The organism is Streptomyces sp. NPDC057438 (assembly GCF_042802995.1).
Lineage (GTDB): Bacteria > Actinomycetota > Actinomycetes > Streptomycetales > Streptomycetaceae > Streptomyces.
In genome coordinates this window covers 1-43,537 of sequence record NZ_JBHVDD010000085.1, presented here as the reverse complement: position 1 = coordinate 43,537, position 43,537 = coordinate 1, and the positions used below count along the sequence as shown (strand labels likewise).

Genomic DNA, 43,537 nt, shown 5'->3' with positions numbered 1-43,537 from the left:
CGCTTCGCCCAGGCGAAGCGGGGCTCTCGTCATGCGGTGAGGGTGCCGTCACGGGGTGGCGCTGTCCGACCTGTGCAGCAGCCGGGTCAGCAGCAGGGCACCCCCCGCCGCCACGCCCACGGCCCCCACAACTCCCGCAGCCATGAAGCCTCCGTCGGAACGCCACGACAGCACCGACCACCGTGACTGCGCGGAGAACAGAGACCCCGTGCTCAGCCATGACCCGGTCGAGATCAGCGACAGGGAGGAGCCGATCGAGCCGACCGACAAGGCGCTCCCGATCGAGCCGATGGACAGCGCCGAGCCGACGGAGCCCACGGAGAGCACCGATCCGACCGACCCGATCGAGAGCACGGAGTTCCGGGACCACAGCGACAGCACCGATGGGGCGGAGCAGGCGGAGGTGGAGGAGGACGTGGAGGCGGAAGGAACCGAAGGTTCGGACAGCTTCGTCATGGGGCCATGCTGCCCCCTCACCCCCCGGAACAGAGCCCTCCCGCCCCGGCCGCGGCCGGAAGTCGTGCCGACGGCGTCCCCGCCGAACGTTCTCGGAGCGTCCCGCGTCTCAGTGGTGCCCGTCCCTCCAGGAGGCCACCACCATGCCGAAGCCCGCCATCCTACGAGCGCGCCACCGCGCCCTGACCGCCGCCGCGATGACCGGCGCGCTGCTGTCGACGCTCTCCGCATGCAGGGAGGAGCCGACGGAGGTGGCGACACCGGCGCCCTCCTGGAAGGAGCCGTCCGCCTACCGGTACACCCTCACGTCGAGCGAGGGTGAACGGTCGCTGATCGGCACGTTCGAGGTGACGGTCCGGGACGGAAAGGTCGTGAAGGCCACCGGACTCGACGACAGCGCCCGCCGGGCCGTGGACCGGAGCCTGTCCGAAGTACCCACCATCGCCGAGCTGTTGCAGCAGGCGGAGGCGGCACGGCGCGACGGCGCCGACGTGGTGGACGTCGACTACGCGAAGGACGGCCGTCCGACCGTCATCTCCATCGACCGGGACGAGGACGCGATCGACGACGAGGAGGCGTACACCCTCGGCGGCTACGAGGCGCTCGGCTGACTCAGGTCCCGGATCGTGCCGCCCACCTTGACCTTGAGCTTCTTGAGCACGGGCGGCTTGGCGGAGATGGCCCACTGCGGACCGACCAGGTACTTCCCGCCGTAGACGGAGGCCGACTCCAGCCACACCTCCTTCAGCTTCTCCTTGGGGAAGGTGGTGATGAGGTAGTCCCCCGCCGCGGTCTGGCAGACGCCCTCGCGCAGCTCCTCCGCCTCGGTCCGGATCTTCACCTCGCACCCCGTCAGCTCGGCGATCACCTCGACCTTGGCCGGCGCGACCGCCGCGGCGACCGGGCTGGCCTTCCCCTTCGCCTCGTCCCCATCACCACTGCACGCCGCCACCAGGGGCAGGACAACCAGGCCCGCGGCCAACGCGGCCCCACCACGCGACAGCTTCCTCACCATGCCCTGATCTCCGTCCGCGTTCCGTTCCCGAGTGCACTCGGGAACGGATACGTGCGGCGACGGGGGGATTGCTCAATCCGTGCGGCATGCCCCGTACATCTCAACAGCGCCCGTACCGGGCCCCCGGAGCCGCTGCGGCATCGGTGCAGCAGAGGTCAGCGCAGGGACCGCCGCTCGTCGACCCGGCGGGCCGGCACACCCGGGAACACGTCCGGCGTCGCAGAGCCGTACAGGATGTTGAACGTCTCCAGCCGATAGGACCAGCCCCCGTCGCAACGTCCGACGAGCCGGTAGTTGATCTGCCATTGCAGCCATTGGCCGAAAAGCAGCCGGACGGCGGGCGGGCGTCGATGGCGTGTGGGCATGGCAAACATGCTCACCTCTGGCGGCATCCGGGACGGGCCTCCGCGAGGCTGATGGGCTGCTCGCTGAACAACGACATCCATGGCCCCATCATCGAGCGAGGCGCCACCCCGCGGCCACAGAGTTGCGTGTCATGCCGGAACCGCGTGGACATCTCCGGTCACCCCCTGCGACCGGCACGGCAGCACGGTGCATGCCGGGCGCCATGACGAGCCCCGATGGCCCGTACATGAAGGTGCACTTCCGGCTGAGATCGAGGACGACTGGCTGCGCCGGCTCGGCTGAAGTCGCCGGGGCGCGCTCCCGGGTGAGGACCGTGTACCCCGGCCGTGCGGATGCAGGGGGTTCAAGGGCGTGTCACGCTTTTGGTAGCGCCGCGCCCGGAGCTCCCCCCTCGCACCCGTCAGCCGCAGTAGAGCGACGAAGACGAAAGGGAGTACGGCATGGGCGAGATCATGGTCAGTACGACCACCAGCGGTGCCCAGTTCCAACCGTCCGTCGACTCCGTCCTCGGTGCACAGTACGTGGCCATGTGGGCGGACGAGAGCAACGCCGGGATCAAGGGGCAGAACCTGGGCGTGACGGGCGCCAAAATCGGCGCGGAGTTCCAGGTCAGCAGCCCGTCGGCGGCGCCCGGCGGCAACACGAGCCGGCAGTGGCCGACGATCGAGTCCGCGGGGTTCTCGTCGTTCGCGGTGTGGAGGGAGGAGGCGTTCAACCCGCCGCCCGGCCCGCAGCTGAAGCTGCGGCGGTTCGTCAACGGGCAGCCGACGGGGGCGGAGGTCCAGGTCAACGGCTCCGAGATCGACCCGGCCACCCGGCCGTCCGTCACGAACATGATCGACGGCGGCTGCCTCGTCACCTGGGCGGGTTCCCGCGCGGACCAGCGGATCCGGGCCCAGCGGTTCACCTCCGAAGGCATCAAGGCCGGCCCCGAGTTCACGGTCAACACCACCGAGGGATTCCATGTGAACCCGGCCGTGACGGTGCTGGCGGACGGGAACTACGCCATCGCCTGGACCACCGACCCCTCGTCGATCGGCGGAGGCCGGCTCACCTTCCGGGTCTTCGACTTCGAAGGAGTCCCGCAAGGCGGCGAGGTCCAGCCCAACGCCTCGGGATTCAAGGGCGACAACGCGATCACGCTGCTCGACAACGGACGGTTCGTCGTTGCCCACATCGACGGCATCGGGCCCAGCGACATCGGCGTCCCGCAGACCACCGTGGAGGCCAGCGTCTACGACCCGAGCGGAGGGGGCGTCGAGGTCACCAGCGTGACCGCGGGGCAGCCGCGGGACTTCAACCGCTCCAGCCCGGCCCTCACCGCATTGCCGGGCGGCCGTTTCCTCCTCGCCTGGGTGGAGAAGAGCGCGGCGACCTTCGACACCGTTCCCACCGTCATGGCGAAGATGTGTTCCGACACCGCGCTCTCGCTCAGCGACAAGGTCCAGGTCAGTACGGCGACGGCCGGTGACCGCTTCCAGCTCTGCGCCGCGGCCGCCTTCGGCGACGGAGCGGAATCCGTCTTCCTGGCGTGGGCGGACGACGGCGGCACGTCGGACTTCGCCGTGCGGGGACGGGCGTTCAGCGTCACGTCCACCGGGCAGTTGGTGGCGGCGTAGCCGCGGTCGGGGCCGGCAGGGTCGGCGGGAGCCGAGGCAGCAGGCGGGTCGCGTGGCGGGCAGCCTGCGGCCATGCTGCTTCCCGCACCGGCCGTCGCGGCCACCGCGCTGATCGAGGTCGTCAGGACCTCCGGGCTTCCCCGCACGCGGAACTCCCCGTACCCCGGTGAGGTGGTCGCCCACTGGGCCGGGGCCGCGAGGGCGGCACCTCCACGTACCGCACCGTGAAGACGGTCACCAGCGGCAGCGGTGGCGCGCTCACGGCCACGGTCAGGGCCGGCGCCGACGGCCACTGGCGCTGGTCCTTCGCCGGCAACGCGTCCACCTCGACGGCCAAGACCGCCGGAGTCCACGGCGACGTGCGCTGAGCCAGGGGTACGGAAGGACAGGGCGCCCGGCCCTCGGAAGAGGGACGGGCGCCACAGGTCATGCGTTCAGACGTTCACGCGTCGCGTCACATCGCGTCACGAAGCCGTGCGGTTCGTGCCCTTGCGTCGCGTCACCACGAAGATGGCGCCGCCCGCGGCGACGAGGCCCGCCGCGCCGATGGCGATCGGGATGGCGTTGCCGCCGCCCGTCTCGGCGAGGTCGCCGGGGCCACCGCCGTTGGGGGTGGGGGCCGCCGGGGCGGAGTCGGAGGGAGAGGGCTCGGTCTTCGGGGTGTCATCGGCCGGAGGCTTCTCGTCGGCCGGGGGCTTCTCGTCGGCGGGCGGCTTCTCGCCGGCCGGCGGCTGCTCCTCGGCGGGCGGCTGCTCCTCGGCCGGCGGCTTCTCGCCGGCCGGGGGCTGCTCCTCGGCCGGGGGGTTCTCCTCGCCCGGCGGCTGCTCCGTCGTGCAGTCCTTCGTGCCGCCGTTCCAGGCCGCGATCAGCTTGTCCTTGATGACCGGGCGGTCGGGACCCTTGGGCACGTCGCCGTGCTCGAAGCCGTCGTTCGCGTCGAACTTGCCGTCGAACTTCACCTTGCCCCGGTACAGGTCCACCTGCCCGAAGCAGCCCGCGTCGGGGACCGCGATGTCCAGGGAGTCCGTCCCGCCCTGCTTGACCGTCACCGTGTCGAAGTCGACGAGGACCTGCTCGCCGGAGGTGGCGAAGGTCGGGCCGTGGGCGAGGTAGGACGCGAGGGAGACCGTGCAGGTCGTGGCGTCGGAGGCGGCGCGGACCTTGATGTGGACCTTGCCGTCCTCGGTGGGCTTGAGGTTCTGCTCGTCGAGCTTGACCCAGTCGGCGAACTTCACGCCGTCCAGCGAGAACTCGCAGCGGTCGGTCTCGGTGGCGGTGCCCGCGCCCTGGCCGGGGGCGTAGCTGTTCTTGCCCCAGCCCTCGCCGCCGGGCGTGTCGGTGGCGAAGGCCGGACCCGACACGGCCGCGCTCAGCGCGAGAGCCGCGATACCCGTTCCCACCAGGCGGCGCATGATGACACGTCTCACTATGGACATGCAGATCCCATTCTCGAACTCGGAACGTACGAGACCCGACCCGGGGCGCGTACGACAGGACGGCAGCACGACGTCATGCCGGTCCGGACCGCGCCAGGGTGTGAGTGGTTGAAGAAATCACCGGGCCCAGGGGTCACTTGGGCCACAGAGTCTGCACATCGTTTACCAAGGGGTAGGGGCTGTCAACCTCGGGAAACGACGCTCCGGCACCCGGCTCGGCCCACCCCTCGTACAGGGCCGCCCCCTCCGCGCCGCACATTTGGGACACAAAGGGAATCAGCCCCTCCGAGTTCCCACGAGGGCTTCACGGGCACCCCAACAGCGGGTCGCGGAACCGTAAAGGGCTCGCCAACTCCTCGGCTCACGCGGGTGAGTTGATATGGGACGGATTTGACAATCCCGCCCCCCGCTCCGACTCTTCGTTCATGACATCCATTTTCATTATCGGCGTCAACGGTGCCGCCGAGGGCGAGCGGGGTGACGGTCCATGCGCGTGGCCTTCGTAGGCAAGGGCGGCAGCGGCAAGACGACGCTCTCTGCGCTCTTCGCCCGGCATCTCGCGCGCTCGGGCGCACCGCTCGTGGCGATCGACGGTGACATCAACCAGCATCTCGCGCACGCGCTCGGCCTCGACGAGGACGACGACTTCGGCGCGCCGGCGCTCAGTTCGCGCACCGGCGAGATCAAGGACCATCTGCGCGGCACGAACCCGCGGATCGTCTCGCGCGAGGCCATGGTGAAGACGACCCCGCCGGGCCGGGGTTCACGGCTGCTGCGGCTGCTCGGGGACGACGAGGTCCACGGCCGGCACGTCGCCCGCGTGGACGGTGTGCCGCTCATGGTCACCGGCGCCTTCGACGAGAGCGACCTCGGCGTGGCCTGCTACCACTCGAAGCTGGGCGCGGTGGAGCTGTATCTCAACCACCTCGTCGACGGCCCCGGCGAGTACGTCGTCGTCGACATGACCGCCGGCGCGGACGCCTTCGCCTCCGGCCTCTTCACCCGGTTCGACATGACCTTCCTGGTCGTCGAGCCGACCCGCAAGAGCGTGTCGGTGTACCGGCAGTACCGGGAGCACGCCGCCGAGTTCGGCATCCCGATCGCCGTCGTCGGCAACAAGGTCACCGGCGAGGACGACCTGCTCTTCCTCAAGGAGCACGTCGGTGACGACCTGTTGGCCTACTGCGTGCAGTCGTCGTACGTCCGCGCGCAGGAACAGGGGCGGCCCCAGGGCGAGCTGGAGGCGCACAACCTGCACACCCTGACGCAGCTGAAGGCCGCCGTCGACGCCCGCACGAAGGACTGGGCCACCTTCCAGCGCCACGCCGTCGAGTTCCACCTCCGCAACGCCGCCGCCTGGGCCAACGATGCCACCGGGCACGACCTGGCCGCCCAGGTGGACCCCGAATTCCGGCACGGTCCGCAGCCGCCGGCCGCCGCCGGATCCGACGCCCCCTCCTCCGTCTCCGTCTCCCTCTGACCAGAACAGGAACACCCATGTCGCTCGACGTCTCCCCGCAGTTGCTCGCCGATGCCGAGAAGGGCGAGGTGCGGGAGGAGGAGTTCGTGGAGACGGTCCGTACGTCGCTGCCGTACGCGTACGACCTGATCGCCTCCCTCGTCGGTGAACTGAGCGCCGGCCAGGCCGAGTTCGCCGACAACCAGACCCCGCCGCCCTCGGAGCGGGAGCGGGGGCAGCTGCTGCGGGCACTGTCCAGCGACGCGATCCGGGGGAGCCTGGAGCGGCACTTCGGGGTGGCGCTCGCCTTCCAGAACTGTCACCGGGTGGCGGTCTTCCCGGCCGGGGCGCGCGGCGGTGCGACCTATCTCCGCTTCACCTCGCCGCGGTCGCAGATCCTGAACCAGTCGCCGGAGTTCCGCGACTGCTGACGCCTTGGCCCAGCCCCGGGCCCGGCCGCAGGTCCGTGACCTCTCCACCGGCCTGGTCCGCCCTCCACCGCCCCCTCCGCACCCCTCCCGCGGAGGGGGCGGTCGTTTCGACACGCCGGAGCTTGGGGGGCGTACGGGGGCGCACTACCGGCGTACGGCTGCATGGGTGACGGGGGGTGGGGGCGTCCGCGTGTGCGGCTCGGGGGTGTGCGGGCGGGCGGCTTCGTCCCGATCACGCCCGATCCGGCACGATCCCGCCCGGGCCTGGGGGGCTCGTGCGCGGCGGTCGGGTGCCCGATGGGTGCTGTCGGCGCGCCCGGCCCGTGCGCCGCGGCGTGCGACCGCGCGATTTGCGCCGTCACGAGTTGGCCCACCTGCGATCACACAAGGTGAATAATGAGACCTGAGGGCGTCTCAGCGACAGAGAGGGTCGCCGTGGGGACCGACAGGGACAGTGCCGTTTCCCGTCAGCGCTTCGACGTGGCGGATGCCGCGCCGTTGTTGATCGACGCGGACGGGTTCGTGACGAGCTGGACCCGGGACGCGGAGCTGATCTTCGGCTATCCGGCGGCCGAGATCCTCGGCCGCAGCGTCCGTACGCTCCTGCTCGACGAGGACGGCGAACGCATCGGCCTCCTGGCCGAAACGCATCGCGCCCTCGGCGGCTGGTCCGGCATCCTCACCGCCCGCCACCGCGACGGTCACCACATCAGGGTGATGGTCCGTGTCGTCCCCACCCGCGAGGCGATGTCGACGGATCGGTCGGCGGGTCACACGGGTGGCTCAGCGCCGGTGGGTGACTCGGGGGCAATGAGTCGTCCGGGCTCGGTGCGTGACTCGGGAGCGCTGAGCGGTCCGGGCTCGGTGCGTTCCTCGCGCCCGGCGGGCGGCTCGGTCCCGGCGGGCTCCACCGATGCGCCGGGCTTCGGGCCTGGTGGGACGCCTGCTGCGGCCGGCTCGGGCGGTTCGGTCGCCCTGCCCGCCACGGCCCGTGTCGCCGGTCGAACCGGCACGACCGAGGCAGTCCGCCCGGCCGGCCCCACCGGACCTGCCGGCCCCACCGAGCCCGCCGGGTCCGTCGAGCCCGCCCGATCGAGCGGGGCTTCCACGGCGACCGGCGGTGCAGTCCTCCCGCCGGGCGCGGTGTCCGCGACCGGACCAGCCGGCCCCACCGGTCCGGCCTCCCCGCCCGGTACCACCGCCTCCCCCTCCGCCGACTCGCCACCGGCCCCCACCGGCTGGCCCGCACCGCGCCCCGGCTACCCCTACATGGACCGGTCCGCCGGAGCTTCTCCTTCCCAGGGCCCACCGCTGTCCCCCGCGGGGTCCGCCGCACCCACCCCGTCCCCGGCCGTACCGCCGTCCCCCTCCGGGTCCGCCACACCGACACCATCCGGGGCCGTACCGTCGTCTCCGCCCCGTCCGGCCGGACCCTCTCCTTCCCAGGCCGTAGCGCCGGCCCCGTCCCAGGCAGCACCACCGTCTCCCCCCGTCCGGGAGGCGGGGGGCGGAGCGCCGGCCCGGCAGGGCCCGACCTCGCCCAAGCCCGCCCCGCCCCGGGCCGTGTCGTCCCGGGCCGTGTCCCCCTGGGCCGAGTCGTCCCGGGCCGCCGGTTCGCCGGCGCCGCAGACGGCAGCTGGTTCGGCAGTGCCGCAGACGGCACCCGGGGCCGGACGCGCGCCCTCCAGGGGGCCCGGCACCTGGCCGGCCGCTCAGGGCCCCGGCAGGCCGGCGGTCCGGCAGAGCGTGTCAGCCCCCGGCTCCGCGCCCCCGTCCCCGTCCGCCCGTCTGCCCTTCCCCCCGTCCGCCGCCCCCTCCGCCCCCGACCCGCTGAAGGCGGCCCACTGGGTGGCCCTCGTCTCCGATGCCACGCAGGCCCCCGGCTGGGACATGAGCCGGACCGTGCTGGAGCGGATGACCGCGTGGTCGCCCGTCGGCATAGCGATCGTGGACACGGAGCTGCGGTTCGTGTGGTCGAACGCGGCCTTGGAGCGGTTCGGCGGTGGCCGGGCGCACGAACGGGTGGGGCTGCGGCTCGCCGAGGTGCAGCCGGGCCTCGACGCCGAGCGCATCGAGACGCAGATGCGGCTGGTGCTGGAGACGGGCGTCCCGGTGCTCGACTACGAGCACGTGGGGCGGTTGCGGTCGTCACCGCACCGCGAGACCGCGCACGCCATGTCGTTCACCCGGCTGGAGGACGACCACGGGCGGCCGATCGGCGTGTACTACACGGTGGTCGACGTGTCGGAGCAGCACCGCGCCCGCATCCGGCTGGCCCTGCTCGACCGGGCCGGTGACCAGATCGGCCGGACCCTCGACGTGGTCCGGACCGCGCAGGAACTGGCGGACGTGGTCGTGCCGACGCTCGCCGACTTCGTGACCGTGGACCTGCTCGACTCGGTGCTGCGGGGTGCCGAACCGGGCCCCCTCGACGACGACTCCGTCCCGCTGCGGCGGGTCGCCCAGCAGTCCGTGCACGACGGGGTGCCGGAGGCCGACCTGGAGGTCGGCGCGTTCGCCTCGTACGCGGCCGGCTCGCCGCCGGTGCGGGTGCTGGTCGAGGGCCGGTCGTGGTCGGAGCCGCGGCTCGACCCGCTGTCGGCGGAGTGGGCCAGGGCCGTACCGGGGGGCCGGGCGCTGCCCGTGGAGGCGCTCCGGCTGCACAGTGTGATGATCGTGCCGGTGCGGGCGCGCGGTATCACGCTCGGCATCACCACGTTCTTCCGGCGCGACCGGCTGGACCCCTTCGACGCGGTCGATCTGGGCCTCGCCGAGGAGCTGGTCGGCCGGGCCGCCGTCTGTGTCGACAACGCCCGCCGGTACACGCGCGAGCGCGACGCCGCCCTCGTCCTCCAGCGCAGCCTGCTGCCGCGCCGGCTGCCCGAGCAGGACGCGGCCGAGGTCGCCGCCCGCTACCGGCCCGCCGACGAACTCACCGGCCTCGGCGGCGACTGGTACGACGTCATCCCGCTCTCCGGCGCCCGTGTCGCCCTGGTCATCGGCGAGGTCGCGGGCCACGGCATCGACGGCGCCGCCGCCATGGGCCGCCTCCGGACGGCCGTACGCACCCTCGCCGACCTCGATCTGCCGCCGGACGAGGTGCTCGCCCACCTCGACGACATGGTGGCCAAGTCGGCACGGCAGGAGGGTGCCGAACCGGGCGGGGGCAGCGGCCAGACGGTCGGGGCCCGCTGTCTGTACGTCGTCCACGACCCGGTGTCGGGCGCCTGCGCCATGGCCGCCGCCGGACACTCGGCCCCGGCCCTGGTCGCTCCCGACGGCACGGTCACCTTCCCCGCACTGCCCCAGGGGCCGGCGCTCGGCGTCGACCAGCGGCCCTTCGAGGCGCTGGAGCTGGACCTCCCCGAAGGCACCGTCATCGCCCTGCACACCGACGGGCTGCTCGCCGGGTCCTCCCGCGAGGCGCTGTGCCGGGCGCTGGCCCGGCCCGAGCCCTCCCTCGAACGGCACGCCCAGCGCGTCCTCGACGCCCTCGCCCCGGCCCGCCCCACCGACGACGTCGCCCTCCTCCTGGCCCGCACCCGGCGGCTGCCCGCGCACCGGGTCGCCTCCTGGGAGCTCCCGGCCGACCCGGCGCTCGTCGCGGAGGCCCGCAAGAAGGCCGCGCGGCAGCTCGGGGTGTGGGGGCTGGACGAGCTGGCGTTCACCACCGAACTGGTCGTCAGCGAACTGGTCACCAACGCCATCCGGCACGCCGACGGGCCCATCCGGCTCCGGCTCGTCCTCGAACGCACCCTCATCTGCGAGGTGTTCGACGGCGGCGCCACCGCGCCCCATCTGCGCCACCCGCGCACCACCGACGAGGGCGGGCGCGGCCTGTTCCTCATCTCCCAGTTCACCCAGCGCTGGGGCACCCGCTTCCTGCCCGAGGGCAAGGTGATCTGGGCGGAACAGTCACTGACCGACCCGCTCACGGATCCTCCGGCCTGACCTGCTCCGCGCCTACCCCCATTCCCCGCGGTACGCCATGCGGGGACGCCGTCACTGGTCCGGCCGGGTGAAAACCGCCCGGCCGCCGTCCGCTCCCCCACACCTCCGCCTCCCCTGAATCTCCACATTCCCGGCATCACGCCGCCGTCCCCCTCTCCGCCCGTGCCCCGTTCGGCCTGATTAGTGGCGCTTGGCACTTCATATGAATGCAGGCGTCGGCTTCGGGCACCGGGTTCCGTCGCCTCGGCAGGACATCAGGAGAAGAGGGACGTGGCGTGAAGCGAAGAACTCCGGGGGGCGTGGGTCTGGTCCTGGCCGTCTCGGCGGCGCTGGTGCTCGGGCCGGCCGGCGAGGCGGTCCCGGCCGGTCCCGGCGCCAGGGGCGCGGTGGACGGCCGGACACCCGGCGACGGCAACGTGACCGTGCGCGTCGTCAACGAGGTGGACGCCGACGGGACGTACGACAACGGTCTGGAGAAGGGCCGCGAGGGGGTGCGGGTCACCCTGACCGACGACCGGGGGACGGCGGTGACCCGGACCACCAACTCCTACGGCATCGCCTGGTTCCAGCCGTCGGCCACCCCCCTGCTCGGCGGCAGGTACCGGGTGCAGGCCCACAACCCCGACCCCCGCACCCTGCAGCCGGCGATCGCGGGACTCGGTGACGGCCCGAACGTCATCCGCAGCGGCGTCGGCTTCGTGGACGTCTCCCGAAGCCGCAACGTGACGTACACGACCGGCTTCTGGGAGCCCGGGGTCTACTGCCAGGAGAACCCCGACCTGGTGACCTGCAACCTGACCAAGGGCGACGCCCCCGACACCCACCCGGGCCTGGTGCGGTTCACCGGGAACTTCTCCGCCACCCACCCGGGCGGCACGGTCGAGCGGCTGACCAGCACCACGCAGCAGGGTGCCGTGTTCGGCATCGGCAACGACCGGACCGGCAACACGTATCTGGGCACACTGGTCAAGCGGCACGCGGCGTACGGACCGGCGGGCGCGACCAACACGATCTACCGCCGCAACAGCGCCTCCGGGGTGAGCACCTTCGTCACCCTGCCGGGCCTGCTGACCGAGCACGACGAGTCCGACAACTGGCTCCGGGACAACCCGCTCTACAGCCGGGTCGGCCGGGAGGGCATCGGTGACGTGGACGTCTCCGGCGACGGCCGGACCCTCTACGCGGTCAGCCTCAACGACTCCCGGCTGTACGCCGTGCCGATTCGCGGCAGCGGCGACCAGGTCTATCCGGGCACCTACCGCTCGCACGTCATCCCCGAGCCGGAGGACTGCGCCGGCCGCTGGCACCCGTACGGCATCGGCGTACGCGGCGGCCGGGTGCTCGTCGGCGGGGTGTGCGGCGCGGAGAACACGGTCACGCGCGGCGCCCCGTGGGGTGACCCGTCCGAGGTCACCGCGCACGTCTACGAGTTCCGCCAGAACTCGTTCCGCCACCTGTTCCACACGGCGATGAACTACCCGCGCGGCTGCGCGTACCGGTTCACCGGACTGCCCGCGAGCATCGCCCGCTGCACCAAGCCCTCCGCCGTCGGCCGGCCGCTGAGCGCCATGTGGGAGGCGTGGAACCAGCGCGTCCCCGTGCCCGGACACCTCTCCTTCGTCTCCGCGCCGCAGCCGATCCTGTCCAACATCGAGATCGCCGACAACGGTGACCTGGTGCTGGGCTTCCGCGACCGCTTCGCCGACATGCAGGGGACGGCGACGTACCCCTTCAACGCCCAGAACAGGGGCCTGGTCAGGGCTGTCGCCGCCGGTGACGTGCTGCGCGTGTGCGCCTCCGGTACGACGTACACGCTGGAGAACAACGCCCGGTGCGACGCGCTCTACGGGGCGCGGCCCAACAACGACGAGGGGCCGGGCCACGGCGAGTTCTACGACGACTCGACCGGCCTCACGGACGCCCACGAGGACCAGGTCACCCAGGGCGGCACGGCGCTGCAGCCGTTCCGCAACAGGCTGTGGAGCACGGTCTACGACCCGTTCGACAACCACCCCTGGGAGCAGGGCGTCCGCCGCTGGAACACCGGCAAGGGCCGGACCGAGGGCAACCTCACGGTCCAGAACACCTGGAGCGCGGACGCCGGGCAGCGCGCCCTGTTCTTCGGCAAGGGCAACGGCCTCGCCGACCTGGAGATGGTCTGCGACCGGGCGCCCGTCCAGGTCGGCAACCGGGTCTGGTACGACGTCAACGGCAACGGGATCCAGGACCCCTCCGAACCGCCGGTCAGGAACGTGAAGGTGACGCTCGACCCGCAGTCGCCCGGCCCCGATCTCACGGCCCGCACGGACGCGAACGGCGAGTACTACATCGGCAGCGGCCAGGGCCTGCGGCCCAACACCACCTACCGGGTCTCCTTCGACCACCGCGGTGTCGACACCTCCGCCCTGCCGGGGCGGCCGCGCCTGTCCTCCCTCAAGTGGACGGTGAAGGGCGCCGGTTCGAACCGCGCGGTCGACTCCGACGCCGACGCGTACGGCCGGACCACGGTCCGTGTCGGCGACCCCGGCCATGTGAACCACACGGTGGACGCCGGTCTCACCAAGTCGGTGCGGCTGACGCTCATGAAGCTGGACAGGAAGACCGACAAGCCGTTGGCCGGCGCGGTGTTCGAGCTGTGGCAGGACACCAACGGCGTCCGCGGCCTGCAGCGCAGGGGTATGCGCAAGGACCGCTTCGTCAACGACTGCGCCAGCTCCCGCACCGGTCACTGCTCGTTCGGCTCGCTGCTGCCCGGCACGTACTACCTGGTCGAGACCGACGTCCCCGAGGGCTACCTCAAGCCGAAGCAGCCGGTCACCGGGCCGTACCTCCTGACCCCCGCGAACGCCTCGTCCGGCAGCGGACTGCTGGTGAAGCTGCGCAACCAGCGGGGAGAGGCGTGCAAGGGCAAGAAGTGCTGACGGGCCGACGGCCCCACGGACCGGGACGGCTGACGGCTGACGGCTGACGGCTGACCCGAGCGCTCGCGGCACGAGACGGGCCGCCCACCGGCAGAGACCCCCGGTGGGCGGCCCGAGGCCGGTTCCCGTTCGGCCCAGCAGGACGTCTCCGGAGCGCGCGGAATGCCGTATCTCTGGGAGGGGGTTCGGCGAGCGAGTGTGTGAGTACCGGAGGCCGCGTTGACGACCCGACGAAGGACACGCAAGACCCGGATACGTACGGTCGCGGCGGTGACCTCCGCCCTGCTGGGCTGGACGGCGGTCCCCACCGTCGCGGCGGCGCCCGCGCCGGAGTGCGCCACGCGCACCGGCCCCTACCAGTGGGACCTGGAACGCCATCTCGGGCTGCCCGCCGACGGCCGGCAGTCCCCCGCCGACTGTGTGGCGATCCGCGCGTTCCAGCAACGCACGGGGGTACGGCCGGCCGACGGCTACGCGGGCCTCGCCACCTACCGCACGATGCTGGTCGTCCAGGCCCGTCGAGACCCCAACGCGGCCGGCAAGTGCCCCGTGCGGACGTACCAGGTGACGTGTGTGGACCTCGACCGACAGCTGATGTGGGTGCAGGAGGACGAGCGGGTGATCTACGCGCCGGTGCCCGTGCGCACCGGCAGGGACGGCCAGGAGACCCGCACCGGCTGGCACACGGTCTACTGGAAGAACCGCGACCACCGCTCTGACCTGTACAACGACGCCCCCATGCCGTTCGCCCAGTTCTTCAACAACGGCCAGGCCTTCCACGGCGTCCTCGACGACCTCTTCCGGGGCGGTTCCCACGGCTGTGTGAACCTGCGCTACGCGGACGCCGAACGGCTCTGGAACATCATGCACGAGGACGACGCGGTGTACGTGTGGGGCGTGAAACCGGGCACGGGGCGGTCGTTGCGGCCGTCGGCCGACAGGGTCGAACAGGGCGTCGAGCAGGGCTGAACGGGGCTGACCAGCCGTCGCCCACGCCCACCCCGTACGATCCCGGCATGTCCCGCCGCACCCGGATCGCCGTGCTGACCGTCGGCACCCTCGCCCTCGTCCTCACCGTCGCGGTCACGGTGCACCTGCTGAGCGCCCCCACGTTCACCTTCGCCGCCGCCCCGCTGGCCGGTGATCCCGCCTGCGCCCGGGTCGGCGAGCGGTACCCCGACCGGCTGGCCGGACTGGAGCGGTCGGACACCACGACGCAGGGCGCGGCGGTCTGGGGGGACGGAGCCGTCGTCGCGCGCTGCGGCTTCCCCCGGCTCGAGGCCACCGACGACGCGTGCGCCCAGGTCGACGGTGTGGACTGGGCATGGCGTACGAGCCGGGACGACGACGGTCGGGAAGTGCTGGTGACCTACGGCCGTGAGCCGTCCGTCGAGGTGCAGCTCACCGTCGGCGAGGCGGCCCCCGACTCCGTCCTCGTGGGCCTCTCCCCCGTCGTGAGACATCTCAGGCAGGACAACGAGTGCCTCGCTCCCTCCGATGTCACGGCTCCCACGACACCGTCGCAACACACCCACTGAGGGAGCTGGAGTACCCGATGACGACGAGGAAGACGGTCCTGTCGGCGGTCCTGTGCACGATCGTGGTCGCGCTGTCCGGCTGCTCGACGAGCGAACCGCTGGTGCTCGACACGGACGCGGCGCAGTCGGGCCGGTCCCGGCCGTTCGAGCGCGTTCCGGTGGCCGAGCGCGCGGACGCTCCCGCGTTCTCCGGCCGTACGGTCGACGGGGACCCGGTCCGTCTCTCCGACTACCGGGGCAAGGTCGTCGTCGTGAACGCCTGGGCCACCTGGTGCGGTCCCTGCCGGGCCGAGTCGCCCGCGCTGGAGCGCACGTACCGGACGTTCAAGGATCGGGGCGTGCGGGTCCTGGGGGTCAGCACCGACGTCGAGCGGCAGAACGCGCGGGCCTTCCAGCGCGAGTTCGCCCTCTCCTACCCGAGTCTGCACGACCCGGGCGGCAAGCGGTTCCTGAAGCTGCCGCCCGGCTTGGTGAACCCGCAACTCCTGCCCTTCACCCTGTTCGTCGACCGGGAGGGCAGGATCGCGGGCGCCGTCCAGGCACCGCTGAACGAGAAGGAGTTGCGGGCGATTCTCACTCCGCTGCTGAAGGAGTCATGAGCTGACCTAGGAAGACTCCTCCTCGGACGGCGGTGCCTGTGTCCCGTCGTCCTGCGGGCTCTGCTCCGGGCTCGCCTTCGGGGTCTTCCCGGGGGTCTTCTTCGGGGTCTTCGCGCCGTTCCCCGGGTCCTGCCGTTCCTTCTCCAGGGCGGTCCGCAGCCGCTTCGCCCCCGCCAGGGCGGCGTCGCGGGTGGCGGTGTCGTCGATGCCGTAGAGGCCGCCGTGGGTGACGAGGGCGGCGGTGTCGCCGACGCGGACGGTCGCGAGGTCGAGGGTGAGGGCGCTGTCCTCGCCCTCGACGTCACCGCTGACGACCAGCCGCAGGCCCTGCCGGGCGTCGCCCAGGTCGCCGGGCAGATCGACGGGGGTGACCTCGGCGCCGTGCTCCCGGCCCTGGGCGCCGGTGATGGTGAACTCCCCGCAGTCGTCGACGAGCCGGCGGAGGTTGCCGAGCCGGGCGTCGACCTCGGCCCGGTCGTACGCGCCCACCTGGTAGCGCAGCTGGGCGCCGTACTCGTAGTCGTCGAAACCCGTGACGGCCGTCCCGCCCCGGGGTGTGCCGAGGACGTCCTCGGCGTACACCGCGTCGAGGAGTTCCTGGCACTCGGGGCGGTCGGTGCGGCCCTTGAGGAGGCCGTCCCGCCAGGTCGCCGCGCCCTGGGTACCGGCCCAGGCGTCACCGAGGTCGCCCTGGCGCAGCAGCGCGCTGCGGGCCCGGGCGTCGGTGAGGGCGGGGGCGGACGACGCGGAGGGCGAGGGGGAGGCCGTGTCGTCGACGGCCGCCTCGGGGAAGCCGCGCGGGTGCCCCGGATCGTCCACGAAGCAGCCCGCCGCGCCCGCGAGCATCCCGAGGACCACGACCCGGGCGAGAACACGGTACGGACGACGCATGGCGGAGCCTCCCGGGAGCACGATGTTTCCGCTCCCACGCCAACACCACCCGGGCCCGCCCACCAGCGCACGGGGGCGTACGGGTGAGCCCCTCCCCCGTACGGCTCCGCACCCGGACCCGTAGCGCCCGGGCCCTGAGGTCCTTCTGACGGTCCCTAGCCCCGTCCCTCGCCCGAGGAAGGGCTGGCGGACGGGGACGGGGTCGCCCGGGTGTCCCGGATGTCCCGGATGTCCACGACCGCGTCCTTGGGCAGGCGTTCGAACAGCCACCGGGCGTCGGCGGTGCGCAGGCCGATCCAGCCGTCGGTGGCGTCGTAGGCGCCGGGGGCCTTCTCGTTGTGGGCGATGCCGGCGATCCAGAGCGCCCACGTGCCCCCGGGCCGCGTCGGCGCCGGGCTCGTCCTCCCGCTCGCTTCGGTGCCGCCGCCGAAGTCGCCGGAGTCCCCCGCTCCCGTCGTGCCGCGCGCGTCGGGATCCTCGCCTCCGGCCGTGGCACCCTTCGCGACGGGCGCCAGCTCCAGGACCCAGTCCAGTTTCACCGTGTACGCGTCACCGAAGCCGACCGTCCCGCTGGAGTACCGCACGGTGTCTTCCTTGCGGGTGACGCGCATCAGGCCGGTCGGTGTCGGCGTGCCGTCCTTCCCGGCGGTGATGGGCAGTTCACGGCCGGCGTAGACGAGGACGTGACGGGAGAGGTCCACCGTGACGTCGGGGGCCGCCGTCGCGCTGGCCGAGGCGTCGGCGGCCGTGGCCGGGCGCCGCTCCGTGCCGTGGGAGGAGACGTTCAGGGTGAGGACGGCGGCCAGACCGGCCGCCGCGCAGCCGCCCGCGACGGCGGCGGACGTACGGCGCCGGCGGCGCCGGCGGCCCGCGGTGGCACGGACCTCGGCGCCGGAGCCGGGCGGCGGGACCTCGGCGGTCTCGGCCAGTTCGCGCAGCCGGACGGTGAGTTCATCGGACACGGCCGTCCTCCTTCTCACCCTCGCCGGGGGCCAGTTCGCGTGCCAGCGCCGCCCGGCCTCGGGACAGCCGGGCCTTGACCGTGCCCACGGGGGCGCCCGTCTCGGAGGCTACCTCTTCCACACTCAAGTCGCACAGATGGTGCAGAACCACCGCCATCCGCTGTGCCTCCGGGATCCTGCGCAACGCTTCGACCAGTACCGCGCGTTCGGGATCGGGTCCCGGCGCGTGCTCCGGGGGCGGAGTGCGGCGCACCAGCTCCAGCCAGCGGCGCGCCCGCCGCCACCGGCTCACCGCGAGCCGCATCGCCACGGTCCGGATCCACGCCTCGGGCGCCCCGTCGGCGAGGAAGTCCCGCCGTCGGTCCCAGGCCCGCACGAACGCCTCCTGCACCACGTCCTGCGCCTCTCCGTGGTCACCGGTGAAGGCGAAGATCTGGCCGGTCAGCCGGGGGAACGCGGTCGCGTAGAACGTGTCGAACTCTTCCTCGGTCATGCCCCCCGCCGTTTTTCCCGAAGTTCCTCGCAACGCCGTGCAACCCGGCCGCCCCCGCCGTGCGTACAGGTCCCGTACGTACGCCACACATCGAAACACATCGCGGAATCACACCGCGTAGGACATCTGGTCGTAAGACCACTGGGGGGACCATGACCACGGGGAACGGCGGCTCGGGGACGAGAGCCGCGGCAGGCGGGACCAAGGCGTCGAGGCGGGCCGGTCGTCTCGTCCACGCGCTCGCGGCGACGGCCGCGTGCGCGCTCGCGCTGACGCTCACGGGCTGTGCGGGCGTCGGCGAGGGGGTACGGGTCGAGGGGCCGAGCGCGATACCGAAGGCGAACGCCCGGGTGGACGCGGGGACCGGGACGGGGGGCGAGGGGAAGAACGGGACCGGGCGTGCGAAGCCGAGTCCCACCCCGCCGAGGGCGCTGGAGGGCGCGCGCGTGAACATCGCCGACGGGCAGACCGTGGGCGTCGGCATGCCGATATCCGTCACCTTCGACCGCCCGGTCGCTCCGGCCGAACGCGCCGAGGTGGAGAGGGAGTTGAAGGTCGGCACGGACAACGGCACCGAGGGGTCCTGGAGCTGGGTCAAGGACCACAACCTCGCCGACGGGCAGCGCGTCGACTACCGTCCCCGCGCCTACTGGAAGCCCGGTACGAAGGTGACCGTCGACGTGGGCGCGGGTCTCACCCGGCACTTCACGATCGGCCGCTCGCTCGTCGCCACGGTGGACGTGCGCAGCCACACCATGACCGTCGAGAAGGACGGCTCGACCGAGCGCATCCCGGTGACCGCGGGCGCGCCCGGCATGGACACGTGGAACGGCACGATGGTCGTCTCCGACAAGCAGCCCCGGGTGTTCATGGACTCCAGCACGGTCGGCTACGGCGACTCGTACGCGGGCTGGTACGCGAACGCGGTCCATCTCACCACCTCCGGCACCTATCTCCACGAGAACCCGAAGGCCAATACGTACGCGGGCCGCCAGAACGTCACCCACGGCTGTGTGGGTCTCGCGAACGACGGTACGGCGAAGCGGTTCTACGACCAGATCATCCCGGGTGACGTGGTGAAGGTGACCGGCTCGAAGGAGACCGTGGCCGTCGGGAACGGGTACGGCGACTGGAACCTGGGCTGGGCGAAGTGGAAGGAGGGCAGCGCGCTGAAGTGAGGTGATCCGCAGGGGGACGAAGCGGCGGGAGAAGCCGCGGAAAGAAATGTGTCGCCCGTGTCATCCGTCCCGTACGCCTCCCGGGTTTCAGGAGTGTCAGACCAACGCACCTGAACCAACACACCTTTGGGGGTCGTCCGTTCATGACCATGACACGGATGCACACACTCGTCGCCGTCGCAGCGCTGACCACGCTGCTGGCGGGGGCGTCGACGACGTCGTACGCCGCCTCGCGGGGGGAGGCGGCGCACGGCGCCGGTACGGCGGTGGCCGTGGCCGGGGCCGCGGCGGCCAGGAAGGCGCCGACTCCGCGCATCGTCGAACCCGGTGAGCACGTGGTCGCCGCGCCGGGCTTCGAGCTCTGGATGACGGCGGAGGGCAAGCACTGGCTGGAGCCGGACCTGCCGGACTTCCCGCAGTTCCGCAGCGTCGTCGACGGCAACGTCGACCTGTCCCGGCCGGGGGTGTCCCTCCACGCGTCCGCCTTCGAGGGGCGCTACTACCTCTCCGGCCTCTACTACGGGGGCAAGGGAACCGCCTCCCGCGTGACGGTCCGGACGAGCACGGGCCCGGTCCACGGCAAGCTGATCGAGCTCCCCGGGAAGCCGGGCTGGGGCGTCTGGTACGCCATCGCGGATCTGCCCACGGTGGACGACGGACAGGAGTTCCTGCGCGGGGTGACCGTCCACGACACCAAGGGCGGCGTCTACTCCCGGCTGCGACTGCGCTGACCGCCGTGTCCGCGCCGAAGTGACCGTGCGGGCGCGGGACTTGACCACCCCGCTCCCGCACGGCATGCTCCCCCGTTCCCGAGCCCCGAGGACCGTCGCCCGTGCCGCAGGAGAACCCCGGACCGGCGGAGGCCGCCGACTTCGCCGCGTACGCCACCGCCGCCTGGCCCCGTCTGGTGCGCACCGCGCACATGCTGACCGGAGACTTCCACGAGGCCGAGGATCTCGTGCAGACCACCCTGGCGAAGGTGTACGCCCGCTGGCGGCGCATACCGCGCGACGACGTCGACTTCTACGTACGGCGCTCACTGGTGAACAACAACATCAGCCGCGTACGGAAGAGACGCGTGGCCCATCTGCTGACGCCGTTCCTGCCCGAGCGGGTGCACGAGCGGCACGCCGGGCACGCCGAGTCGATCGCCCAACGGGCCGCCGTCACCCAGGCGCTGGCCGCGCTGTCGGCCCGGCAGCGGTCCGTGCTGGTGCTCCGCTTCTGGGAGGACCTCGGCGAGACCGAGATCGCGCAGCTGCTCGGCTGCTCGCTCGGCACGGTCAAGACCCACATCCGCCGGGGCCTGCAGGCCCTGCGCGCCCACCCCGAGTTCGCCGGCGCCGCCCACGCCGCCCCCTCGCCCGTCTCCGGAGCCCGCCCATGAACCAGCCCACCCCCGGGACCGGCCCGGACACCACCGCAGGACGAGGGACAGGGAAAGGAGGCGGAACGGACAGGGACACGGCCGAGGACGGAGCGTACGACGCCGGCACCGGTCGGTTGCTGCGCGAGGCCCTCGCCGACGCCGCGTACGACATCACCCCGCAGGCCGTGCCGCTGCGGGCGATCGAGCGCGACGGCCGGGCGGTCCGGCGGCGGCGGCGGGCGGCCGCGCTGAGCACGGGCTGCGCACTGCTGCTGCTCCCGTTCACCGTGGTGCTGGCGCTCCGGCCCGGCGGCCCGCCCGCCACGGTCCAGCCCATGGCCCCGCCGACGCCCGCCGCGAGCGCCTCGCCCACGCCCGACCGGATCTCCGGACCGTACGCCGGGCAGACGCGCGTCGTCGAGCCGGGCGAGCGCGTGGACGTCGGCAAGGGCACACAGATCTGGCTGACCGGCAAGGGCAAGCACGCGTACGAGCCGCTGCTGTCCCGCCTCGTCGAATTCCAGAACCTGCTCGACGAGGGGATCGACCGCAGCCGTCCGGGCGCCGAGATGCAGGAGGCGGTGTCGGGTACCGACTACGCCCTCCTGTCAGGCCTGTACTTCGGCATCCGGACCCCGGCGGCCGGCGTACGGCTCGAACTCCGCGACGGCCGGATCTTCAACGGCACGGTCCTGCGGCTGGCCGGACACGAGGACTGGGGGGCCTGGTACGTCCTCACGCACCGCGAGAAGGGGGGCTCGCACGCCGAACGCCTGCGGAGCCTCACCGAGAAGGTCACGGTGTACGACGAGAACGGCGCCGTCCTCGTGTCGCGGACCTTCGACGACTGAGCCCCGTCACAGAGGGGGCTGGGCGGGGGCCGGGCCGAGGGTGGTGGTGCCCGGGGCGGTGCGATGGCCGAGGCCGGTGCGGTAGGCGTCGAGGGCGGCCTCGACGCGGCCGGAACGGCGGTACAGGTCCCCGAGCAGACGGCACAGGTCGGCCAGGTCCCCCGCGGCGCCCGCGCGTTCCAGCAGGCTCAGCGCCCGTACGTAGTGCTCCTCGGCGGTGTCCGCGTTCCGGGCGTCCTCGGCGATGATGCCGAGGAGGCGGTGGGCGGCGGCGGAGTGCAGGGCGCCGCGTTCGGAGCTGAGGTCGCTGAGGACCTCGCGGAGCAGTTCGGCGGCCTCCTCGGACTTGCCGCGGCGGTGCAGGACGTCGGCGAGTTCGACGGCGACCTGGCTGGTGTAGAGGGCGGCGCGCTTGGCGGAGAGCATGCGGCGGGCCTCGCGCAGCTCGTCCTCGGCGCGGGCGTAGTCGCCGTTCTGGGCGTGGAGATAGCCCCGCATCCAGTGGCAGTTGGCCAGTTCGGTGCGGATCTGGAGCTGGCGGTACAGCTCGGAGGCCTTGGCGAGCGAGGCGTCGGCCTCGGCGATCCGGCCCTCGGCGATCATCGTGCGGGCGACCGAGCGGTGCATCCGGGCGACCAGGGCGGGGTCGCCGGAGCGCGGGGCGAGGGCGAGGGCCAGCTCGGCGGCCTGGGCGGCGCGGGCGTGGGCGCCCATGTCCATGTAGGGGGCGATGACGCCGGTGTAGAGGAGCAGTAAGGCGTCCGGGTCGTGCAGGCCGTTGCGGTTCAGCTCGTCGAGGGTGGACTCGTAGAGGTAGCAGGAGTAGCGCAGTTCACCGGCGAGGTAGTGGGCGGTGGCGCGGCCGCGCAGGGCGGGGACGCGGGCCGGCAGCGGGGCGTCGCCGAGGCGCTGCTCGACCTGCTCGAACCGCAGCCGGGCGGCCTCCAGGTCCCCGGTCTCCAGGGCGCATTCCCCGAGTCCGAGCAGCGCGTCGGCCTGCTCGGCGACCAGTCCGTACTCCTCCGCCTCCGCGAGGACGACCTCGAACTCCTCGGCCGCGGCCTCCGTGGCGCCGCCGGCGAGGGTGCGCTGGGCGCCGGTCAGACGCAGCCGCAGCTCGGTGGCGAAGCCGGCGGGGCGGCCGGTGGCCAGCTCCTCGTAGCCCACGCCCAGCCGTTCGGCGATGTGTCGCAGGGCCGGTTCGGAGGCCCGGACACGGCCCGCCTCCAGGGTCGAGATGTACGCCGGGGTGTACGCCGGTTCCGCCAACTGACGCTGTGTGAGGCCCTGTTCCGTCCGCAGTTGCTGCACTCTGCGCCCGATGACCTCGGGATCGTCACGCTCGGCTGTACCTGCCATGACGTAAGCATGCCAGTAGCCCCGCTTGCACCGGCCGCTTCACCGCAACTCGCGCCGCCGCTCAGAATTCGGCGGTGTCCAGCTCGAAGCCGAGGGGGCGGGCAGGGGGACGGCGAGTCCCATCCTGTGCCGGGCGCCCTTGGCGTACTCGTCGCCCGAGGGCTCCGAGTACACGACGACCTGCCCCTCCTCGCGGTCGATGAGGAGGTAGAGGGGGATGCCCGGCCCGGGCGTAGCCCCGGATCTTGCGCTCGCTGTCGTGCGCGGCCGTGCTCTCGGAGGTGACCTCGGCGACGAGGAGGACGGGGGAGGGGTCGTGCCACTCCTGCTCGTCGTGGAAACTGCCCTTCCGGAGCCACGACCAGGTCGGGAATCACATGGCCCGTACCGGATGCTCCCGGGACGCTCGGGCCGATGCCCGTGTAGCGCCCCAGCGCCTTGTCATGGTCACGAACCTGCCCGCTGAGTTCTGACACGAACTCCTCGTGCTCCCTAGTTGGCCGGAGGTGTCACGTGGATCTCCCCTTCGATCAGCTCCACGCGCCAGCCCTCGGGGGCCGCCGCACTGAACAACTCGAAGGCCTGCTCCACGCTTACGCCGCCCATGGCCAAGGGCTCCTCGTCCTCGCCGTCAGGGTCGTCATAGGGGCCCCAAATGTACTCGCCCTGGTATCCCGGCATGATGATCGGCTCCGCCGTCGGCACGACAGACCTCCGTTCGCTCGGCGCGACCTTCTCAGCCTGGGCGGGACGGGCGCGGTGAAGACGCCGTGCTTCACCCGAACGGGACGGGCCGGGCGCGCCGGCGGGGCCGGAGGTGAGGTGACCCGGCCGGAGCGGGGGTGAGGTGCCCCGGCCCGGGACAGGGGATCGCCGTCCGGGCCGGGGCGGGCGGTCAGTCGCCCAGGCTGGGCAGGAAGGAGACCATCCTGCTGCCGCTCCGGGCGATCAGTACGTCCCCGTAGAGCAGGGCCTGGGGCATGGCCCCGTGCTTGCCGGCGTCGACGTGACCGCGCCAGATCCGCTCGCCCGTGTCCGCGTCGAGGCCGGACAGATCGCCGTCCGGGCCGAGGAAGTACACGACGTTCCGGTGCGGCGACACCACCGGGTTCGCCAGGTCGGACCAGTTCGCCTCGCCGTCGGGCACCGTGATGCCGACCGGGGCGGTCCACAGAGTCTTTCCTGTCGTGAGCGAGTAGGAGGACGCCTGGCCCGCGCGGAACACGGAGATCAGACGGTCCCCGACGAGGGCCTTGGTGACCGGCGTCCCCTGGACCGGGTACGACAGCGGGGTCTGCCTGCCCGAGCTGTCGATGACCGTCAGCCTCTCGGTCCTCGCTTTCTGCTCCTCCTTCTCGAAGACCACGCTCGTCCGCTCCGGCATCCTGGTCAGGACGATCCGGTCCCCCCAGGTCCCGACGATCTGCTGCCTGCCGGGGAGGGACGTGACCTTGGTGGTCCGTCCGGTGGCCGGGTCGAGACGGAGGACCTCGGTCGGGCCGGGCTTCTTGGTCTCCGGCGAGCACAACAGGTAGGGGACGCCGCTCAGCGCCACCCGGTCGCACCAGATGCCCTTGCCCCAGCTGTGGCGCCACTTCACCTTGCCGGTCCGCGGATCGACGGCCGACAGCGTCCGGTCCCTCGGGGTGTTGGCCAGCACCGCGCCGTCGATGAGCAGGGCGGCCTGGTCGTCGCGGTTGTCGCTCGCCAGCTCCACCGACCACAGCACCTTGCCGCTGCCGGTGTCCACCGCCATCAGGTCGGTGCCGGGGGCGTAGTTCCCGTCCGGCCCCTTCTCGGCGGTGTGGGCGCGGTAGGCGTAGAGCACGCCGTCGCGCACGCCGACCGGTCGGCTGGACACGGACACGGGCCCGGAGCCGTCGCCGATCGCCTTGAGTGTCCACAGCCGTTCGCCGGTGTTCGCGTCGAACTTCACGGCGTCGTACGTGGACCCGGCGCAGTACAGCGCGGAGCCGTCCACCAGACAGCCCCGGTCGACGGCGCCCCGGGCATCGATCCGCCAGGGATGCCAGCCCTCCGGCGACTGCGCCGCCGGCCGCACCGGCCGGTCCTGATCGCTCCCCCGGCCGCCCCCGAAACCGAACACCGCTGCCACGGTGATCCCGGCCACGGCCGCCGCCGTCCCCGCCACCTGCGAGAAGCGGCGCCGGGCGCGCCGCCGCACCACCTTCTCGACCAGGTCGCCGGGCGCTCGTACGCGGTCCAGGTCGACGGCGTGCAGCGTCTCCCGGATCTTCCGCTCCACCTGCTCCGTCGTCATCCCTGGACCCCCTTCGGCGTGAGCTTGAGCTGCTGTGCCTGCTCCTCCACGGGCCCGGCGGGCCCCAGTTCGGGTACGAGGGCCCGGAGTTTGGCGAGCGACCGGTGTGCCGTGCTGCGCACGGTGCCGACCGGGCACCTCAGCAGCGCCGCGACCTCGGCCTCCGGCAGGTCCTCGAAGTAGCGCAGGACGACCACGGCCCGCTGGCGCTTCGTCAGCCGGCCGAGCGCAGCCCACAGCGCGATCCGCAGCTCGGACTCCGCCCCGGCGTCGGCGTCGGTGCACGACTCGGGGAGGACGGGCACCGTCGTCTCGGCGCGGTGGCCGCGCAGCCGCCAGCGGTTGACCTGCTGGCGGTACATGACCTGGCGCACATACGCCTCGGGCTGCTCGATGCTCGACCAGCGTCCGTAGACCTTCATCAACGCGATCTGCAGCAGATCCTCGGCTCCGTGCCGGTCCCCGCCCGTGAGCAGCACCGCGAGCCGCAGCAGCGCGGTGGAGCGCATCGCTACGAACTCCCGGAACTCGTCGTGACTCGACGCCTTCATCAACCCTCCCCGTTCTCGGCACCCCTCACGACGTGCTGAGCCGCGCACGACTATCCCTCTTCGGGGAGATTGTGCGTCCGCCCGGGGGACAGGGGTACGCGGCCGCCGAACGCACGGGTCCCCGCACCCCTGCCGAAGGGGTGCGGGGACCTGTGTGCGGAACCGGACGAGGCGCCGTCGGCGGTCAGACGTCGGCGGTCGGCCGGCTGGCCGGGACGCTCTCGCGGGCCGCCCGGTACTCCGCCACGCTCCCGCGCGCCCGCACGGTCTCCCTCTCCACCGTCGTCAGCGCCCGCTCCCACCGCTGCCGCATCGGCCCGATCAGGCCGCCGCCCACACCGACCACCAGGATCCCTGCGACCGTGGCGAGCGCGGCGTAGAGGACCGGGCGGGTGACGTCCTGGGCGATGCCGGCCTGACCGAGCGCCGCGATGACGCCGAGACCGACGACGCAGGCCCAGACCATGGTCGCGAGGGTCCGGCCGTAGGAGACGGAGGCGAGCGCGCCCCCGACGATGCCGCGCACCGCGTTGGCGATGGCCATCGCCACCACGACGAGCACGACGGCGACGAGCGCACGCGGCAGCCAGGCCACGATGCCGTTGATCATCGCGCTGACGGGGTTGGTGCCGAAGACCCCGAGCGCGAACTGCAGGGTGAGCAGCATCAGCGCGTAGTACACGATCCGGCGCAGGATGCCGGTCAGGTCGTAGGAGGAGTCCTGGAGCAGGCGGGACGTTCCGGCACGCTCCGAGAGGCGCTCGGAACCGGCCTTGCGCAGGAGGCGGTCGAGGACCCGGGCGATCAGTTTCGAGACGAACCAGCCGACGGCCAGGACGACGAGGAAGGCGGCGAGTTGCGGAACGAACTGCGCGACCTTGGACCAGGCGTCGTTCAGGCCCCGGGTGAAGTCGACGGACAGGTCGACGGACAGGCTGACCATGGGTGGTTCTTCCCTTCGCGGGTACGTCGGATACGTCCCCTCCCCTTGTGGATAGCAGTGGGCCGACCGGGTGACGGCGCAGTTCAGGGCCGTTCGGGTGACCGCGCGCGGGGTGCGCGGACGGCGCGTGCGCCGGAGTGGACGTCCGTTGCGTAAATGCGTTGAGTTCTCCACCACCCCCTGTGACCCTCTTGTCGGTGGCATGACTTAGTCTTCGCACACGCTTCACATGCGTCACACGTGCCGTACAGGCCGACCACGCCGGCCCCGCGCGACGACGCACCCACTTCTTCGTACCGGGGGGTTCGACACCGTGCGTATGCGCACTCTTCCGGCTGCCACCGCGCTGGCAGTCCTCTTCAGCTCCGCGGCGCTCACGGTCGCGCCGACGGCGTCCGCCGACAGCACGAAGATCCTGCCGGTCGCGTCGAGCGCCGACATCGTGGTGGACGGCGTCCACCAGCGGGTCTTCATCAGCGATCCGACGAACGGCAAGATCGTCGTCACCGACTACTACGGCATCGTCCGCAAGCAGTTCACGAACCTGCCGGGCGTCCAGGGCCTGGAGCTGTCCGCCGACTCCGGCACGCTGTACGGAGCCGTGCGCGACGCCGACACGATCGTGGCCGTCGACACGGCGACGGAGACCGAGTCCGCCCGCTACGCGGTGGGCGACGCCCCGGTGGGCGTGACCGTGGCCGGCGGCAAGGTCTGGTTCGGCTACGGAGCGGCCGGTGACGGCAACCTCGGCTCGCTGGACCTGTCCGGCGAGGAGCCCGTGGTCGCCCTCGACCAGGACACCACCCACCTCTGGTACTACGCGCCGATCCTGGACGCGGTCCCCGGCTCCGGCACCGTGGTGGCGGGCGAGCCCGGCGGCAGCAAGCTGGCCGTGTACGACGTCTCCTCGGGCACCGCCTCCCGTACGGCGGCCGTGGGCACCGGCGGCGGGAACATGGGCGACCTCGCCGTCACCCCGGACGGACAGCGCGTCGTCGTGGCCAGCGGCTCCCCGTACCACCACCAGGTCTTCAAGACCTCCGACCTGACGGCGGACGGCACCTACGCCAGCGACACCTACCCGAACTCGGTCGCCATCGCGCCCGACGGCACGGTCGCGGCGGGCATCGACGGCATCTACGAGCCCGACGTCTACATCTACGAGCCGGGCTCCACCACCTCGATCCGGGAGTACGACTTCCCGAACACCGGCGGCAGCAGCGGTGGCGACGAGCTGCCCGACTCCGGCCTGGCCTGGGCGCCGGACGGCTCCCGCCTGTTCGCGGTGACGTACAACGACGAGGGCGTGTACTCGCTGCGCACGCTGGACGCCCCCACCAAGGCGCTCACGACGCTCACCGTCAACGCCCCCGCCACGGCCACCCGTGCCAAGAAGCTCACGGTCAAGGGCAAGATCACCTCGAAGGCGGCGTTCCCGGCCGGGGTGAAGCTGGCGGTGACCCGTACCGACATGGAGTCCACGTCCGGCAAGGCCCTCGCCGCCGTGACCGTGGCCGCCGACGGCAGCTACAGCTTCTCCGACACCCCGCCGGCCGGCGGCAAGGTCAAGTACACCGTGAAGTACGCGGGGGACGCGGACCACACCGCCGCGTCCGCCTCCGACACCGTCGAGGTCTCGCGGGCGACGCCCACGCTGACGCTGGACAAGAACCGCAAGACCTACGCGTACGGCGCGGACGTGAAGTTCACCGCGCACCTCGGCACGACGTACAAGAACCGCAAGGTCGAGCTCTGGGCCGACCCGTACGGCTCCGACCGGCCGAACAAGCTGGTGAAGTCGGGGACGGTGAACGCGCGGGGGAACCTGTCGGCCACCGTCGACCTCAAGCGTGACACCAAGCTCTCGGTGAAGTTCGCGGGCGACGCGCGCTACAAGGCGAGGACGGTCACCAACACCGTCTACACCAAGGTCAAGATCTCGTCCTCGATCTCGGGCCACTACAAGACGCAGACGGCCTGGGGCCACAAGTACCACTACATCCGCAAGTCCAAGGACCCCGTCCTGAAGACCGTGATGACGTACTACCCGAACCGACAGCAGCGCCTCAAGCTGGAGTTCTACTACGACGGCGCCTGGCAGGACTGGGGTTCCGAGTACTTCGCGCTCGGCACCTCCGGCGGGTCGGACGTCACCCTCACCGGCACCCCGACCACGAACGTCCGCCTCCGCTTCCGCTCCGAGTACCACGACACGACCTCGGGCGACAACGTCAACACCACGACGTACGGGGCCTGGAAGTACTTCATCTTCACCAGCTAGACGCACCGCGCGGCCCCGCGCGGACACGGGCTGCGGCACAACGGCGAGCGCCGTCGGGCGGATCCACGGGTCCACCGGCGGCGCTCGCCGCTGTCACGGGCACGGCGGGCGGAGGGGGACGAAGGCGGGGAACGGGTCGTTCCGGATCAATCCGGAACCGCTCTCCGTTACCTGCCGGTACGTGTGACGATACGGACTCTGCCGAAACTTGAGATCTCAATTTGAGGTCACGGCCGTAAAGGAACAGGACATGACCACCCCTGTGCCCTCCGCCCCATCAGCAGTCCCACCAGCCACTTCCGCCGCACAGCCCCCGCCGACGGGTACCGCGGGACCCACCGGGCGCCTCCTCGTCGTGGACGACGAGGAGGGGATCAGGTCCATGCTGACCATGGCGCTGGAGTTCCTCGGCTACCAGGTGAGCGCCGCGGCGACCGGGCGTCAGGCACTGCAGGCCGTCACGCGTCACGACCCCGATCTGATCCTCCTCGACGTCAACCTCCCCGACCTGGGCGGCTTCGAGGTGTGCCGGACCCTGCGCGACCGGGGCAACGCGGTCCCGGTCCTGTTCCTCACCGGCCTCGGCGGTGTCGACGACCGGGTGCGCGGCCTGGACATGGGCGGCGACGACTTCGTCACCAAGCCGTTCGAGCTCAAGGAGGTCGCCGCCCGCGTCCGCGCCCTGCTGCGCCGGTCCGGCGGCGGCCGGCCCACCCCCGACCGCAACCGCCTGCGCGCCGGGGCGGTCCAGCTCGACGCCGACGCCCACCAGGTCTGGGCCGCCGACCGCCCCGTCGACCTGACCACCACCGAGTTCGCCCTGCTGCGCTACCTCATGGAGAACCCCGGACGCGTCCTGTCCCGGGGCCAGATCCAGGAACGCGTGTGGAACCACCGCGACGAGGGCTCCGGCGTCGTCGACACGTACATCTACTACCTGCGCCGCAAACTGGGCGAGCCGGGCCAGTCCCTGATACGGACGGTCAGGGGTGTGGGCTACCAACTGTGCACGAACTGAGAGAGGGAGCCTCCGGGGGAGGGGCGGGCGACGACGGCGGGGGCCACGGAAGGCTGGACGGCGTGAACGGGCTGGTCGGATGAGCGGGTTCACCGGACTGGGCGAGAACATCAGGGCGGCCGGGCTGCTCGCGCCGAGTGACACGTGCCTCCGGCCGCACCCCGGCCGTCCCCGGCCGCCCGTCGAACAGCCGATCCGTCCCCATCACGCGGGACGACGCACCGTCGGCTTCTGGCTGATCGCCACTCTCGCCACGCTGGGCGCGGTCGCCGCCCTCTCGGCCCACACCCTCGCCCAGCACCTCACCGCCCGCACCGACCAGGAGATCACGCGGGCCAGCGAACTCGGCGCTTTCGGCGGTCCGGTGGCGGGTTCGGGCGCGAGTCCGGGCGCGCAGGCGGCTCCGGTGCCGGGCCCGGGGGAGACGACCGCCCCGCTCCCGCCGTCCGCAGGGGTGCCGGCACCGGCATCCGGATCCGCGCCGGCGGCGTCGCCGGCCCTCGTACCGGCCCGGCCCCTCGGCAGGGACGACCTGGTCCTCGTCCTGGACGCCCAGGGCAGGGTCGTGGAACGCCACCCGGGGTCGAAGGGGCTCCCCGCCTTCCCGGCGCTCACGCCGGCCCGGCTGAGGACGTACGCGGCGCGGACCAACCCCTCGGCGTTCGGGGGGAGTTACCGGGCCCTGGTGGTGCGTGTGCCGGCGACGGACCGGAAGCACGACGGCGGCTACGTCGTGACGGCGCGGTCGACGGCGGAGGACCGGCGGGCGGTCGAACGCCTCCTCCGGGTCGAGACGGCCGCCGCGCTCCCCCTGCTCGCCACCGTCCTGCTGGGCGCGCGCCGGCTCGGCCGCCGTGAGGTCCGGGAGCGGGAGGACACCGAGCGGCGGCTGCGGGAGTTCATGGCGGCCGCCGGGCACGAACTGCGCAACCCGCTGACCACGATCTCCGGTTACGCCGAACTCGCCCGGGTCGGCGACCCCGCGTACGAACCCATGCGGCAGGAGGCGCTCGGCCGGATCGCCACCGAGGTCGGCCGGATGAGCACGCTCATCGACGAACTCGTGCTGCTGACCCGCCTCGACCTCGGCCAGCCCCTGCAACTGACCTGCGTGGACCTCGCCCAGCTGTGCCGCGACGCGGTCTCCGCCGCCCGCGACTGCCACCCCGGCCACCCCGTACGGCTGCTGCTCGCCCCCGGCGACCACACGGTCACCGGCGACCCGTTGCGGCTGCACCAGCTGGTCGCCAACCTGCTGGCCAACGCACGGGTCCACACGCCGCCGGGAACCACGACGACCCTGGGACTCGGCACGGAGGACGGCCACCGGGTGATCGAGATCCTGGACGACGGCCCCGGCATCCCGGACGAGCTGCGCGCCCGGCTGTTCGACCCCTTCGTGCGCGGTGAGGAGACCCGGGCCGCCGGCAGCGGGCTCGGCCTCAGCATCGTCACGGCGATCGCGACGGCCCACGGCGGGACGGTCACGCTGGAGCCGTCCCATCCGTCGCACCGGGGAGCGTGGTTCAGGGTGCTGATCCCGGCCTCGTCCTGAGCCACCCGTCGCCCCTCACCGGCCGGCCCTCACCGTCGTAACCGACGGGTTGTGACAGGGGGTGGACTTTGCGAACGGCGGAGGAGTTTCTGATCATTCTCTGATCGAACTCCGATCCGTTCCGGAACGGCGACCGCTTAAGTGATCAACGTACGGCGTCCACCCTGTGCAGTACCGGTGCGACCCCGTACGACTCCCCTCCGAGGTCGGCCCCGCACTCGCCCTGATCGACGGCTCATCGATCTACGACGGACGGACGACGGCTCATCGACCGGCCCGGCTGACCGGGTACGTGCTGGGCCGACCTCAACTCACCTTCCTGCTCGCTCGGTTCGGCCAGTTCGGCCAGACGCTGCCGGGCGTGCTCCAGGGCACCGGCCCGGCGGCCCGGTACCCGGTCGCGCAACTCCACCAGCACGGACCCGAGTTCGAGGGCGCGTCCCGTGTCCGTCACCAGCCCCCACTGGTGGTGCGCCCGGTCGACCGCCGCTTCGACCGCCGGGTCCCGCGCGGGCCGCCCCGCCGCGAGCCGCGCCGCCGCGATCCCCAGCCAGGTCGCGCAGCTCCCGGCCGCGTCCCCCGCGAACATCGCCAGGTCCGCGCGCACCTCCCGCCAGTGCAGCACCTCCTCCGACCCGTCCCCGAACTCCCGCAACGCCCCCTGCTCCCAGCGGGCGGCGAGCCCGGCCGCCTCGGCATGGCGCCCGGCCTCGACGGCGCCCGCGATGGCGCTGTGGGGGTCGTCGGGCACGGGGTCGGCGGCCACGGGGTCCGGGGCCGGAGGAGTGGGGGCGACAGGGGTGGGGGCCACGGGGGCGGGGGCCGCACGGTCGGGGGCCACAGGGGCGGCCGCACCGTGCGGGGCCGTCGGCGCGGGCGCCGTGGCGTCCCGGGCCAGCACGAGGTCGCCGTGGCCCCCGGCCCGTGCGACCACCTGCTCGTGGAGGACCGCCGCCGCCGGCCGCTGCCCGCTCCGCAGTATCGTCGCCAGCGCCTTCATGTACCCCGGCAGGGCCACTCCCCGGCGCACCCCGCCCGCCGGCGGCGCGACCCGCCCGTACAGACTCACCCCGGGTCCGGCCGACAGCGGCTGCTCCGCCAACTGCCGCCACACCTCCGCGTCGGCGTGCAGATCGACGAAGAGGGTCGTGGATCCGGGTGTGCGCAGCCGCAGTTCCTCCACGATCCAGTGCCAGGGGAACGCCGTGTACCGCACGGTCGCCGGCGTCGTCCGCGCCAGCGCCAGATGCACGAGCCGCTGTCTGCGGTCGAGTTGGAGCTGTCCCGTGAGGTAGACGGTGAGCGGCCCCGGCGCGGTGGCCGCCGCGCGCAGCCGGGTGAGGACGGCCTGCGGCTCCAGCGGATCGGCCAGTTCGACGATGTTGGCCGTCCCCGTGCCGGACAGCACCTCGGGTGTGACGGCCGCCAGGACGGGGAGCACGGAGGCCGCGTCCACGAGGCAGCCCCGGCCCATGGGCGAGGCCGCGATCAGCAGCACTGTTCCGGGCATCGTTCCCTCCCCGTCGATCCTCGTCGACTCCCCGTCGGCTCCCCGCCGATCACGTACGCCAGCCAGCACGGTAACCGCTGCGCGTGCAAACGGGGAAAGAGGCGGGAAGGGAGCGTGGCGGGGGCGCTCACCGCGGGGTCCCCGGCGCCCTGCGCATCGGCTCCGACGCCCGGCGCACCGCGAAGATCGTCGTGTCGTCGTCGAGGCCGCCGCCGGTGTGGGCGAGGACGCCGTCGCGCACGAGACGGACCAGGGAGGCGGGGTCGAGGGCGGGCGGCCGCCCGGCGACGAGGGCGCGGGTGAGGTACTCACGCAGCGGGAAGAAGACACCCTCGCCGTCGCGGGCCTCCGTCACCCCGTCCGTGACCAGCAGCAGCGTCTCGTCGGGAGCGAGCCGGACCGTGGCCGTGCGGGGTGTCCCCGGGGCCAGCTCACCGAGGCCCAGCGGGAGTCCGTCGCGCAGCGGCAGGAAGCGTACGCCGTCGGGGCGGACCAGGAGCGGGGGCTCGTGGCCGAAGTTGACGATGTCCACGGTGACCGCGTCGAGACCGGTGAGGTCGGGCCCCCAGTCCGTCCGTGCGCTGCGGAGTTCGGGGAAGTCGAGGAGGACGGCGGTGGCGAAGCGTTCGGAGTCGTCGCGGCCGACGTGTGCGCAGTACCGCACGTGCCGCACCATCCGCGTCTCCAGATGCTCGGCCACGGTGACCGGGTCGGCCTCGCAGTAGGCGGCCTCGCGGAACGTGCCGAGCAGCACGGACGCCGCCTCCACCGCCGCGAGCCCCTTGCCCTGGACGTCACCGACGACGACGCGGGTGCCGTACGGGCTGGGCTGGATGTCGTAGAAGTCGCCGCCCACGCGGGCCTGGCTGTCGGCGGCGAGGTAGATCTCGGCGTGGTCCAGGCCGCCGACGCCCGGCGGCAGCTGGCGCAGCAGGATACGGCGGGTGGTGTCGACGACGGCCCGCATGTGCAGCATCCGCTCCTGCCCCCGCAGCCGTACCGCGCACGCGAGCACGGAGAGGATCCCGCCGAGGGCGACGAGGACGAAGTCCGGCAGTCCGGTGCGGTACTCGTGCGGCCAGGAGTTGTCGCCCACGAAGTACATGACCATCGAGAGCACCGCGAACAGCGCCGTCGTCCACACCCCGCACACGGCGGCGGCCAGGCCCGGCACGAGCACCAGCCAGGAGATGATCCGGAAGTCGCCGCTGGTGTACCAGTCGACCACGGGAACCGCGACCAGCACCACCAGCGGCGGAAGCCAGGTGATGTCGTGCCCGCGGACCCGCAGCGGCGGGTGCCGCTCGACGGGGTCCGGCTCCCGACGCACACGCGGCCCCGGCATCCGCATCCGCATGCCCCACAGCGAAGCACGCCGCCGCGCCCGGCGCATCCGCACGCCCCGCACCGCGCCGCCCGGCCCCGGGCCCCGCGCTGTCCGTGACGGCCTTCGTCGTCCGACTTGCCAGGGGGTCGCCCCAGGTGTGCTCTGGTAGTCGGGGCGAAGAGTCGCGGGGGCGGGACGAGAGGAGTGCTCCCATGGCGCAGATGGCACCCACTCCGGGCAGGTCGGCGGCGCCGGCCACGCCCGATGTCTTCAGCGAGCGCACCCACGCGCTCTCGAACCGGATCGTGCCCGTGGTCCTCGGCCTCGTCTACGGCTACTGGGCCGCGGCCATGAACCGGGACGCCGGCCCGATCACCGGCTGGAACGTCCTGTTCGGTTTCGTGGTCGCGTTCGTGTTCGCGGCCCTCCACATCGCCGTACTGACCGTGGCCCCGCGCCTGCGCCGCGAACTGCACGCCGCGCTCTGGGCGGCCTTCGCGGGCTGCGCGTTCGGGTTCCTCTACAGCCAGGCGTCCCAGCACTCCGTGCTGCGCTCCGTGGCCATGTCCCTCGCCGTGGCGGCGGGGTTCCTCGTCGTCAACTTCTACCGCTACTACACGCACGAGGACGCGGGGGGCCACCGGCTGCGGTGAGCCGGCGGCCGCTCGCACCGCGTACCTCCCCGTTCCCGGTCCTCCGTTCCCGGTCCTTCCCGGTCCTCCGTCTCAGTCCTGCGTCCACTCCCAGGTGCCGGAGGCCGTGAAGGTCCAGGTGAAGGAGACGGAACCGTTCCGGTCGTCGTGCCCGTGCCCGTCCTGGCAGGGATCGCAGTCCTTCCAGCGCGGGCACGGGTCCGTGCACGCGGGGACGGACCGGCCGTGGGTGTCGACGTACACGGCGCTCGCCCAGCCGCGGACGTCCGCGAGCCAGTACCAGTGCCGGTCGCCGAACACCTTCTGGCCGCGCACCACGCAATCGACGCGGGCCTTGCTGCCGGGGGCGAGGTGGCCGACGACGCGGGAGTGCGTGGTCGGCTGTTCGCGGAGGTTCAGATCACCGCGGGCGACGACCGTGCCGCGGACGGACCCCTCGTGGTCCCCGTGGGGCCGGTCCGCCGGGCGGTCCACCGCCGCGGACGCCGTCCCGAGGGCCGTCACCGTCAGCACGCCACCCGTGATCCCGGCAGCGACGAGGCCCCGCAGGATCGACGTACCCGAATTACCACGCATGCTCGGCCTCCTCAGCACCCCCTCGCTACCCCCTGTCACCTCCCCTCCAGGTAACACCCGTTCGGGTGAGCGCTCCACCGGAGGCGTCCCGGCCGGGCCCGCCCGCGGCCGCACCGCCGGCCGCCTCCACCGGTCTCCCCGTTCGGCTTGTCCTGGGGGGCCATTCGCAGTCACCCGGGGCGGGAGCGCTCGCGCGGTGGCGGGCCGGGGTCTTGCCTGGAGGAGTGTCCCCCCGTGCCCGCGGCACCCTGTCGGCCGCGCTGACCGTGCTCGCCTGCCTGCTCATGCCGGTGGGCGCGCTGGCCGCGTGGGCGACGTACGAGATCGCGGACCGCACGCGCTACGAGGCCGTCATGGCACCGCTGGCCGCCGACCCCGCCGTCCGGGAGGCGCTCGCGGACGCGGTCGCCGCCGGAATCCTGCGCGAGGTACGGGTGGGACCGCGACTGCGGCGCCCGGTCAGGGACTTCACGTACGACGCCGCGCACTCCTTCACTCGGACCGAGGCGTTCCGCACGGCCTGGCACCTGACGAACCGGGCAGCGCACGACGCGGTGCTGACGGCGGTGCGTGGGGAGGGCGCGTACGGCGGGGGAGTGGGTGGCGTGGGCGACGGGGGCGCGGGTGACGGGGGCGCCCACGGCGGGCGGGCGTACGGCGGGCAGGCCCGGCCGGTGACGCTCGACCTCGCCCCCGTCGGCGAACTCGTCAAGCGTCAACTCGTCCGCGACCACGTGCCGTTCGCCCATCGCATCCCGGTCGCGCACACCGAGGTCGAGGTGCTGTCGGCCACGGAACTGGTCCAGCTTCGAAAGGGATACCGCGTGCTCGAAATCGCCGCGTTCTGGCTCCCGGTCGGCGCCCTCGCCCTGGCCGCCGGTGGCATTCTCGTCGCGACACAACGCCGCCGGGCCGTCTGCGCGACGGGCCTCGGCACGGCTCTCGGCGGTGCGCTGCTCGGCGTCGCCGTCGCCCTCGGCCGCCACCTCACCCTGGCCGACCTGCCCCCGGGCGTCTCCCCCGCGGCCGCCGGCGCCGTCTACGACGCGCTCACCGCCACCCTGCGCAGCGTGACCTGGGGCCTGCTGGGCCTCGGCACCACCGTGGCCGCGACCGCCTGGCTCACGGACCACCTCGTGCGACTTCGCCGAGCGTCCGCAACGCCCCCGCCAGCTCCGACAGAGGAACCGACGCGAGTCCGAGCCTGACGCAGTCCGACGCGGGAACCGCGGCCGGGGCCCGCACCTCCCGCTCCGCCCGGCCGGCCCCCACCACGGGGACGGCGAACGCGGACCCGGGGGTCACCGCCACCCTCCGCTCCGCCGCCGCCGCGCAGAACGTGTCGGCCCGCCACGGCTCCGGCAGCTCCCACCAGGCGTAGTACGCCCGCGGGTCCCCCCGTACGGCGAACCCCGCCAGATGCTCGGCGACCAGCCGCTGTCGCGCCGCCGCGTCCGCGCGCTTCGCCGCGACCAGCCGTCCGACCGTCCCGTCCCCGATCCACCGCGCGCCCGCCTCGAGCGCGAACCGCCCCGCCGCCCAGCCTCCCGAACGCACCGCGTCCGCCGCCTGCTCGGCCCGCCCCCGCGGCACCACCAGGAACCCGACCGTGAGCCCCGGCGCCACCCGCTTGGACAGCCCGTCGACGACGAACACCCGCTCCGGCGCGTACGCGGCCAGGGGCGGCGGCGCCTCCTCGCCGGAGCCCCGCCCGTCGGAGCCCTCCGTACCGGGATCCCCGCCCAGCAGGAACGACCAGATCCGGTCCTCGATCACCGGCAGGTCCAACTCCCTCACCACCCGCGCGAGTTCGCTCCGGCGTACGTCGCCCGTCGTGACGGACGTCGGATTGTGCAACGTCGGCTGCGCGTACACCGCCGACAGCGGTGCCGCCCGGTGCGCCGCGGCCACCGCCTCCGGCCGCAGCCCCTCCCCGTCCGTCGCGAGCGGTACGAGGGTCACGCCTAGCCGTGCGGCGATCTCCTTGACCAGGGGATACGTGAGCGCCTCGACGCCGACGCGGCCCCCGGGCCGTACGAGGTGGGCGAGGGCGGCGGCGATGGCCTGGCGGGCGTTCCCGGTGAAGAGGAACCGCTCCGGGGCCGGACGCCAGCCGGCCGTGGCGAGCAGCCCGGCGGCGGCCTCCCGCGCGGCGGGCGTGCCGGCCGCCGGGGCCGTGCGCAGCGCGTCCGTCAGCACGTCCGGCCGCAGCAGCGGCGCGAGCCCGGCGGCCAGCAGCTCCGACTGGCCCGGTGCGGAGGGGTAGTTGAGCTCCAGGTTCACGGGCGCGGCGCCGGCCGGCTCGGCCAGCGCCCTCCCGGCCGGCCCGGGTGGCGCCGCCCGGACGAACGTCCCGCGTCCGACCTCCCCGATCACCAGCCCGCGGCGCACCAGCTCCGCGTAGACCCGCCCGGCGGTCGACCCGGCGATCCCCCGCCGGCGCGCGAACACGCGCTGCGGCGGCAGCCGGTCACCGGGCCGCAGCCGCCCGGCGGCGATGTCGTCCGCGATGCGATCGGCGATACGCCGGTAGTCGGCCACGGCTCGTCCCCCGCTTTCTCCCGGCTCTCACCACATTGCACCGAGGGCAAAGATCTTATTGCACCGACCCGATGGGCGACCCTAGGGTCGAGTCATGACCGCCGCCTTCCTCGCATACGAGGACGAAGGGGAAGCGGGCCCGTCCCGCCCCCTCCCTCTGGTCCTCGTCCACGGCCACCCCTTCGACCGCACGATGTGGCACCCCCAGATCACCGCGTTCGCCGCCTCCCGCCGCGTCATCGCCCCCGATCTGCGCGGCTACGGCGCCTCCCCCGTGGTCCCGGGCGTCACCCCGCTGTCCGCCTTCGCCGAGGACATCGAAGCCCTGCTCGACCGCCTCGGGGTCCACGAGTTCGTCCTCGGGGGCCTGTCCATGGGCGGCCAGATCGTGATGGAGTGCTACCGCCGGTACCCGCACCGCGTCCGCGGACTGCTCCTCGCCGACACCTTCCCCGCCGCCGAGACCCCCGAGGGCAGGCGGCACCGCAACGCCATGGCCGACCGGCTGCTGCGCGAGGGCATGGCGGGGTACGCCGACGAGGTGCTGTTCAAGATGGTGGCGCCGTACGCGGACGCGGAGGTCGCGGCCCAGGTGCGACGCATGATGACGGCGACCGATCCCGTGGGCGCGGCGGCGGCCCTGCGCGGCCGCGCCGAACGCCCCGACTACCGCGACCTGCTCACCCGGGTCACCGTCCCGGCCCTGGTCGTGGTGGGCGCCGACGACGAGTACACCCCCGTCTCGGACGCCGAGGCCATGCACGCCGCCCTCCCCGACTCCACCCTGCACGTCGTCGACGGTGCCGCCCACCTGCCGAACCTGGAGCGGCCGGACGAGTTCAACAAGGCACTGGAGGGCTTCCTGGCACGGGTGGACCGGGAACGGCCCCCTACGGCGTGACGGAGGGCATTCACCCGTTCGGCCTACACCACATGCGGCGCCCCGCCCGCCGCGTGAGCATGCGGGTGAGCTGTCCATCCGTCGGAGGAGGCCCTCATGGCCCAGCACAGCACCGCACCGCGCTCGAACCCCACGTCGCAGGAGACACCGTCACGCCACCGGGAGGCCCGCTCGGAGTGGGCCCACGGCGGGATGGTCTTCGCCGGGGTCCTGATGATGGCCATCGGCGTCATGAGCATCCTCAACGGCATCGCGGGGATCGCCACGGACGACGTGTACACGGACATCGGGGACTACGTCTTCAAGTTCAGCCTCACCGCGTGGGGCTGGATCCACCTGGTGCTCGGAGTCGCCGTCCTGGCCACCGGCTGGGGCGTCATGCAGGGCCGCGACTGGGCCCGTGCGGCGGGCATCGCCCTGACGTCCCTGTTCGCCATCGAGTACTTCATGTTCCTGCCGTACGCCCCCGTCTGGTCCCTCATCTGCATCGGCGCCGCGGTCTTCGTGATCTGGTCCCTGGCGACCGCCCCGGAGTCCCACACCCGGATGTGACCCCCGGACCGACCACGGCCGAGCGGGACGTGCCCCAACACCCCGCTCCCTGAAAAGCACGGGCCCCACCCGTGCTTTTCAGCGTTCGCCGGGGCGGGGCCCAGGCCCCGCAGCGGCGCCTGCCTGCCCTTCCAGGCGCACGGGGGCCCGGCGTTTCAGGCCCGCAGGGGCCGGCTTTCCAGGCCCACAGGGGCCTCGCCTTAAGACCTTTAGGGGCCCGGCGTTCCAAGGCCCGCAGGGGCCCGGCGTTTCAGGCCCGCAGGGCCTGGCTTTTCAGGGGCGCGGGGAACTGCGCGAGAAGCCCCACCGGACCCGCACCCGAAGACGCGCCCGAACACGCACGCAACACCCCCCGCACCCGAACACGCACCAGACCCCCAGACACCGCAGACCCCACGCAACCTTCTCCCCACCTCACCCGTCCTAATAAAGACCCCGCAACAAGAACGAGAGGCACCGGCCCGTGGAGAGCGCGACCATCGAGCGGCCGGACCCGACGCCGGACCCGGCACCGGAAGCCACCCCGCCCTCACCCCCGCGCAAGCGACACCGCGGCAAGGCCGGCTTCGCCGCCCTGCTCCTCCTCGGCGTCAGCCTCGTCGTCGTCTCCCGCGCCGTCGACGTGGACGCCTTCACCCCGGTCCCCCAGCTCCTCGCGTTCCTGCCGTGGCTCCTCGCCCCGACCGCCCTCGCCCTGCTCCTCTCCCTCGTCGCCCGTTGGTGGACCGGCCTGACCTGGGGCGTCATCGTCCTCGCCGCGCTCGCCTGGTACATCGAGCCCTACGCGAAGGCGACCGAGCCGACCGGCCCGGTGCTCGCCGAGGTACGGGTGATGACGTCGAACGTGCAGTTCGGCCAGGCCACCGACGCCCTCGTCAGGGCCGTACTCCGCGACCGCCCCGACATCGTCTTCGTCGAAGAGTGCGAGGTCACCTGCTCGGCCAAGCTCCGTGACACGCTCGGAGACCTGAGCGGGAAGACCCCGGCCTACCCGCACCGCCAGTCCGTCGAGGGCTACGGCTCCACCGGCTCCGTCATCCTCAGCCGCTACCCCCTGACGTCCGCCGCCCCGGTCCCCGGCTCGATGGGCATGCCCGGCGCGATCGCCGACATCGAGGGGCGGCCGGTACGGCTGCAGCTGGCACACCCCATGCCGCCGCTGCCGGGCGCGCTGGACACCTGGCGGCGGGAGCTCGGCGCGCTGCGGGCGTACGCGGCGAAGGACACCCGGACGCCGACCATCCTGGCCGGCGACTTCAACGCCTCCCAGGACCACGCGGCCTTCCGCGCCATCCTCGACACCGGCCTGAGCGACGCGGCCCGTCTCATGGGACAGGACCGCAGGCCGACCTGGCCGGCCCGGACGACCCCGAGGTTCGGCGCCCAGATCGACCACGTCCTCGTCTCCCGCGAGGACTTCTCCGCCCGTGACATCCGCTTCCTGGAGCTGTCCGGCACCGACCACGACGCCGTCACCGTGGACCTCGCCCTGCACCGGCGCGGATGAACCAAAAGGTCACAAACACCCCCCGGAACCCCCGGAACACCCCCGTCATAATGGGCGCATGTCCCGCCCGTTCCCCATCGGCCTCGCCCCGCCCGACTGGCTCGTGCGGAACCTCCAGCCGCAGCCGACCCCGGTCAACCGGCCGGCCGTCGCCCGCGCGGCGATCGCCCTGACGCTGCCGCTGGTCCTCGGCCTCGCCGCCGGCCGGCCCGAGTACGGCGCGCTGGCCTCCATGGGCGCCCTGTCGGGGGTCATCAGCGACACGGCGGCCGCGTACCGGATGCGGCTGATCAACATCGCGATCCCGCAGCTGTTCGCCGCCGTCGGCATCACACTCGGCTCGCTGGTGTACGGGCAGGGCTGGGTCACCGTCGGGGCACTCACCCTGGCCGCGCTCATCTCCGGGATGATCTCGTCGATCGGTGCGGTGGCCTCCGTGTCGGGGCTGCTCCTGCTCCTCAACTCGGTGGTGGGCGCGGGTCTGCCGATGCCGGGGCAGTGGTGGCTCGCCCCGGTCCTGATGACCGGCGGCGGCCTCCTCGTCCTCGTCCTGGCCCTGCTCGCCTGGCCCCTCAGGGCGGGCGTACCGGAACGGGACTCCGTCGCGGACACCTACCGCAAGGTCGCCGACCTGCTCGCGACCACCACCACGGACGACCCCGCCGGCCACCCGGACGCCTACGACGCGGCCCGGCACCTCGTCACCCAGTCCCTCAACCAGTCCTACGACCTGGTCCTCGCCCGCCGCGCCCGCCACCACGGCCGCAGCCCGGAACTGGTCCGGCTGCTGGCCCAGTTGAACGCCATCACCCCGCTGGTGGAGGCCGCCCCCGCGGTCCGGCTGTCCGGCAGGTCGCTGCCCGCCGAGATCCCGGTGGCCGTACGGCATCTCGCGGAGGCCGTCGAGACGGGGTACTCGGGGCCGCTGGGGCTGCGGCTGCCGGAGCCCGGGAGCGAGATCGGACGGGCCGTCGACCAGGCGCTGCGGCACGCCGCCGACGTCGCCACCGAGAAGTCGCCGGACGCGCTGAGGAAGGCCGGCGACCGGGCCGGGGGACCCGCCCCGCTGGGCGTGCGCGCCGCCCGGGTCGCGCGCAACGTCGCCCTCTCCGGAGCCTCCTGGCGCTACGGCCTGCGGCTCGCGCTGTGCATCGGCATCGCGCAGGCCCTGGTGTCGCTCGTGCCCGTACCGCGCTCCTACTGGGTGGCGCTGACCATCACGTTCGTCCTGAAGCCGGACTTCGGGTCGGTGTTCTCGCGGGCGCTGCTGCGGGCGCTCGGCACGGTCGCGGGGCTCGTGGTCGCGGCCGGGATCCTCGCGGAGGTGCCGCGCGGCTGGTGGGACGTGCCCGTGATGCTGCTGCTCGCGCCGCTCATCCCGGTGTTCACCCCCCGGGGCTACGGGTATCAGACGGCCGCCATCACCCCCGTGATCCTGCTCCTGTCCGACATCCTCAACCACCAGGGCACCGGCCTGCTGGTACCGCGTCTCGTCGACTCCCTCATGGGCTGTGCGATCGCGCTGGTCGCCGGCTATCTGCTCTGGCCGGAGAGCTGGCACGCCCGGGTCGGCGCCCGGCTCGCGGACGCCGTCGCCGACACGGCCGACTACGTCGAGCGGGCCTTCGGCCGGAGCGCGGCCGCCCCCGCCGACCGGGTCCGGATGCGCCGCCGCCTCTACCGGGACCTGTCCGCCATCCGTACGGAGTTCCAGCGGGCCCTGACCGAGCCCCCGCCCGTCGGCCGGCGGGCGGCGGCCTGGTGGCCGCTGGTCGTGGCGGTCGAACGGATCGTCGACGCGACGACGGCCGCGCGGGTCAGGATCAAGCAGGGCGCGGAGCCGCCGTCCACCGCCGAGGTCGACCAGGTCGCGCTGCAGCTGCGGGAGCTGTCGGACGGACTGCGCAGGACGGAGACCCTCTACGAGGTGCGCTCCGACCTCAGCGGGCCGCCCGGGAGTGTGCTGGAGCCGCTGCGCCAGGAGGTGGCGGCGGCGCGGGCGATCACCACGCCCCTGTGAGCAGGTCAACCGGGCGCAGGGCGCCGAATCGTTACGTCATCCCCGCACGGGTGACTGAGGGCGAATTCGCAGCCGAAAAGCAGACATGATCAATCCTGTTCAACCGCCCTACCTATAAGGGGATTTTTCATGCGTCGCACCGCGACCGTCCTGCTCGGAACCCTCGCCCTCGCCGGCGCCGTGGCCCCCGCGGCCCAGGCGATCCCGGACCCGGTCACCACCGTCACCTGCGTCGCCGAGACCCCGGCCGGCGTGACGGAACTGGTCGATCCGGCCGTACTCGCCGACCCGGCCGCCCTCGTGGACCCGGCGGGCCTCCCGGGCGTCAGCTGCCTGGCTCCCTGAACCACGCGGCACATGCGAATGCGGGCCGTCCTCCCCGACAGGAGGACGGCCCGCATTCGCATGTGCGTACGGGATCAGACGC

The 43,537-nt window shown here is 72.9% G+C and carries 40 protein-coding genes and 2 pseudogenes; 26 read left to right on the top strand and 16 right to left on the bottom strand.

The genetic code is table 11. From position 1 onward, the window contains the following. Positions 1-48 precede the first annotated feature (48 nt). Positions 49-456, bottom strand: a complete 408-nt coding sequence (locus ACFU5F_RS33775) for a hypothetical protein (protein ID WP_383895710.1) — start codon at positions 454-456, stop codon at positions 49-51. Between the two features lie 143 nt (positions 457-599). On the opposite strand from ACFU5F_RS33775, the gene ACFU5F_RS33770 reads away from it, so the two are divergent. Further along, complete coding sequence (locus ACFU5F_RS33770; RefSeq protein ID WP_383895708.1) at positions 600-1,067, top strand: DUF6174 domain-containing protein; 468 nt, start codon at positions 600-602, stop codon at positions 1,065-1,067. On the opposite strand, the gene ACFU5F_RS33765 is transcribed toward ACFU5F_RS33770, so the two are convergent. Both ACFU5F_RS33765 and ACFU5F_RS33760 read right to left on the bottom strand, forming a co-directional pair. Beyond that, positions 1,049-1,471, bottom strand: coding sequence for a hypothetical protein (locus ACFU5F_RS33765; RefSeq protein WP_383895706.1), 423 nt, complete (start codon positions 1,469-1,471; stop codon positions 1,049-1,051). The genes ACFU5F_RS33770 and ACFU5F_RS33765 overlap by 19 nt on opposite strands. Positions 1,472-1,626: 155 nt before the next feature. Next, the gene (locus tag ACFU5F_RS33760; protein WP_383895703.1) at positions 1,627-1,836 is read right to left on the bottom strand and encodes a hypothetical protein; all 210 of its coding nucleotides are present in this window, start codon (positions 1,834-1,836) and stop codon (positions 1,627-1,629) included. 441 nt (positions 1,837-2,277) lie between these two features. Here ACFU5F_RS33760 and ACFU5F_RS33755 point away from each other — a divergent pair, with 441 nt between their 5' ends. The 3 genes from ACFU5F_RS33755 to ACFU5F_RS33745 all read left to right on the top strand — a co-directional run bounded on the left by ACFU5F_RS33755 (position 2,278) and on the right by ACFU5F_RS33745 (position 3,824). Continuing rightward, complete coding sequence (locus ACFU5F_RS33755; RefSeq protein WP_383895702.1) at positions 2,278-3,456, top strand: hypothetical protein; 1,179 nt, start codon at positions 2,278-2,280, stop codon at positions 3,454-3,456. A 72-nt stretch (positions 3,457-3,528) separates the two neighbouring features. Continuing rightward, on the top strand, positions 3,529-3,684 hold the full coding sequence (locus ACFU5F_RS33750; protein WP_383895699.1) for a hypothetical protein: 156 nt from the start codon (positions 3,529-3,531) through the stop codon (positions 3,682-3,684). Beyond that, entirely contained in the window at positions 3,681-3,824 is a 144-nt protein-coding gene (locus tag ACFU5F_RS33745) for a hypothetical protein (protein ID WP_383895696.1), read from the top strand. Before ACFU5F_RS33750 ends, ACFU5F_RS33745 begins: the two co-directional genes overlap by 4 nt. A 96-nt stretch (positions 3,825-3,920) precedes the next feature. Here the strand turns inward: ACFU5F_RS33745 and ACFU5F_RS33740 are convergent, their stop codons facing one another. Further along, the gene (locus ACFU5F_RS33740; RefSeq protein ID WP_383895693.1) at positions 3,921-4,892 is read right to left on the bottom strand and encodes an LAETG motif-containing sortase-dependent surface protein; all 972 of its coding nucleotides are present in this window, start codon (positions 4,890-4,892) and stop codon (positions 3,921-3,923) included. A gap of 487 nt (positions 4,893-5,379) precedes the next feature. On the opposite strand from ACFU5F_RS33740, the gene ACFU5F_RS33735 reads away from it, so the two are divergent. From ACFU5F_RS33735 to ACFU5F_RS33700, 8 genes and pseudogenes are all read left to right on the top strand, one after another. Beyond that, positions 5,380-6,372, top strand: a complete 993-nt coding sequence (locus ACFU5F_RS33735; protein ID WP_383895691.1) for an adenylyl-sulfate kinase — start codon at positions 5,380-5,382, stop codon at positions 6,370-6,372. Positions 6,373-6,389: 17 nt separating this feature from the next. Next, positions 6,390-6,782, top strand: a complete 393-nt coding sequence (locus ACFU5F_RS33730; RefSeq protein ID WP_383895689.1) for an SCO5389 family protein — start codon at positions 6,390-6,392, stop codon at positions 6,780-6,782. A 396-nt stretch (positions 6,783-7,178) separates the two neighbouring features. Then, a pseudogene (locus ACFU5F_RS33725) lies at positions 7,179-7,469 on the top strand (PAS domain S-box protein); the annotation flags it as partial. A gap of 876 nt (positions 7,470-8,345) precedes the next feature. Then, positions 8,346-10,733 carry a SpoIIE family protein phosphatase gene (locus ACFU5F_RS33720; RefSeq protein ID WP_383895715.1) on the top strand — a complete coding sequence of 796 codons (2,388 nt, stop codon included), beginning with the start codon at positions 8,346-8,348 and terminating at the stop codon, positions 10,731-10,733. 275 nt (positions 10,734-11,008) lie between these two features. Continuing rightward, positions 11,009-13,654, top strand: coding sequence for an SdrD B-like domain-containing protein (locus ACFU5F_RS33715; RefSeq protein WP_383895686.1), 2,646 nt, complete (start codon positions 11,009-11,011; stop codon positions 13,652-13,654). A 270-nt stretch (positions 13,655-13,924) separates the two neighbouring features. After that, a complete protein-coding gene (locus ACFU5F_RS33710) occupies positions 13,925-14,623 on the top strand; it encodes a L,D-transpeptidase family protein (RefSeq protein ID WP_383895683.1) in 699 nt (232 codons plus the stop codon). A gap of 47 nt (positions 14,624-14,670) precedes the next feature. Further along, positions 14,671-15,192 carry a DUF3515 family protein gene (locus ACFU5F_RS33705; protein WP_383895680.1) on the top strand — a complete coding sequence of 174 codons (522 nt, stop codon included), beginning with the start codon at positions 14,671-14,673 and terminating at the stop codon, positions 15,190-15,192. Positions 15,193-15,209: 17 nt separating this feature from the next. Then, a complete protein-coding gene (locus ACFU5F_RS33700; protein ID WP_383895677.1) occupies positions 15,210-15,791 on the top strand; it encodes a TlpA family protein disulfide reductase in 582 nt (193 codons plus the stop codon). A gap of 6 nt (positions 15,792-15,797) precedes the next feature. Here the strand turns inward: ACFU5F_RS33700 and ACFU5F_RS33695 are convergent, their stop codons facing one another. From ACFU5F_RS33695 to ACFU5F_RS33685, 3 genes are all read right to left on the bottom strand, one after another. Beyond that, positions 15,798-16,682 carry a hypothetical protein gene (locus ACFU5F_RS33695; protein ID WP_383895674.1) on the bottom strand — a complete coding sequence of 295 codons (885 nt, stop codon included), beginning with the start codon at positions 16,680-16,682 and terminating at the stop codon, positions 15,798-15,800. 155 nt (positions 16,683-16,837) lie between these two features. After that, a complete protein-coding gene (locus ACFU5F_RS33690) occupies positions 16,838-17,644 on the bottom strand; it encodes a L,D-transpeptidase (protein ID WP_383895671.1) in 807 nt (268 codons plus the stop codon). Then, the gene (locus ACFU5F_RS33685) at positions 17,634-18,137 is read right to left on the bottom strand and encodes a SigE family RNA polymerase sigma factor (RefSeq protein WP_383895669.1); all 504 of its coding nucleotides are present in this window, start codon (positions 18,135-18,137) and stop codon (positions 17,634-17,636) included. Before ACFU5F_RS33685 ends, ACFU5F_RS33690 begins: the two co-directional genes overlap by 11 nt. Before the next feature lie 152 nt (positions 18,138-18,289). Here ACFU5F_RS33685 and ACFU5F_RS33680 point away from each other — a divergent pair, with 152 nt between their 5' ends. The 4 genes from ACFU5F_RS33680 (at position 18,290) to ACFU5F_RS33665 (ending at position 21,535) form a co-directional block, all read left to right on the top strand. After that, on the top strand, positions 18,290-19,315 hold the full coding sequence (locus ACFU5F_RS33680; RefSeq protein WP_383895666.1) for a L,D-transpeptidase: 1,026 nt from the start codon (positions 18,290-18,292) through the stop codon (positions 19,313-19,315). Positions 19,316-19,473: 158 nt separating this feature from the next. Further along, positions 19,474-20,046 carry a hypothetical protein gene (locus ACFU5F_RS33675; RefSeq protein WP_383895663.1) on the top strand — a complete coding sequence of 191 codons (573 nt, stop codon included), beginning with the start codon at positions 19,474-19,476 and terminating at the stop codon, positions 20,044-20,046. A 101-nt stretch (positions 20,047-20,147) separates the two neighbouring features. Next, the gene (locus tag ACFU5F_RS33670; RefSeq protein WP_383895660.1) at positions 20,148-20,702 is read left to right on the top strand and encodes a SigE family RNA polymerase sigma factor; all 555 of its coding nucleotides are present in this window, start codon (positions 20,148-20,150) and stop codon (positions 20,700-20,702) included. Continuing rightward, positions 20,699-21,535, top strand: coding sequence for a hypothetical protein (locus ACFU5F_RS33665; protein WP_383895658.1), 837 nt, complete (start codon positions 20,699-20,701; stop codon positions 21,533-21,535). Before ACFU5F_RS33670 ends, ACFU5F_RS33665 begins: the two co-directional genes overlap by 4 nt. A 6-nt stretch (positions 21,536-21,541) precedes the next feature. Here ACFU5F_RS33665 and ACFU5F_RS33660 read toward each other — a convergent pair whose 3' ends face one another. The 5 genes and pseudogenes from ACFU5F_RS33660 to ACFU5F_RS33640 all read right to left on the bottom strand — a co-directional run bounded on the left by ACFU5F_RS33660 (position 21,542) and on the right by ACFU5F_RS33640 (position 26,669). Beyond that, positions 21,542-22,894, bottom strand: a complete 1,353-nt coding sequence (locus ACFU5F_RS33660) for a tetratricopeptide repeat protein (protein ID WP_383895656.1) — start codon at positions 22,892-22,894, stop codon at positions 21,542-21,544. Between the two features lie 61 nt (positions 22,895-22,955). Then, positions 22,956-23,500, bottom strand: a pseudogene (locus tag ACFU5F_RS33655) (Uma2 family endonuclease). A gap of 289 nt (positions 23,501-23,789) precedes the next feature. Further along, complete coding sequence (locus tag ACFU5F_RS33650; RefSeq protein WP_383895653.1) at positions 23,790-25,175, bottom strand: PQQ-binding-like beta-propeller repeat protein; 1,386 nt, start codon at positions 25,173-25,175, stop codon at positions 23,790-23,792. Then, positions 25,172-25,726, bottom strand: coding sequence for a SigE family RNA polymerase sigma factor (locus ACFU5F_RS33645; RefSeq protein WP_383895650.1), 555 nt, complete (start codon positions 25,724-25,726; stop codon positions 25,172-25,174). Before ACFU5F_RS33645 ends, ACFU5F_RS33650 begins: the two co-directional genes overlap by 4 nt. 184 nt (positions 25,727-25,910) lie before the next feature. Continuing rightward, positions 25,911-26,669 (bottom strand): hypothetical protein, encoded by a 759-nt coding sequence (locus ACFU5F_RS33640; RefSeq protein WP_383895647.1) that lies wholly within the window; start codon positions 26,667-26,669, stop codon positions 25,911-25,913. Between the two features lie 319 nt (positions 26,670-26,988). Here ACFU5F_RS33640 and ACFU5F_RS33635 point away from each other — a divergent pair, with 319 nt between their 5' ends. From ACFU5F_RS33635 to ACFU5F_RS33625, 3 genes are all read left to right on the top strand, one after another. Further along, complete coding sequence (locus tag ACFU5F_RS33635; RefSeq protein ID WP_383895644.1) at positions 26,989-28,950, top strand: Ig-like domain repeat protein; 1,962 nt, start codon at positions 26,989-26,991, stop codon at positions 28,948-28,950. A 355-nt stretch (positions 28,951-29,305) separates the two neighbouring features. Further along, positions 29,306-29,968: a response regulator transcription factor gene (locus ACFU5F_RS33630; RefSeq protein ID WP_383895713.1), complete on the top strand. Its 663-nt coding sequence runs from the start codon at positions 29,306-29,308 to the stop codon at positions 29,966-29,968. Positions 29,969-30,047: 79 nt separating this feature from the next. Then, positions 30,048-31,523: a sensor histidine kinase gene (locus ACFU5F_RS33625; RefSeq protein ID WP_383895640.1), complete on the top strand. Its 1,476-nt coding sequence runs from the start codon at positions 30,048-30,050 to the stop codon at positions 31,521-31,523. A gap of 235 nt (positions 31,524-31,758) precedes the next feature. Here ACFU5F_RS33625 and ACFU5F_RS33620 read toward each other — a convergent pair whose 3' ends face one another. After that, entirely contained in the window at positions 31,759-33,033 is a 1,275-nt protein-coding gene (locus tag ACFU5F_RS33620; RefSeq protein WP_383895638.1) for a hypothetical protein, read from the bottom strand. A 127-nt stretch (positions 33,034-33,160) separates the two neighbouring features. Next, positions 33,161-34,390 carry a PP2C family protein-serine/threonine phosphatase gene (locus ACFU5F_RS33615; RefSeq protein WP_383895635.1) on the bottom strand — a complete coding sequence of 410 codons (1,230 nt, stop codon included), beginning with the start codon at positions 34,388-34,390 and terminating at the stop codon, positions 33,161-33,163. A 182-nt stretch (positions 34,391-34,572) separates the two neighbouring features. On the opposite strand from ACFU5F_RS33615, the gene ACFU5F_RS33610 reads away from it, so the two are divergent. Beyond that, positions 34,573-35,013 carry a hypothetical protein gene (locus ACFU5F_RS33610; protein WP_383895632.1) on the top strand — a complete coding sequence of 147 codons (441 nt, stop codon included), beginning with the start codon at positions 34,573-34,575 and terminating at the stop codon, positions 35,011-35,013. A gap of 72 nt (positions 35,014-35,085) precedes the next feature. Here the strand turns inward: ACFU5F_RS33610 and ACFU5F_RS33605 are convergent, their stop codons facing one another. Beyond that, the gene (locus ACFU5F_RS33605) at positions 35,086-35,589 is read right to left on the bottom strand and encodes an SH3 domain-containing protein (RefSeq protein ID WP_383895631.1); all 504 of its coding nucleotides are present in this window, start codon (positions 35,587-35,589) and stop codon (positions 35,086-35,088) included. Between the two features lie 224 nt (positions 35,590-35,813). Here ACFU5F_RS33605 and ACFU5F_RS33600 point away from each other — a divergent pair, with 224 nt between their 5' ends. Then, positions 35,814-36,797, top strand: a complete 984-nt coding sequence (locus ACFU5F_RS33600; protein WP_383895628.1) for a hypothetical protein — start codon at positions 35,814-35,816, stop codon at positions 36,795-36,797. Here the strand turns inward: ACFU5F_RS33600 and ACFU5F_RS33595 are convergent. Beyond that, positions 36,712-38,130 carry a PLP-dependent aminotransferase family protein gene (locus tag ACFU5F_RS33595; RefSeq protein ID WP_383895625.1) on the bottom strand — a complete coding sequence of 473 codons (1,419 nt, stop codon included), beginning with the start codon at positions 38,128-38,130 and terminating at the stop codon, positions 36,712-36,714. The genes ACFU5F_RS33600 and ACFU5F_RS33595 overlap by 86 nt on opposite strands. A 94-nt stretch (positions 38,131-38,224) precedes the next feature. Here ACFU5F_RS33595 and ACFU5F_RS33590 point away from each other — a divergent pair, with 94 nt between their 5' ends. The 5 genes from ACFU5F_RS33590 (at position 38,225) to ACFU5F_RS33570 (ending at position 43,455) form a co-directional block, all read left to right on the top strand. Beyond that, a complete protein-coding gene (locus ACFU5F_RS33590; RefSeq protein ID WP_383895622.1) occupies positions 38,225-39,031 on the top strand; it encodes an alpha/beta fold hydrolase in 807 nt (268 codons plus the stop codon). Between the two features lie 96 nt (positions 39,032-39,127). Further along, positions 39,128-39,583 (top strand): hypothetical protein, encoded by a 456-nt coding sequence (locus tag ACFU5F_RS33585; protein WP_383895619.1) that lies wholly within the window; start codon positions 39,128-39,130, stop codon positions 39,581-39,583. A 463-nt stretch (positions 39,584-40,046) separates the two neighbouring features. Beyond that, complete coding sequence (locus tag ACFU5F_RS33580; RefSeq protein WP_383895617.1) at positions 40,047-41,090, top strand: endonuclease/exonuclease/phosphatase family protein; 1,044 nt, start codon at positions 40,047-40,049, stop codon at positions 41,088-41,090. Positions 41,091-41,148: 58 nt separating this feature from the next. Next, positions 41,149-43,110 (top strand): FUSC family protein, encoded by a 1,962-nt coding sequence (locus ACFU5F_RS33575; RefSeq protein WP_383895614.1) that lies wholly within the window; start codon positions 41,149-41,151, stop codon positions 43,108-43,110. 129 nt (positions 43,111-43,239) lie between these two features. After that, positions 43,240-43,455, top strand: coding sequence for a hypothetical protein (locus ACFU5F_RS33570; RefSeq protein WP_383895611.1), 216 nt, complete (start codon positions 43,240-43,242; stop codon positions 43,453-43,455). Positions 43,456-43,537: the final 82 nt, after the last annotated feature.

What these genes read in the sequence shown, in the direction of transcription:
- ACFU5F_RS33775 (WP_383895710.1), bottom strand. Translation starts at nt 456, where the DNA reads ATGACGAAGCTGTCCGAACCTTCGGTTCCTTCCGCCTCCACGTCCTCC.
- ACFU5F_RS33770 (WP_383895708.1), top strand. Translation starts at nt 600, where the DNA reads ATGCCGAAGCCCGCCATCCTACGAGCGCGCCACCGCGCCCTGACCGCC.
- ACFU5F_RS33765 (WP_383895706.1), bottom strand. Translation starts at nt 1,471, where the DNA reads ATGGTGAGGAAGCTGTCGCGTGGTGGGGCCGCGTTGGCCGCGGGCCTG.
- ACFU5F_RS33760 (WP_383895703.1), bottom strand. Translation starts at nt 1,836, where the DNA reads ATGCCCACACGCCATCGACGCCCGCCCGCCGTCCGGCTGCTTTTCGGC.
- ACFU5F_RS33755 (WP_383895702.1), top strand. Translation starts at nt 2,278, where the DNA reads ATGGGCGAGATCATGGTCAGTACGACCACCAGCGGTGCCCAGTTCCAA.
- ACFU5F_RS33750 (WP_383895699.1), top strand. Translation starts at nt 3,529, where the DNA reads ATGCTGCTTCCCGCACCGGCCGTCGCGGCCACCGCGCTGATCGAGGTC.
- ACFU5F_RS33740 (WP_383895693.1), bottom strand. Translation starts at nt 4,892, where the DNA reads ATGTCCATAGTGAGACGTGTCATCATGCGCCGCCTGGTGGGAACGGGT.
- ACFU5F_RS33735 (WP_383895691.1), top strand. Translation starts at nt 5,380, where the DNA reads ATGCGCGTGGCCTTCGTAGGCAAGGGCGGCAGCGGCAAGACGACGCTC.
- ACFU5F_RS33730 (WP_383895689.1), top strand. Translation starts at nt 6,390, where the DNA reads ATGTCGCTCGACGTCTCCCCGCAGTTGCTCGCCGATGCCGAGAAGGGC.
- ACFU5F_RS33705 (WP_383895680.1), top strand. Translation starts at nt 14,671, where the DNA reads ATGTCCCGCCGCACCCGGATCGCCGTGCTGACCGTCGGCACCCTCGCC.
- ACFU5F_RS33700 (WP_383895677.1), top strand. Translation starts at nt 15,210, where the DNA reads ATGACGACGAGGAAGACGGTCCTGTCGGCGGTCCTGTGCACGATCGTG.
- ACFU5F_RS33695 (WP_383895674.1), bottom strand. Translation starts at nt 16,682, where the DNA reads ATGCGTCGTCCGTACCGTGTTCTCGCCCGGGTCGTGGTCCTCGGGATG.
- ACFU5F_RS33685 (WP_383895669.1), bottom strand. Translation starts at nt 18,137, where the DNA reads ATGACCGAGGAAGAGTTCGACACGTTCTACGCGACCGCGTTCCCCCGG.
- ACFU5F_RS33680 (WP_383895666.1), top strand. Translation starts at nt 18,290, where the DNA reads ATGACCACGGGGAACGGCGGCTCGGGGACGAGAGCCGCGGCAGGCGGG.
- ACFU5F_RS33675 (WP_383895663.1), top strand. Translation starts at nt 19,474, where the DNA reads ATGCACACACTCGTCGCCGTCGCAGCGCTGACCACGCTGCTGGCGGGG.
- ACFU5F_RS33665 (WP_383895658.1), top strand. Translation starts at nt 20,699, where the DNA reads ATGAACCAGCCCACCCCCGGGACCGGCCCGGACACCACCGCAGGACGA.
- ACFU5F_RS33660 (WP_383895656.1), bottom strand. Translation starts at nt 22,894, where the DNA reads ATGGCAGGTACAGCCGAGCGTGACGATCCCGAGGTCATCGGGCGCAGA.
- ACFU5F_RS33650 (WP_383895653.1), bottom strand. Translation starts at nt 25,175, where the DNA reads ATGACGACGGAGCAGGTGGAGCGGAAGATCCGGGAGACGCTGCACGCC.
- ACFU5F_RS33645 (WP_383895650.1), bottom strand. Translation starts at nt 25,726, where the DNA reads ATGAAGGCGTCGAGTCACGACGAGTTCCGGGAGTTCGTAGCGATGCGC.
- ACFU5F_RS33640 (WP_383895647.1), bottom strand. Translation starts at nt 26,669, where the DNA reads ATGGTCAGCCTGTCCGTCGACCTGTCCGTCGACTTCACCCGGGGCCTG.
- ACFU5F_RS33635 (WP_383895644.1), top strand. Translation starts at nt 26,989, where the DNA reads ATGCGCACTCTTCCGGCTGCCACCGCGCTGGCAGTCCTCTTCAGCTCC.
- ACFU5F_RS33625 (WP_383895640.1), top strand. Translation starts at nt 30,048, where the DNA reads ATGAGCGGGTTCACCGGACTGGGCGAGAACATCAGGGCGGCCGGGCTG.
- ACFU5F_RS33620 (WP_383895638.1), bottom strand. Translation starts at nt 33,033, where the DNA reads ATGCCCGGAACAGTGCTGCTGATCGCGGCCTCGCCCATGGGCCGGGGC.
- ACFU5F_RS33615 (WP_383895635.1), bottom strand. Translation starts at nt 34,390, where the DNA reads ATGCGGATGCGGATGCCGGGGCCGCGTGTGCGTCGGGAGCCGGACCCC.
- ACFU5F_RS33610 (WP_383895632.1), top strand. Translation starts at nt 34,573, where the DNA reads ATGGCGCAGATGGCACCCACTCCGGGCAGGTCGGCGGCGCCGGCCACG.
- ACFU5F_RS33605 (WP_383895631.1), bottom strand. Translation starts at nt 35,589, where the DNA reads ATGCGTGGTAATTCGGGTACGTCGATCCTGCGGGGCCTCGTCGCTGCC.
- ACFU5F_RS33590 (WP_383895622.1), top strand. Translation starts at nt 38,225, where the DNA reads ATGACCGCCGCCTTCCTCGCATACGAGGACGAAGGGGAAGCGGGCCCG.
- ACFU5F_RS33585 (WP_383895619.1), top strand. Translation starts at nt 39,128, where the DNA reads ATGGCCCAGCACAGCACCGCACCGCGCTCGAACCCCACGTCGCAGGAG.
- ACFU5F_RS33575 (WP_383895614.1), top strand. Translation starts at nt 41,149, where the DNA reads ATGTCCCGCCCGTTCCCCATCGGCCTCGCCCCGCCCGACTGGCTCGTG.
- ACFU5F_RS33570 (WP_383895611.1), top strand. Translation starts at nt 43,240, where the DNA reads ATGCGTCGCACCGCGACCGTCCTGCTCGGAACCCTCGCCCTCGCCGGC.